Source organism: Kamptonema sp. PCC 6506 (genome assembly GCF_000180455.1).
Lineage (GTDB): Bacteria > Cyanobacteriota > Cyanobacteriia > Cyanobacteriales > Microcoleaceae > Kamptonema > Kamptonema formosum.
Map to the genome: position 1 here is coordinate 1 of NZ_CACA01000312.1, position 40,935 is coordinate 40,935.

Genomic DNA, 40,935 nt, shown 5'->3' on the forward strand with positions numbered 1-40,935 from the left:
GCCTTGATTCAGCAACGCCGAATTAGCGATCGCAGTACATACTACATTCGGCTTTTCAATCATCAAGGTAAACTACTCGCCTTTTCACCTAGTCAAATCCTCCGAGTGCCGCAAGCGAATCCTGAAGATACGCAAACTATGCTCTACAAGGTGGAAAAGCAGGGAAGGCACAGTTTATTGACAATCCATCTTCCCTTTGACATCAGCAAGACGCAACCCCCGTTTCCTGGACAAAAGTAGCTGTAAATGTTATTGATATTAAATATTAGATTGAGGGGTAACACCCCTCGCTAAAGTTGGTGTTCCAGAAGCGGGTGCAGGTGGCGATTGAATTTTTTTGATTTAAACTTGACATTCTATGGAAAGTATGATTCCGCCGATCTGGGACATAGCAGGAATTGGCATCTGTGTAACAGATGAGGAAGGGCAGTTTGTTCAGGTCAACCCCGCTTATATTCTGCTTTGCGGTTGGTCGGCGGCGGAATTGCTCGGCGAGAATCCAAAATCCAATGGTGTTAGTACTTCGGGCTGCGCGATCGCTCTGAAGCAACCCAAAAAGTTACAGGATACTTTGATTGCTGGGTCTTCAGAAGGCGCGGGTTGTGGGCAAATTATCACCAAAGATGGCAAGAGGCGCGATGTCTGGGTGACAAGGGCCCCTTTCGTCAGGGAAGATAACCGACAGTTTCAAGTCACGACGGTGACAGATATTACCAATGTCTTGAGGGAAGGCGATCGCGCTGAAAGTAAACTAAATCAACAGACTCAAGAGAAATTTTTACTAAGGGAAAAAACAGAAACAGAGCCGGAAGTCGCGATCGCAGATGGGGAAACTTGCAGCCAAGAGGCACAACTATCGAGGGAAAGAGAGTTGAGTCCACAAATTCTACCCGCAGGTTCCCAAACTCAAGATCGCCTTTCCATACTGGAGTCGGAAATTGGGATTGCGATCGCCCAGAGTACCACTTTGCCAGAAATTCTCAACCGCTGCACCCAGAGAATAATGCACGCCTTCGATGCTAATTTTGTCGGCATCTGGATATTTAACAGAGCAACGCGCTTGCTGGAACTGCAAGCCTTTGTGGGCCAACAACCTCCCACCGCAGAATTTTCTGACCGTATTCCTTTTGGGATCTCGACGATCGGGTTTGTTGCTCAACATCGACAGCCTTACATCATACCCGCTCAAGAAAACGAAACCTTAGCTGGCTATCCGCTGATTGTAGAAGAGCACTTGGTAGGGGTAGTGGTGGTTTGCACTCAAGTTGTGACTGAACGTGGGCGGGCTGTACTAGGTTGGGCTGCAAATGCGATCGCCATAGCAATTGACCGCGCGCGATCGTGGGCAGGTAGAGAATCTTTACTATTTAGACTCGCTAGCCAGATCCGTAACTCCTTAGAACTGGATACAATTCTAGAAACAGCAGTACAAGAAATTCAGAGTCTTTTGCAACTCGACTGGTGTCTATTCATGTGGTACAGACCAGAGGTGATTAACAATGAAGAATTAACAATTAAAAGTGAATCCACAAATAGAGAGAGTTCAGCCAATTATAGTTTTAATTCTGAGCTGACATTTTTAACTCAAAACCGTGTTGGCGAAGCCTACCCGCAGAGTTTAGAGGTACAAGGTGCAAAGCCTTGGGATGAAGAAAGCAAACTGAAGCAATTTCGCAAAACTGCGGAGTATTATCAGGGACAAAACAATCTTTCAAAACCTCACAGTGTTACCAGGCGCGACGAAGGGTTGCGAACAAGGAAGTCTTACGAGAAAGGAAGCAAACTAAAGCAAAGTGAAGCAATTTCTCAAAACCAGGCTGGCGTAGTCTACCCACAGGGTTTGGCATTGCGAGTGCAAGGAAGCAATCTCAAATCTCAAAACTCCTATTGGGAAGTAGTTAAAGAAGCGACGAATCCCGGCTTGCCAACACTTCTCGGTAGTTATCCTGTGGAAAAAGTTGGTGCTTTCACTGAAAAACTATTAAGCCTAGAAATCATCCGACTGGATGATGTTGCAGGTTTTGAAGAACCTGTGATGCGGCGATTTTTGATGTCTTGGGGCTACGCTTCCATATTAGCACTGCCAATTCAGACGCATTCTGGTGCGATCGGAGCATTTAGCTGCGGTATGTATAATCCACCCAAGAGCGACTATGAAATAGGAGCAGAATTTGCAGATAGTTCAGCAAAACTTCGACCTTGGAGCGATTCCGAGGTAGAATTACTACGAGCAGTTGCAGATCAATTAGCGATCGCGATCGACCAAGCTGAACTCTACGCCCAAGCACGAGATAGTGCTGAAACTGCCCAAACTCAAGCTCAACAGATTGCTGAAACTTTGCATAAATTGCAGGCAACTCAAACACAACTAATTCAAACCGAAAAAATGTCTTCTTTAGGTAGTATGGTTGCCGGAGTTGCCCATGAAATTAACAACCCAATCAACTTTATTTCTGGCAACCTAACTTATGCGATTGACTACATTAAAGACCTGCTAGATTTATTGCACCTTTATCAAAAATATTCCCCGAATCCAGACCCAGAACTTCAGGAAAAAGCCGATTCTATTGACTTAGAATTTCTCACGGCAGATTTGCCAAAACTGATCTCTTCAATGAAGCTAGGCACTGACAGGATTCGTCAGATTGTGATGTCTTTGCGAAATTTCTCTCGCCTTGACGAGTCGGATAAAAAACCAGTGGATATTCATGAAGGCATAGATAGTACCCTGCTGATTCTACAACATAGGTTCAATTTATATGGGGGAAATTTGAACGTTAAAATTATCAAAGAATATGGGAATCTCCCCTTAGTTGAATGCTGTGCTGGTCAACTAAATCAAGTATTTATGAATATTATTAGCAATGCTATTGATGCTTTAGAAAACCAACCCGCTCCTCGTATTATCACTATCCGCACAGAGGTGATGAATGGAGAAGGTGACGACAGCTCTTTGTCACCAATAGCCGCTGGTAAATTTGCAGTGATTCGGATCTCTGATAACGGCCCAGGAATGGCAGAACCAGTCATCAATCGTTCATTTGACCCATTCTTCACTACTAAACCAGTGGGTAAGGGAACGGGACTTGGACTATCAATTTCTCACCACATTATTGTTGAAAAACATGGTGGTATCCTCAAGTGTATCTCAGAACCAGGAAAGGGTGCAGAGTTCTGGATTCAGATACCCCTGGTTTAGGGAAGTGAATGCTACAAATCGACTTTCAGCAATTAAGAATGTCAAGTTTGCTAATGGGTAATGGCTAATGGCTAATTAAAAGCGGTAGCTACCTAATGGAAATGCTATATTAAGACAGAGCAAGTATGAAACTGAGAGTCATCAAGCATGAATGATAGACATTTAGAATTATTTATACAATTAATTGCTAATAATCTAGGTTTGCATATCCGCCCCCAAGATCGGACAGCCTTATCTCAGAAGATTGTTCTGCGGATGAAAAACCTTAATTTATCTATACCAGAAAAGTATTATCAACTTTTAGAAGCAGATACGGAACAAAGTCAAAAAGAATGGCGGAAACTAATCGTCCTTTTAACCACAACTGAGAGTTATTTTCTGCGCGATGTAGGGCAATTTAAACTATTAGAAAAAGTTATTTTACCCCAAATAATAGAATATAAAAATCAACTCAAAGAAGCTTCTGGTTTGAACCCTTCTCTCAGAATTTGGAGCGCTGGATGCTCAACAGGGGAAGAGGCATATTCTTTAGCCATTCTCCTTGAAAAACTTCTTCCCGATTGGGAGAATTGGAATATCCTAATTTTAGGAACAGATATTAATGAAGAAGCCCTGGAAAAAGCAAAACAGGGAATTTATAGCCCTTGGTCGTTTCGTCTTGTTAATCCCGGACTCCAGCAACAGTATTTCAATCAGCATAAAAATGAATGGATCATTGAACAAAAACTGGTTAAAAATGTAAAGTTCAGATATGGAAATTTAGTAAAAGATGAGTATCCCAATATATCTGATGATATTAACAATATGGATTTGATACTTTGTAGAAATGTGTTTGTTTATTTTGAAGCACAGTACATTGCTCTTGTCCTAAAAAAGTTTTACAATACGCTGAGAGCAGGGGGATATTTAATGACAAGCCATGCCGAACTTCACGGTCAAGTTCTCGATCAATTCCGAGCAATTATTTTTCCAGAATCAGTGATTTATCAGCGTAGTGAGGTAGGTCAAAAAGAAGTTTCTCGAATGCCACCATACATTTATAATATCGGCGAAGCTACTAATAACTCTCAGCAAGAGTTGGTAGGATTAGATCCTAACAGCTCTGCTCCTGAAAAGCTAGCAGAAACCGAGATTAAACCTACAGCTAAACTTGAGCCGAGAGTGTCTCCACTAGGAGAAGATTCACTTTTATCACCAACGCTGCAAATGCCAGTCCTATTTCCAATTAGCAATACAACGGAAACCCCAAAACCGCTAAAAGTTCGCGAACTTGTTGATAATATTTTGCGGAGTAGCGATGGGAAACCTGAAGAAAATAATACTGTTAATACCAGACAGATTTCATCTTCATTAACAGTGGAAAAAGAGCGGCAGAGAGCAGGTATCAATCTTCTTCAAGAGGCAGAAGCTTTTTGCAAGAATAAAACTTATTTTGAGGCAATTAAAAAGGCAGAACAAGTTATTGATCTGTATCCTCATAATTTTAAAGCTTATTACTTGCTAGCTGAGATTTATGCAAATTTAGGTAAATATGAGCAGGCAATTAATTACTGTCACCAAGCTATACAAGTGGATTCTTTATCAGTATTTCCTTATCACTTACTCGCTCATATCGCTGAAGAAAATGGAGACGTAGAAGCAGCTAAAAATTTGTTAAAAAAAATTATTTATCTTTGTCCATCCTTCATCTCTGCATATCTCGATCTAGGTAATATTTACGCTGGAGAAGGGAATGTTAAAAGAGCAAAAAAAATGTATGCAACCTCTTGTGAACTTCTCAAAACTTTACCCCCCGATACTTTAATAGAACAGCAGGGTAAAATTACAGCTAGTGAATTACTAAAATATGTCAAAGCAATCTTGGTAAAACTATCTATTCAATAAATTTAACTATTAAATATGAAAACTCAACCCTATCTTATTTTCCGACAAAACAGTTCTCTTTACGGTATAGAAGCCGCTGCTGTTCAGGAAATTTTCTTTCTACCAGAGTTGACACCAATTGCAGAAGCCCCCCGCGATATTGTTGGCGTGATTAACCTACGGGGCGAAATTTTGCCTGTGATGGATCTCAATCTTCGCTTCGGATACCATTCTCAAGAATACTGTTTGACAGATAGTACGATTGTTATAGAGCATCAAGGATTTAGAGTTGGGATTATTGTCAACCAAGTTCAGGAAGTAGAAAATATCTCAACTGAAGTAATAAAAACACAGCTATATTACGGGCGCGAGAATACAAATCAATCCCACCATTTTGTAACTGGAATTGCCCAAATTGAAGCCGATATTGTGATGCTGCTTAATCCTGAAATTGTAATTAGCTACTCTCAGAAAAAAAAAGAGGTCATTCAGCAAATAAAGGATGTGCAAAGAAAAAGTTTAGAAGAAGGAACCGATCAAGACCTTGTAAGCGAAGATTCGAGTTATTTCCTAGAAATGCCAGTTTTCTGCCCCAATGCTACGCCCCAAGAAAAAGCGATTTTTCGGCAAAGAGCTAATAATTTAAGGCGAAAAGAAGACGATCGTGATTTCACTGCCAGTACGTTTCCGCTGGCAGTTATTGCTTTGAATGGTGAATACTTTGGACTAAATTTAGAAGTAGTACGGGAGTTTACAGATATACGAAAAGTTACGCCCATTCCCTGCACTCCAGATTATATTGTGGGTAACATGAATTTGCGAGGAGAAATTGTAACGTTAATTGACATTCGCAGTGTTTTAAATATACCAATCGCGAGCGCAGATCCTCTATCAAAAGCCATCGTGATACAAATAGCTGATTTAGTTGCTGGTATCGTGGCTGATGAAGTTCTGGATGTGATGTACTTAAATACCTCAGAAATTACGACTGTTCCTGCTGCTTTGCATTCGGCTAATGATGAATACTTACGAGGTACAGCTTCTTATCGTGAAAAGATGATGAGCATTTTGGATCTCCATAAAATGTTGACAAAAGGGGGGCTGGTTGTTGATGAAGAAGTTTAAAAAAGGAAGAGAGTGGATTTTTGAGGGCTTCTAGATAAAGCGGTAAAAGTTGGTGATAGCATCCTTCTTCAAACCAAAAATGATTGGCTTGCTCAAACAGCCGTCTGGCTTCTGCTGGGTTGACTATTTTTACATCCTTGAAGGGAAAGCAAAATTCAGTCATAAACCAAAGGTAACAAAATTTCAAATTCAGTTCCCGTACCCGGAGTAGAGTGCAAGTTCAATTTTCCCTTGTGCTTTTCAGTTACAATCTGATGAGTGATTGCTAAACCTAAACCCGTGCCTTTACCTACAGGTTTAGTAGTAAAAAACATCTCAAAAATTCGGCGCTGAATTTCTGGAGGAATTCCTGGGCCATTGTCAGAAATTCTGATTGCTATCCAAGAGTCATTTTTTATATTTTCTTCCTTTTCCTCATCGCTCAATTCGTGGTGATTGCTGACCACTGATAAAGATTTTACCTCTTCTTTCCGAGCGATGGCATGGTTGAAAATTAATTCAGAATTCACGCAGTCTCCCTCAAGACTTTCTATTAGCTCAGTTTCAATTTTGATCGCTCGCGATTCTTTTCCTTCATCCTGTACTTCTTCCAGAGCGTCAATTGCATTGCTAATTAAGTTCATAAAAACTTGGCTGAGCTGACCTGAATAACAGCTAATTGCAGGTAAAACTCCATAGTTTTTAACTACTTTAATGCTGTGTTTAAGTCGATTTTTCAGAATCAAAAGCGTACTGTCGATACATTCGTGAATGTTAGCTTCCTTACGTTTTCCCCCGTCCATGTGAGAAAAACTGCGGAGGCTAGTAACAAGTTCATTTAATCGATCTGCTCCTATTTTCATACTTTGAAGGATTTCTGGCAAATCTTCTTGTAAGAATTGAAATTCTATCTCTTGTTTAATTTCCTCAATCTTTTGGCTGGGGTTAGCAATTTCTACATCATAAGCAGACAGCAACCGCAGGAGGTCTTCAGAGTAGTTTTTCAAAAAACCTAAATTTCCTAAAATGCAAGTAAGGGGATTTCTAATTTCGTGCGCTACTCCAGCTACCATTTGCCCTAAACTCGCCAGTTTTTCTGTTTGAATCATTTGAGCTTGGGTTTGTTGTCGTAGCAACTTAGTGGCGAATTCATGAATGTAAGATTGAGCGACGAGTAGTTCATGTACGTCCAACATTCGGTAAACTTGAGGCGGATGTTGTACTACAATTGGTTCGTAAAGGAGTTCTTGCGATCGCTGTAAGGAACGACGAGCTGCATCTACTATTAATGTATCGCTAGGAAAGATTAAAGTATCAGTCTGAGCAAACCGATATAAGGACTTTAAAGGTCGCTTCAAAAATAGTTCTCGTCCAAAAGGACGGCTGATATATTCGAGAAACCGCCGCCGAGAAATCATACCGATAAAATGATTTTGGTCGGTCAAAATAACTCCTGGTAAGAGGGGGTAAGCTTCAAACATTTGAGCTACTTTCATCCCTAAATCGGTGGGTTTAACCTGAAAGTTGTAAAGCGGAAGCTCTTGAATAGTTGAGTCTAACCGGAGGTCTTGCCTGGAAGTCTCTGGCAGGGGTGTAACTAACTTTTCGATGCTGGTGGAAGTGTTTAGCATAAATTAATGGGAGTTAAAACTAAGGATGTATGACAATATGACTTGGAGTAGGATAGATATCCTAAGCACGTAAGTAACGAAGCACTTAAATGTGCTTTATTTTCACAAACTATCCTTAATATTCCTGAAATAAGGGATAGCTGGGTCTAGGTATTATAGACAAAATAGACGTGCTATGACAATTATCTTTAACTTTATTTTAAGTCTGTTTCGAGTAGTTTGCACTATTTTTATTTAATTAATCATTCCTTAAACTTTTAACCTTTTATTAATCTTTATATCCTTCAGTTCTGATTTTATAAGGTATAGTCCATATTTGTAGAAAAAGTTTAAGATCCATCTAACAATTTTTTTGCGGTTATAAAATCTCACAGCTCCCATGACATTGACTTTGCCAGTACTCCGTTGTCACGTTACTTTTTTGCTGCGCTTAAGAAGCAACTTAAATGTGAAATCGCTTATGTTGGTAGTAGCTACCCAATTGAAAACTGCTATATAATCAAATTGCAAGCCTCTATCCCAGGAGTATCAGCTACGTGCTTTATCCAATCAAGGTAATAGACATTGAGTTGAGCCATCCCCTCGTTACTATTGAGAATTTGGACGGGTTTATGGGATTGCAAGCATTGGTACGTCTACATGGTAGACCAATCGGGTATGTCAGTGCGCCCGTGACAGCAGGACAAGTCAGCGCTAACACTATCAGCAAACTTATTCTAGAACAGTACCATCAAAAAATTATTATTCATCTTTTAGAGAAAGGACTCTTTAAGACACCCCCCCCGACAGGATGGAAATTTGAGGATTTATTAGATTTACCTCCTCTCAAGTGGAGGGTAGATTGGCCTTTAGTTACAGTCGCAGTTTGTACCCGCAATCGCACCGCCGATTTAGAATTATGTCTTAATAGTCTAGTCAATCTCAATTATCCCTACCTCGATTTATTAGTAATAGACAACGCCCCTACATCAGATGCTACCAAGCAACTCATAAAAAATAAATATTCCCAAGTACGCTATGTTATAGAACCAAGACCGGGCTTAGGGTGGGCAAGAAACCGAGCAATTATTGAAGCGAAAGGTGAAATTATTGCATACACGGATGATGATGTAATTGTCGATTCGGGTTGGGTAAAATCCCTAGCCCAAGTCTTTGCTGAAGAACCGCAAGTAATGGCTGTTACTGGTTTAGTCGTCTCTTATGAACTGGAAACTGAAGCCCAAGTTCTATTTGAAAAAAATGGTGGTTTTGGTCGGGGTTTCGAGACAAAAAGATATCAAATTAGTCGCGGCCAAAAGTTACCCTGGTCGTTTATCTCAACTCCTTGGATAGTCGGTACAGGCGCAAATATGGCATTTCGGCGATCGCTGTTTGCCCAAATTGGCTATTTCGATCCGGCATTAGGTGTAGGGACGATAACTAATGGTGGCGAGGATTTAGAAATATTTTTCCGCACGCTGAAAGAAGGATATCTGTTAATTTATGAACCCAATGCCTTAGTCAAACATCGCCACAGACGAGAATATAAAAAGTTGAAATTACAACTTAAAAATAATGGCGGTTGTTTTGCGTTTTTTCTGCGCGAAGCTATTGCCTATCCAGACGAAGGTTTATCTTTGTTGAAAGTAACATTTTGGCTACTAAGGTGGTGGCATTTACGCAGTTTGTTTCTGTTATTAATGAAGGCTACTAAATTACCTCACGATCTAGTTTTAGCTGAACTATGGGGTTCTGCAATAGGTTTGACAACTTATCAAAAAGCACGCAAAATTGCCGCTGAAATTGAAGCTACTTTTGGCCCTTTACCTCCCCTAGAACCGCTGGAAAATCAAGCATTGACACAGAAACCTCAATATCCAGGGGGAAGGGCAGTCCGAACCCTAGAACTGACGGAATCTGTGACAAATCCCCTCACTGATGTGACAGATTATAGCTCAGTGCGGCTGTTTGTGACTTGGAAGGGATCGGCGATCGCACATTTTGACATCCCCAACTATTACGAACCAATTAGCGCAACTTATTTGCGACAACTATTAAGTGAAAAATTTGGACTCAAATTACTCAATCCAACTCGCAATATCAGCGACCAATTTCGTGCGGCAGAAGCGATCGCCTATTTGAGAAGCTACTACAAACCAGCAGAAAAAACACAATACCCAACTCCTCTAAGTTTACCAGCAAACGTTTCGGTATCTGTAGTTGTAGCCACTTACTCCCGACCCGATGACTTGCACAATTGCCTTAACCAATTAACCGCCCAAAAGTCACCCCGAAAAGTAGAAATCATCATCGTTGATAACAATCCAGATTCAGGATTAACACCCCCAGTAGTTGCCAAATTTAAGAACGTTATCTTAATTACAGAACCCCGCGAAGGACTCGCCTATGCCCGCAATACGGGCATCACAGCCAGCACTGGTGACATTGTAGTGACAACAGATGACGATGTGGGACTCCCCCCTGGTTGGTTGGAAAAACTCTTGGTTCCCTTTGTTAGACCAGATGTCATGGCCGTCACCAGTAACGTTCTACCCATAGAAATGGAAACAGAACCCCAGTGGTTATTTGAACAATACGGCGAAGGCGGTTTGGGGCGTGGTTTTAAACCTTTTGAAGGAATGGGGGACTGGTTCAGAAGGTCTTGGCGCTACGCTGTTCCGGCGTGGAAACTGGGGGCGACGGCTAATGCTGCTTTCCGAGCCGATATTTTTAGCTATCCTGAAATTGGTTTGATGGATGAAGCTTTAGGCGCGGGAATGCCTTCTGGTGTGGGAGAAGATACCTATTTGTTCTATAAAATAATTAAGTCTGGCTATACAGTAGCCTACGAACCGCAAGCCTTTATTTGGCATAAACATCGCCAGGATTTACCTGCTTTGCGCCGTCAATTGCACAATTATAGTAAAGGAATTGTTAGTTATCAACTGACAACTTTGTTACGAGATGGAGATTTGCGATCGCTACTACTATTAGGAATTGATCTTCCTTTATGGCACGCCTCGCGCATTAAATCCCGATTGAAAGGTCAAACTGATTATCCCATATACCTAGTGCTTCATGAAGCATTGAGCCATCTACCAGGGCCTTGGTCGCTATGGCAGTCTCGCCTGCGCGTCAAGCGTGAAGGTCATAGTCAACCCTATATTCCTGTGTCAGAGCGAGCGATAACAAAACTTTAGTTTTTAGTTTTTGAAATCATTACGACAAAATAAATACCAACTAATAAGTGAGAATAATAAATGTTAAATAAAATAAAAGTCATAGATATTGAATTAAGCCAGGGAATTGCTACTATTAAAAACTTAGAAAATTATAGAGAATTACAAGCCATAGTGCGTCTTTTTGATGCTCCCATTGGATATGTCAAAGTTCCTATCAGAGGGGGAATAGTGACGGGTCAAACCTTGAGTCAAATTATTCTGGAACAGCATAACAATCAAATTATTAGTCAGTTATTGTACAATGGTTTATCGAAATCTACAGCGACTAAGGAAATAGGGCAGTTTGAGGATTTGTTAACCTTGTCGCCCCCAGAGTATAAAGGGCCTTTACCTTTGGTGAGTGTGGCAATTTGCTTTAATAATGGCATCTCCGATCTCACTATTACCCTCAATTCCTTAAAGCATCTCGACTATCCCCACCTCGACATTCTAGTAGTCGATAATACTCTTGATGGTAAAGCTGAAAAGCCGATTGCCACTCAATACCCCGACATACGTTATGTCAGAGAACTATGTCCCGGTATAGATTGGGCAAGAAACCGAGCTATTTTAGAGGCAAAAGGTGATATCATTGCTTACACTAATAGCGGTGTATTAGTTGATTCCGGGTGGGTAACAGCCTTAGTTAAGGTGTTTGCTGAAGATGCAAATGTGATGGCAGTAACTGGTTTAGTTACACCCGCAGAACTCGAAACTGAGTCACAAATCTTATTTGAAAAAAACGGTGGCTTAAGTCGTGGTTTTGAGAGTAGACGCTATCAAATCGCACCAAGGAGTAAAATGCCTCATGCCTTTTTGCATTCTCCTGAGAGGTTTGGAACGGGATTTAATATGGCTTTTCGTCGGTCGCTGTTTGCAGAAATTGGTTATTTTAATCCTGCATTAGATGTTGATATAGATGTCCAAGGTAACGGCGATTTAGAAATGTTTTTCCGTATTATTAAAGAAGGATACGCTTTGGTCTACGAGCCAAGTGCATTAGTGTACCATCAGGAGTGTCGTAGTGACAATGAAATGCGATCGCATAGCAAAAATAATGCTGGTATTTACTCCGCCCTTTTGTGTAGCGCCATCAATTATCCTGACGAAAGACTACCGATTTTCCGCATGGGATTAGTAAAAACAGTGGCATATCTAGTCAAATTTTTACGCTCTATATTTAAAGCAAATCCTTCATCGGTTGATTTAATCCTCGCAGAAATAGAAGATTGGCTCATTAGTTCAATTAGCTATCTGAAAGCGAGGGAAGAAACTGCTGCAATTCTGGTTGAAAAAGGCTTCTCATTGATTAAAACCCCAGAAAAACCCGAACCACAACCAAATAGGAAGCCAAAAGCCAGCCGTGCTGTGCGCGTACTTGAATTAAATCGACCAATAGAAGCGATCGCAGATGCCACAGACTACGCCAACACCCGCGTATTTGTCACTCGTGATGGCTCCGCGATCGGTTACATTGATATAGCTAATTATTACCAATCAATTAGTATTCCCAGGCTACGGGGCGCACTGGTGGAAAAATTCGGTTTGACACTGCTGGAACCTGACACTGACCCTAACGTAGACTTTCTTAAAGCCGATGCCATAGCTGCTCTCATGCAGCATTACACACCCGCCGTAACAGTGAGAACACAGGAACCAGAAGGTCTTCCAGCTAATATCTCAGTATCCGTTGTAGTTGGCACTTGCGATCGCCCCGAAGACTTACGAAAATGCCTGCTTTCCTTAACTGCTCAAACATCCCGCCAAATCAGACCCGTAGAAATTATCGTCGTTGACAACCGACCCGAAACCCGCAGCGCCTCCCCCGTACTGGTCGAATTTCCCGATATAAAATTACTCACAGAAGAGCGATCGGGTGCATCCTACGCTCGGAATGCTGGCATAGCCGCCAGTACCGGTGATATTGTCGTCACCACTGACGACGATACAATTATCCCCCCCGACTGGCTAGAAAAACTAATCGCCCCCTTTGCCCGTCCCGAAGTCATGGCCGTCACTGGTAACGTCTTACCGGCAGAATTGCAGACGCGATCGCAGCGCCTATTTGAAAGCTATGGCGGTGGCGGTTTATCGCGTGGTTATAAGCCATTTGAAGGTAATAGAGAATGGTTTGATAGTTTCCGGTTCCACTCTGTACCAACGTGGCTATTTGGCGGGACAGCTAACTCCGCCTTCCGCGCTAGTATTTTCAGCGACCCCGAAATTGGCCTGATGGACGAAGCCCTCGGCCCCGGTATGCCATCTGGCGTAGGAGAGGATACTTATCTTTTCTACAAAATTATGAAAGCCGGTCATACCATAGTCTATGAACCGTCAGCCTTTGTCTGGCACACGCATCGACGTGAAATGACCGATCTAGGTCGCCAATTACACAATTACAGTAAGGGAGGAGTATCCTATCACCTGACAACCTTGATCGAAGACGGCGACCTACGGGCACTATTCGCTATTCTGTTGGAAATGCCTAAGTGGTACGCCGCGCGAATCATTAAGCGGATATTAGGCTGGACTGACGATCCAATCCTGATGCTATTAAAAGAAATAGTGGGCTATCTAGCTGGGCCTTGGTCTTTGTGGCAATCTCGTTTGCGTGTTAAGTACGAAGGTTTTAGCTCACCTTACATACCTGTCAAGCAACGTGCTACAAAAGGGACTGGGGGTTAGGGACTAGGGAAGAGGGAAGAGAATACTCTGATAACAACTAACAACTAACAACTAACAACTAACAGTGATAGTAACTAAGATAAACGCCCAAATAGCTCAACTTAAATGGCGACCGCAGTATATTTATGACTTGCTAAGGCAACTCGTATCTCGCGATATGAAGTTACTCTATAAACGGTCAGTTTTAGGAATCGCTTGGACACTAATTGCTCCCCTTTTACAGTTAGGAGTTTTTACCTTTGTCTTCAATATTATCCTGCCGATGAATGTTCCCCAATATTCATCTTATGTTTTTATTGGCTTACTGGTTTGGAATTGGTTTTCTACCTCACTCTTTCAAGCAACAGGTTTGATTCTCCAGAACCGTCCTTTGATCAGATTGCCAAAATTTCCTTCTGCTATACTACCTGTAGTAACAGTGATGACAGGAATGATTCACTTTTTACTAGCATTACCAGTCTTAACTTTATTTCTACTAATTGATGGGGTACAATTTAAGCCAGTAGTTTTATTTCTGCCTTTCTTGATGCTACTACAGTTTGCTCTGACCGTAGGCCTTGCTTATCCTCTGGCTGCTTTTAACGTCACATTCCATGACACACAACATACACTTGGTGTGTTATTACAAATGCTTTTGTATCTCACACCCATTTTCTATCAAGTAAATGCTCTACCCCCTAAAATTGCGTTGATTTACTACCTCAACCCAATGGTATCTATTGTGGAAGCTTATCGGGCTGTACTAATTTATGGGACACAACCAAATTTGGTAGCTTTGGGGATCATTGCATTAATTAGTAGTGGACTTATACTTATTGGTCATGGAATTTTTGACTCAGCAAGCGATCGTTTTGTGGAGGAAATATAGTTGAAAAATACTGGGATTATTGTCGAAGGACTGGGTAAACGTTTTAGTAAATTCAGTGCTAAAAAGCCCAAAACAATTATGGAGGCCGCCCTCTCAGGCATGAGACGTTTGAATCCAGAAGCGCGTTTCTGGGCGCTGCGAGATGTTAGTTTCACCGTCCCTCCCGGAAAAATGTTAGGGGTTATTGGGCGCAATGGAGCCGGTAAATCTACACTTTTATTACTGGTAGGAGGCATTGGCAAGCCCGACGAGGGGAAGATTATTGTTAACCCTAGAATTGGAGGTTTATTGGATTTAGGTGCTGGTTTTCATCGAGATTTGACGGGGCGAGAAAATGTATTTGTCGGTGGAGTAGTCGCAGGTTTAACTCGTCAGGAAGTAGCGCGGCGCTTTGATGATATTGTCGAATTTGCAGAAATGGGGCAATTTATTGATAGTCCCATGCGAACTTATAGCACGGGGATGCAAATGCGTTTGGGTTTTTCAGTCGCCGTACATACCGATCCCAAAGTGTTACTAATTGATGAATTTATCTCTGTAGGAGATGTGGCTTTTCAGGCAAAATGTTTGCAAAGGATGTCTGAGATTAAATCTTCTGGTTGTGCAATTATGTTAGTTTCTCAAAATCCCAGGCAAATCGAGCAACTTTGTGATGAAGCTATCTGGTTAAAAGAAGGTAAAATCTTAATGTATGGCGATCCTAAAATGATAGCAGCTCAGTATGCAGCGGATATGGGAGTAGAAAACCAGGAACTCAGCCTGACACAATCTCCTCAAATAGCTAAAGTATTTTCCCCAGTTGAAAGTAGTGAAAACAGAGTTGGTACAGGGGAAGTAGAAATTACCAGTGTGCGATTGTTGCCGGTTTCAGAGATTCGGGGTGGCGATCCCCTGGATGTGGAAATTGAGTATATTTCTCCAGAAGCAATATTATCTCCAATTTTTACTGTTAATATTAGTCGAGAAGATGGAAAAGTCTGTTTTGATGCTAATACTGAGAAAATGCAAATGGCAATACCTCAGATTCAAGGTAGGGGGAAAATTAAGCTGCGGATCGATCGATTGGATCTTGGCGGCGGTGAGTATTTTGTGAATGTGGGAGTATATAAGGAGAAGTGGGGTTATCCCTACGATTTCCACTGGCAAGTTTATCCGCTGATTGTCCATGCGGCGGTTGATTATCGAACTATTATTTGGCCTCCTTGTCGTTGGGAAATTAGCGAATGATCGGTAAGGATTAAAAGTAAATTAACTATCTAGGTGCATGACAATATATTGGATTCGTAAATTGATCTCACCTAATTAAACGTAAAATACGAATAAGTAAATCCACCTAATTCAACATAAGATAAGGATGGCTAAAAAGCTGACTGTATAAACATTCTTCCTTCTTACTTCTACTTAACTAAAACCCTAGCTGTGTAAATCTTCTGGCTTTCTTCTTACTCTTCCTTCTTATGAAACGGATATTTTTAGTTGGCGCACCTCGCTCTGGAACTACTATTTTACAAAGCTTATTGGCTGCTCATCCCTTGATGATATCTTTCCCAGAAACGAGGTTTTTTCAATATTTATTACCAAAGTTTGAATATCCGATTTCTGTTGATGATAGAATGAAGATATTTTTGATTGAAGAAATCAATCGCCCTGAATATTTAAGTTGTTTTAATGCTGAACAATCAGAATTAGAAAAAGCTAATTGTCTTATAAAGATATTAGATAATTTAGCCTTTGAACAAGATAAATCTGTCTGGCTAGAAAAAACACCAGAGCATATATACTGCATTGAATACCTAGAAAAATTATTACCAGATGCTTTATTTATACATATTTTAAGAAATGGTATAGATGTCATTACATCGATGTACGAAGCTAGTAGAAATTCTCCTGATGCTTGGGGTGGAGAATGGAAGCTAGAGCATTGTATAACGCGCTGGCAAGAAGCAATATCAATCAATTATCTATATGCTAATAAAAAGAATCATATTTTAGTAAAATACCAAGAACTTGTGGAAGATCCCAGTATGGCTTTAGCAAATATTTGTAAATTTATTGGCATTAAATTTGATAATTCAATGCTAGTTAAATACAAGGAAACTTCCCAGAAAATGAGTTTAGGTGCGGTTTGGCATCAAGGAATAGAAAGACAAATTCAAAAGAGTAATCATCATAAATATTATAGCATTTTTCAGCAAATAAATATCCACTATATTATCAATCAAATTAAACCGCTAAAAAATCAAATATCTCATAAACAACGAGTAGAAATTACTGAGAAAATCGTTGATATCTTTGCACCTTTATCATTTGAGCGCCTCCTTTGTCGTGTGGAAATGGAAGGAGAATATCTGGGAAATATCGAATTGCCATTCTGCGATGGGGTAGTAAGCAGATTTGTTTTGGCGGATGCGATCGCGACTAAATTTTATTTGCCAATTCTCTCTCGATTTTTCGAGAGAAAAATTGGAAAAAATCCGATAAAAGTTATAGATTCCTTGACTAAAAACCAACAATTAAAAAAGGTTTGGCAAATCTTTTTACAGGATATTTGGGGACAAGCGGAATGGTCACTAGAAAACTTCTACAACCCAAAGCTTTTTGAAGCCGCAATCGCGGAACATATTGACACAAAATTATTGACAATTGAAGTGAGCGAACCACTGACAAATATAGAAGTTTCGCTGCCAGAAATTGATGTATTGTTAACAGTGGGTGGTGTACCGATTGGTATAGTTACTGTCCCGGTTAAGGAAAATTCGATCTCGGCGCAAACTTTACGCACAACTTTGATTAAAGCTAGTGGTTTTGAACTTTGCCGGGTTTGCGTGCGAGAGGTTTTATTAGGTAAACCTTTGAATGATTTGACATCTTTGCGCTCGCACCTAGCAGAATTAGCCAAAACTAGAACTAGAACACGCTTCCCCGACTGGTTAAACGCTGCTGATTCTAATGGAATTTACCCCAAAAATAGTCTCTTATTGGGTAGAAATTTAGGAACAATAGGAAGCAGTACCAACAGGAGAGCAACTTTACCAATGGGGATGGTGATAGAATTGACTCAACTATGGGAAACCACTGGTTCGCCGATATTAACTAATTCCACTGAGGAGAATTTGGGGCGAGTTATTTATGCACCAGAACTGTTGTTGCCCAATTCCCCAACTTCGATCGACTCTCCTGAATTTCAGCCTTCTCAAGATGTTAATAAAATCGAATCTAACATTGGGGGAAAATTGCTCGGCGCTTTTCCTTTGGCTAATTTTCCTGGGAAGTTTAGGTTGTTACAGCTTAATTTAAAGTGCCATTGGGAACACCTGACAAACAGAAAACTTTATAAGGGGTTATCTGAATTTACTGCCAGGAACACAGATAATAGTAACAGCAGTTTGGCTACGAGGGGAACTGCACAAATGCCAATTTTAAGGTATCGCCATGTTTGCCCACAATTAGAGGGGGCAACAATTGGCTACAATGTTACTCCCGATAATTTTGAAAAACAGTTGCAGTATTTATCCAAAAATAACTTTTATTCTGCGGTATGGGAAGATTGGGAGAAAGCAACAACAACTGGTACTCTGTTACCTGGAAAACCTATATTAATTACTTTTGATGGTGGCTATCTCGACTTTTTTAACTATGCTTGGCCTTTGCTAAAACGTTACGGTTTTAAGGCTACAGTGTTATTGGTGGCTGAGAGAATTGGTACTACAAATAGCTGGGAACGTGCAGATAGTCCAGAAGTACCGCTGTTAGGATGGCCGGAAATTTGTCAACTGAGAGATGAAGGAGTTGAGTTTGGTTCTTTGGGTACAACTTATCAGCCTTTGAGCTTGCTGTCGCCTACAGAAATAGTACAGGAAGCTGTGCGATCGCGCTCTATACTGGAACAGGGGTTAGGAAGGTCTGTGAAAACTTTTGCCTATCCCTACGGAGATTTCGATCCAGTTGTTCAGCATTTAATCGGAGCCTGCGGTTACACTTATGGCTTATCCTGTTTATCAGGAGTAAATGGTTTAAACAATAACCTGTTGGCATTGCGACGGATTGACTTAATGGGTTCTGATAGTTTGTCCGACTTTGCTACTCAGCTCAGTTATAAGTTGCCAATTGTCAGCAGGATTTACCGTCGCGCTTCTGAATTTGTTCGGCACTTAGCTGGGCATTGAAATATTTAATAATAGGGATATTATTTTATCGAGCAGAAAGTAGATGCGATTTCCCTGATATATAGTAACAGCCACAACTTTTGGCACATTCTCGATCGCCCCAACCCTTTCTCCGATCGCATTTTCCTCCTGCATCCTGCTATAGTTACTAACTCCAAGGCAAACTGAGGACAACGCGATCGCGCCCCTGTTTTTTGGCTTGATAGAGAGCGCAGTCAGCAGCAGCAATCAACTTTTCCGGGGAACATAGGTAACTTCCCCCATTTTCATCATCAGGAACAGTGCAAGCAACGCCTAAACTTAAACTCACACACTCGCAGGCTGGGGAACCTTGATGAGCGATCGCCATTGCTTTCAGGCGCGATCGGATATCCTCCCCCACCAGCAGGGCCGCGCTAGCATCAGTATTGGGTAGAACGATCGCAAATTCCTCACCTCCGTAGCGGGCCACCAAATCTGACGGAGAGCGTGTAGCTTGAGTGATAGCAAGGGCTACAGCCTTCAAGCAATCATCTCCCTGTTGATGGCCGTAGGTGTCGTTGTAGAGCTTAAAATAGTCAACATCAGCCATAATTAGTGCCAGTGGCGATCGCACTCTCGCCATCTGCAACCACTCTTGGCGAAGGTATTCATCAAATCTGCGCCGATTTGCCACTTGGGTAAGGCCATCTAAACAAGCTTGGCGCTGTAATTGTTTATAAACTTCATCCAACTCTTGGTAAGCTTGATTGAGCAACTGAGTAGCTAAGGCGTGAATTTGTGACTGAGCAATCAGTAACTCATGGACATCCAAGAGCCGATAATTATGCGGAGATAACTCAACCACAATCGGCTCATAAAGTAGTTCAGGCGATCGATCCAAAGACTGACGGGCTGCATCTACAATTAAACTATCTCCCCGTAACAGCAAAATATCCCTACAGGCAAAGCGATAGAGAGATTTTAGAGGTCGCTTTAAAAACAATTCCAACCCGTAAGGGCGACTGAGATATTCCAAAAATCGCCGCCGCGAAATCATCCCCAATAACTTACCTCCTTCTGTTAAAATAACTCCTGGGATCAAAGGATTAGCTTCCAGCCTCTCAGTCACAATTTGTCCGCGATCGGAAGATTCAACCTGAAAATCCCAAAGCGATAGATGTTCGAGGGTGGAATCTAAAAGCAGATTCGGGGGAAAAGTTTCCCACATTGGCGGGACAGACAACTGAGCAGAGGGCAAACTTGGCATAAAATTTTATCGCCTTCAAACTGATGGTGTATAAAACTAAAATTATTCCAACCACCAACATTTTATAGATTTATAACTAATGAATTAAGACTCGGAAATCACGATAATATATTTTTAACCTCACCTTAACTTCGCCCTTTACTTGCTATGATTCAAAAAGTGTTTGCCCATCGAGGCCGCAATTTCTAGATAGGTGAGAGATGCAATCCACGCTGACAAATCAGTTAAACAGTGCTTTCACCCTTTTTCTCAGCTTGTTAGTAGAGGCCATGCCTTTTCTACTACTGGGAGTATTATTCTCAGGTTTGCTCCTGTGGTTCATTGACGAGCGCAAACTTCTATCATACATCCCCCGCCACCCACTGTTAGGCGCTCTCGTCGGCAGTTTAATTGGCTTTTTGTTTCCTGTTTGCGAATGTGGGAATGTACCAGTAGCGCGGCGATTGTTGATGCAGGGAGTCCCCACCCCAGTCGCGATCGGGTTTTTATTGGCCGCTCCTACGATCAATCCTATTGTCATTTGGGCCACTTGGACAGCATTTCGCGATCAGCCGGAGATAGTAGTGCTGCGGGTAGTCTTTTCCTTGACAATAGCCACAACTATCGGTTGGGTATTTAGCGTACAGCCAGATTTTCGACCCATGCTGCAACCCGCGATCGCCCGCGCTTTACCCAAACTAGAACCTCATCCATCCGCAAAAGAGCTAGTAGAGGCCCAAACTTCCCCTTTATTGCGATCGGGGACATTCTTTTTGGGTCAACCCGGAGGGCCCGTGCGCCTAGAATCTGTATTGGAGGAAAAAGCAGCCTCGCCTTTTTTCCGCCGTCCCTCCAAAGAGCGGTTGTATCTACTGCTAGATAGCATGGTACAGGAATTGCGCGAGTTAGGAGGAGTGTTGGTAATTGGTAGCGCGATCGCCGCCGCCATTCAAGTCGCAGCACCCCGCGAACTCATCCTCAGCCTTGGTCAAGGCCCAATCTCCTCCATAGTAGCCATGCTACTATTAGCCACAGTCGTATCAATTTGTTCCACCGTTGATTCCTTTTTTGCGCTATCCTTTGCTTCAACCTTTACCAGTGGATCGCTACTAGCTTTTTTAGTTTTTGGCCCAATGATTGACCTCAAAGGCATTGGCTTAATGTTGTCAATCTTTCAGCCGCGAGCTGTGATTTACTTAATCGTACTAGCCGCTCAATTGACCTTTTTGCTCACCCTTGCTGTTAATTTGCATATTAGTTAACTGTTAACCGTTAACAGTTAACCGTTAACCGTTAACAATTACCAATGACTGCTAGACTCTCACCACCTTCACTATTGCGACGCATTGGCCCCTGGCTAGATGCCTTAGCCATCTTAGCCTGGGGAATCTTGCTGCTGAAATATTGGATTACTGGCAAATTAAACATTCTGATCCATCCTAATTACTTTGGCCTAACTTTAGCAGCAGGAATAGGCTTAATTGTCGTTGGCAGTCTTAAAAGCTACGAACTTTTCCAGATTGAGGAACGCAAAAAGATTTTACGCCAAGTGCCGGGAATTGATTCTGCCAGAATAGAAGAAGTTCAACACATTACTCTATTTCCTCCTGGTTGGGGCAGCATATTACTATTAAGCGTCGCATTGATTGGTTTCATCATCACCCCGCGAACATTTAGCAGCCAAACAGCTTTAGAACGAGGGATTACTGAATCCTTACCAGTCACGCGAATGCAGCCTCAAGAATTTCGCAACGCCGCCAAACCAGAACAAAGATCGCTCATAGAATGGGTAAGACTGTTAAATTTTAATCCCGAACCAGACTCATATACAGGTCAAAAAGTCAAAGTTCAAGGATTCGTAATTCATCCCCCTTCCTTGTCAAAGGAATACATCTGGATTGCCCGTTTTGTGATTACCTGTTGCGCCGCTGATGCCTACCCTATAGGATTGCCAGTTAAACTGCAACCAGGACAAGATCGAGCGGCATTTCCAGCAGATAGCTGGCTAGAGATTGAAGGAGAAATGAGTACAGAAGAATTAGGAGGAAAGCGTAAATTGACGATCTTGGCATCCTCTCTCAAGCCAATTCCAGAACCTAAAAATCCCTATGATTATTAGTTAACAGTTAACTGTTAACTGTTAGTGGTTGGTTGTTAACTGTTAGTTATTGGTCGCAGGCAGATTTCCACTAACTATTACCAATTACAATTATAGGTTTTCAGATCGATAAGGTATACAGAAACCCTGTATTGTCAAGCTTTCCAGGTCAAACTTCGTACCTTACCTTTTTGAGAAAAGCTATTCTTCCCTTCTTCCCTTCTTCCCTTCTTCCCTAGCCCCTAGCCCCTAGCCCCTAGCCCCTAGCCATACAAATGATTGATTTCAAGTCAAAGATCGAAAATTTAAAATGGGTTCAGCCCCTAGATCGCCTTGCCATTGGTATGATGATAGGGCTGAGTCTATTAATAGGAATATTACTGCTTACAGGCGACAGTACAGCAGCACAAGTTAGAGATTTTAGCTGGCAGGGAAAACAAATCGGTGCCGAAGATACGGGCTTTATCCTTACATTTAATCGTCCGATGAATCATCCCAGCGTCGAGGCGAATTTGCGCCTCGATCCGCCTCTTCCCGGCAAATTTAGCTGGGCTGGCCGTCGCATGGCTTACACTTTAATAGAACCTGCCCCTTATGGAACTACCTACAGCTTACAACTACAAGGAGCAACGGACAAATTTCACGCTGAAAACACACAAACAAATCCGTCACCAACGCCACCTAAAAAACGACGAGGATTTATTCAACCCTTCACAGGCTTCTTTCGTAGCCGCGATCGTGCCTTTGTTTACATCGGCGTTAAAGGAGAAGAAGAAGGGAAATTAATGCTGGTTAATCTCACAAGTAACCCGAAACCAATCGCCCTCACTCCTAAAGATTTAGTAGTGATGGATTTTAAACCCTATCCCAACGGCGATCGCATTTTATTTTCTGCTACAGACCGTTCAGCCGCCAGTTTTGGCGGTACTCTTGAACAAGAACTATATACAGTAACTACAGGGATTCATCCGCTTTCACCGGGAACAGAAATCGCCTCACCTGAACCAGTAGGAAGAATAGATAAAGTTTTAGACTCTAAAGAATACCAAAACCTCAAGTTTGACCTGTCTGCCGATGGTAAAATAATAGTAATTCAGCGAGTTAATCGCAGCAATCCGACGGGAGATTATAGCCCTTGGATTTTGGAGGAAGGTCAAAAACCAAAACGTTTAGAAAATCAACAAGGTGGAGATTTTATTATTAGGCCAGACAATAAATCAATGGTAATTTCCCAAAAGCAAGGATTAGCCATCGTCCCCCTGAAACCCGAAGCAGATCCCGTAGAATTTTTACCAAAATTTGAGCAAGTCTTAGGTATGGCCCCAGACAATTCAGCGGCCGCCTATGTGAAGTACAATACTGACTACACGCGATCGCTTTTCCTGTTGACAAACCAAGGCGATGAACAAGAAATTATCCGCATTCCTGGCAGTATTCTCAGCGTCCAATTTGACCCTAGAACTGGCCAAAATGCTCAAGTTAGGCGCTTATATTGTCTATTAGCAGAACGCCTGAAAACTGAAGAGTACAAAGAACAACCTTTCATCGCAGCGATTGACCTGGTACAGGAGAAAGGCCGTTTAGTTGGGACAATCAAACCGCTGCTGATTTTACCGAATCAGAGAGATATTCAAATGAGTTTATCTCCTGACGGCTTGGTTTTAGTATTTGACCAGTCGGTGACGGCGGGAAATTCTACAAAAGCAGATAGTCCCCGCAGTCAAGGCGGAGAAGCGATCGCAACTAGCCGCCTTTGGCTGTTACCATTAGTTGACATACCCTCAGACGGTTCTCAGTCAAAGCTACAACCCGAAGAACTACCTTTTCCCGGATATCATCCCCGCTGGCTACCCTAAATCGCCTGCGTTCTGTTGTGGTTTATAGTTTGAAAACAGACCCTAACCTTTCTCTGGAGACAATGAATTAACCCTGTCATCTCCCCCTCTCCCTCTTCCCTTTAGCTGATACCAACTTATGACGACTACTGGATTCAAACTGCCCAAATTTTTAACTTTTTCAGGAAAATCTACCCTCTCAATGCAAATGATGTGGGTAGGCTTAGTCATTACCCTATTCTTCGTATTGACAGCCATACTATCACCCACTTTCCAAGCTTGGGGATGGCTGCAAAACCCTACAGAATTTCTCGCCAACCCCATCCACGAACCCCCATCGGCTAGTCATTGGTTGGGTACTAGCGGTCAAGGTTACGATGTTTTTTCCCGGACAATTTTTGGTTCCCAAGCTGCTTGGCAAGTAGTGATTTTAGCTACAGCTATGAGTTTAATTATCGGCGTACCGCTGGGATTAGTTAGCGGTTATTTAGGCGGGAAATTAGATAAAACCTTGCTATTTTTAATGGATACGCTTTACACTTTACCTGGTTTATTGCTATCCTTAACTCTAGCCTTTGTGGTAGGTCGAGGTATATTCAATGCGGCGATCGCGCTTAGCATTTCCTACATTCCTCAGTATTATAGAGTAGTCAGGAATCATACTACTAGCGTCAAAAACGAACTATTTATTGAAGCCGCGCAAGCAATGGGTGCAGATACTTGGACGGTACTCTCTCGCTACCTATTTTTGAATGTAATTCAAAGCGTACCAGTTTTGTTTACCCTTAACGCGGCTGATGCGATTTTAACTCTCGGAGGTTTAGGCTTTTTAGGTTTAGGATTACCTGAAGAAACGGCGGAATGGGGGCATGATTTACGCTTGGCATTAGAAGCATTACCTACGGGGATTTGGTGGACGGCTTTTTTCCCTGGTTTGGCTTTGACTTTGATGGTGGTGGGACTTTCTTTGTTGGGGGAAGGATTGAATGAGTTTGTTAATCCTCGCTTGCGGAATCAATAGAAAAAGCAACTCCAGAAAGGTTTAAATTTACAACAGCTTATGTAGTTTACTACTGGAACTCATAACTTAATGACATTCCGTCAGTGCCAGGTATTGAGTTAGGGAAAAGCCGATGTTTTCGTAGAAATTAGTACAAAAATTAAGCTTGACAAATGACCTGAAATTGTTATATCTTACAGGTTAAGTCTTTGCGCGAGAAAAGAGAGCACCTCCCAACGCCTGCTACCCATGCCGCTACCCAACTCCTTCTCCTCCACGGCCACGTCATAAACCCAAACGCCCACTACCCCAAACCCGACCACCCAGAGCGCCGGGAGGTGGCCCAACCATTCTAGGTTATCAAATGTTAGGTTATCATAGCTCAACCATTCTTCTCTCTTCTCTTTCCTCCATCCTACTTTATCACTAAATTTTTCATATATAAAATAATTTGCACGTGGATGTCCGCCCACACTTTCCCAGATTTTCTTTTGAATGCTGAATCCAAAACGTCCTTGACTGTTATCAACCCAAAGCCGATCGATCTGCTTGAGGGTTTCGCTGGGAAAGTTTCTGCATAGCTTCCACCAATCTTTATAGTCTTGCTGCACCATCACTTGATAAAAAATCCAGGCAGTTTCCTCATCAGCTTTTCTCCATTTTTTTTGACTTAAATCATCCTCTAATTGACGGCAAAAATTCTCTGTTGATAATTCATCTTTCAGTTGTCTCAGTTCTGATTCTAAGGCTTTATCTGCTTCTGAATTATCTTGAACTGCCAACATCTCATAGAATCCCTGTCTGAATCGTTCTGGATTTTCTCGATCGGCAAACAATAACCGAAAAATCTCCTGCCACTTTTCCTGACTTTTATTTTGTTGGTTTCCCCATAACTGATGTAATTTTTCATGAGCTTTCTTGTACAAAGAATAAACTTTTGGTGCTTCAGGAAGTCGGATCTGGGGAATTATACGAGGTAAAATTCGAGAGACACGAAAGACTTGGTTTTCTTCTTGAACGTGAGGACTGATTTCCATGAGTCCTAGTTCTTGCGCCCGTTTTAATTGCTGTTGGTAATTAGGAAGAGCAGCACAAACTATTTCTAAAGCTGTCATCGGCACAGGAATTTCATAGATTAGGCAATGGCTAAGAACCCGTTGTAAAGGCTCATCAATAAGCTGATACAGTTCCTCCCAAATAATTTTGTCTTTCCACAGATCGGGACTTTGTTCTAGTTCTGTTAATTTAGCTGCTACATCTGGTTTACCTAAAACTTCATTATTAAGAAATTCCAGTAAACGAGGATTGCCATCGGCGAAACTTAGCGCCCGATCGCGTATATCTTCAGAGAGCTTATCAGGACTAAAATGTTCTAGGCGGTTCAGCTTTTTAGTTAATTCAGCTTTTTCAAAAGGTTTTAAAGCTTGTGGTAAAAAATAATTCAATAAATTAGAATCAAACTCATAGCGACAGGTAATTAAAATCCGATGCCCAGTTCCCGTTTCTTGTATTGCCGAGACTAATGCTGCCAAAATTGTGGCGACTTCAGGCTTAAGGATGTAGTCAGGCTTAAGGATGTATCGATCTTCACGGGGTTCGAGATTCCATTCAAAGTCATCAAGAATCAGGAGAAACGGTTTTTCACCCAGTTCTGCCAATTGATTGAATAAATTAGCGAGTTTAATGTCTAAACTGTCATCGCTAGTGTTTAAATTATTACGAATCTCCCGTAACTCTGGTCTAATTAATTTAGACGATAGCTTTTTTATTAAGTTTGAGGAATCAATTTGTCGCCACCACAGAACTTTTTCATGTTCAGATAGCCGATCCCACAGTCGAGAGGCAATGCTACTTTTTCCCAATCCCCCCATGCCGTGAATTAATACCCCTACTTTGTCATTATCTCCCTTCAGAGTTCGCAAACAGTTCTGTAACTGACGGCGGCGACCGACAAAATCTTCTCTCTTGGCTACTCTTAATCGCTGCTCATCATCCCTAAATTCGCTTGTTGTCGTCGGTTTGGGCAATTGTTTTCGTCCCTTTGTTCTTAAAGGAGTTACTAATGCCTGGGGTAAGATATTGGCCACATATAACCGTAATTTATGCCAATCGCGTGCCTGTTGTTTAATCAGTGTTTGATAGGTAGAAGATAGTGCATCTGTAATCGCTTCCCCCTGAGACAAAAGACAATAAAATTTACTTGCAGCCGCTGTTGCATCGGTATCCCGGACTCTTTCTCCCCATCCTAAAACTGCTGTTCCTCCCATCTTTAATAATTCTTCAGCCATTGAGGGAATTGTCTCATCAGAAGTATAACCTGTCCGGCAACCAGAGAGGAAAATTAAAGGCGGTAAGCGGGATGTCAGTGCTTCATAAATTTCGGGGGTAATGCTATCAACTCGGTTGCCATATTCATCTTCAGTCAAAAAGCAGGGTTTTTCCCCATAATGAGTCGCATGACCTGTTAAATGAAAAACATCAAAATAGCTTCTTTCATATTCCCGAACCACATAACTCAATTCAGTTAAACAACCACTTTCTTCTACTCTCAAGTTCACTGGAGTACGCTGGGTTGTCTCTAAAATTTGCCCTTCCTCAGCTTCATAATCTAATTCGGGTTTAACTCCCAATGGGGAAGTCGCCATAAATAACAGATTAAGAGGACGATTTTGCGGAGAGTTGGCGATCGCGATCGGTTGACCATTAGACACCCACCGCACCGGAATAATTGCAGGTCTTTTCTCTACCAAGAAACAATTACCATCATGCAACAATTCCCAAGGCAACTTTGCCAGTCCTCGATCGGTCGCGATCGCAATTACTAACCCTTCCCGATGGGACTGATTTAAGGCATTAGCTAAAACGCGATCGCTCCGATCTAACCAGTTGTAGAGCGATCTTCCAGTAGTAGCATAATCCACAGGGATACGAGTATAGTAATCTGTTTCTGCTCGCTCGCCTAAATCTTTAATTTCAGCCAGAGGCAATCTGTCTTTGGGTTCTTTGTAATCAGCAGGATTTTCCCAAAAGTAGCGCAAAGAAGCATAATCCTTGCCCTGTTCTCTTAAACTGATGTGAAGGATTTTCATTATTCCTGTGCTAATCGTCGAGAATCTGCTGAATCTGCTCTAATGTAGCATCTTTGAGCAGCAAACGACGATTATTAGAACCAATAATTAGAGCTTTCTCAATTCTTAAGTTTGCCTTTGCCCCTTTAGACTTCTGATATTTCTGATACCATTCATATATCTCTTTAGCAATTGTCACCGTACCACCGGCAATCCCCACAATCGTAGCGATAGTAGCTAGTGTTCCTTCTCGCTCCACTTCATCCACTGTTTCATAACTACCTTGAAGTCCTTCAATTCTCAGCAATTCCTCAGTAGCGCTCACAGCATCTTGACCCTGGATTTCAATTTTCACTGGTGTACCTCTTGATATAATTAACTTGTCGCTCGTCTTCTGTTTCCGCCGGCTATGGATTATCAGCAATTCTTTGCACAACTCTCAAGCTTATACGAAAACTGGGAAAGTCCACAAGCTTACCCCAAATCTCCCCAATTTCAGCAAATAATCAACCAAGTTGAAACCACAACTACAGCCAATGTGATGCAATTACTAAACTTAGCTTTAGAATTTATGCCAACTAATGAAATTTACTGCGAAATTGGCAGTTTCCAAGGCGGAAGTTTAATCGCAGCAATGCTAAACCATCCCGAACATACAGCCTATACTGTCGATAACTTCTTAGAATTCGATCCTTTTGCCGATAACTTTGATAACTTAGCTGAAAATCTATCTAAGTTTAATTTATCAGAACAAGTCCTATTTTGCAATCAGGACTTTGAGGGATTTTTCTCGAACCTCCGAGAAATGCAATCAGCCGACAAAATCGGTGTATATTTTTATGATGCCTCCCAGGATTATCGTTCGCAACTCTTAGCTTTACTTTTAGCTAAACCTTTCCTCGCTGACGAAGCAATCATTATTGTAAATAATAACAACTCGGCGGCGGCGTGTCAAGCTAACTGGGATTTTATCGCCGCTAACCCTCAATGTCAGCTATTACTCGATTTCTCCACCCCTGAATTAATTAACTCTTGGAATGGTTTACAAGTTCTTAGCTGGAATGTTCGTCAAACCGATAATTACGACTGGTCAACTTTTCAGCAAGTCCGCAAGCAAATAGTCATTCAATCAATTTATGAGTTGCAGTCAGATTCAAAAAGAGAACTCGCACAAAATCTCTACAATCAGGGTTTAACACTATATCAAGCTGGCAAATTTACCGCAGCAGAACAGAAATTCAAACAAGCTTTACGCTGGAATCGAAATCAAGTAGAAGTTTGGCATCATCTCGCTATAGTCTATTATATGACAGAGCGTTATCAAGATGCACGAGATATATTGTTCAAGTCTTTAGAAATTGATTCCTCTCAAGCTATCCAATATTATTCATTAGGCTTAGTCTTTGAAAAACTTGGGGATTTTACGCAAGCTGTCTTAGCTTACCAAGAAGCAATCGCACTCAATCCTAACTATGTCGATGCTTACAATAACTTAGGTAATATTTTCTTCAAAGTCGGTCGCCTTAGTCAAGCTGAATCAACTTATCGTCAAGCAATTGCAGTTAATCCAGAACATTATGGTAGTTATTTGAATCTGGCTAATATACTATTAGCACAACAACAAATAGATGCAGCCATATTCGCCTCCGAAAAAGCTCTACAATTAAAATCAGATGATGCGGAAATTATTGCTGCTTTAGAATTTATCCGCCATCTCAAAACTGACAAAAACCAAGCATCGCTTTACTTCGGGAATGATTGCTATCAACGCGGTGAATATCAAGCCGCAATCACTTACTATTACCAATTCTTAGCCAATCAAGCAGGGAATTTAGAATTATACTTTGCCTTGGCTGAATGTCACCAAAAACTCGAACAATATCCAGAGGCTATTCAAATTTACCGTAACGCTATTGACATCTATCCAAAGGTAGCAAATCTTTACCGGAACTTGATTTCAGCTTTGATAGAATCTGGTAACACGAAAGCAGCGATTACTTTGGCAAATCACGCGGCTACCTTATTTCCTGACGATTGGTATTTTAACCCCGGACAGTTGTTAATCCTCCCTGTTATTTACGAAAATTCAGAGGAAGTTACCACTTATAGGAATCAGTTTAGTCAAGGGATACAGCAATTAATTCAACAAACTAATCTTAACACAGAATTAGAGCGGCGAAAAGCCTTAGCATTAATCAGTCAACGCATCAATTTTTTCTTAGCCTATCAAGGTGAAAATGACTTGGAAATTCAGCAACAATACGGTGAATATGCACATCGTGTTATGGCTGCTAATTATCCCCAGTGGGTAAAACCTTTACCCGTTCCTTCTCTTAGTAAAACTGGAAAAATTCGCATCGGTTATATCTCTGGTTGTCTTTGGGGGCACACCGTTGGCAAACTAAGTTTAGGCTGGCTGCGACATCATGATAGTAGTCAATTTGAAATTTATTGCTATCAAATTAATGAAACTCAAGACCAATTTACCCAGGAATTTCGACTATACAGCGATACTTTCCATTATATCCCTGGTAATTTAGAGTTAATCTGCAAACAAATTATTGCTGACGAGTTACATATCCTCGTTTTTATCGAACTCGGTTTGCAAGCACAAATGACTCAGCTTGCAGCCTTACGACTAGCTCCAATTCAGTGTACAACATGGGCACATCCAGTAACTTCAGGACTGCCAACTGTCGATTATTTCCTCTCCAGCGACTTAATGGAACCAGAAAATGCTACAGAACATTATTCAGAGAAATTAATCCGCTTGCCCAATATTGGAATTTCCTACACAAAACCAACTATTCCTATTCTAGAGCAAACTCGCTCTGATTTTAACTTGCCAGAAGAAGCTGTTGTCTATCTTTGTTGCCAAACTCTTTGTAAATACCTCCCTCAACACGATCGCATCTTTGCTGAAATTGCACGGCAAGTTCCCCAAGCTCAATTTGTCTTCATTTCTCGACCGAATGCTGAAATTGGGAAGCTATTTCAAAACCGCCTCCAACAAGCTTTCACTAAGTATGGTTTAAATAGCAAAGACTTCTGCGTGATTTTACCTAGACTAGCTCAGAAAGCTTATTGGAATCTTTATATTTTATCAGATATTTTTCTAGATACATTTAGCTGGTCGGGTGGGCATACAACTTTAGATGCGATCGCCTGCAATTTACCCGTTGTCACCTGTCCGGGAAAATTAATGCGTAGTCGCCATTCTTATGCTATTTTAAAAATGCTAGGCATAACACAAACCATTGCAAAAAATGAAGTAGAATATGTCAAAATTGCCGTCAGGCTAGGAATTGAGGCACAATGGAGGAATAGTATCGCAGAGCAACTGATGCAAAGTCATCATTATCTCTACGATGATAAAAATTGTGTAGCAGCCCTTGAGGCTTTTTATCAGCGTGCAGTACAGGAAGCTCAATTAGCAACTTCCGATATTTCACCTGGTTAAAGCAACATTTTACTAGCAAAACGCTGATTAGCACAAAAACTCCATTCATGCGATCGCGCTGTCCGAACCGTCACCCCGTCCGTGCCTCGAAGCACGAGCAAAGGAAGTAGAATGGGAGTGACTTCCGAAATTCTACTGAGTATAAGTATTAAAATATATACTTATCATCCTCCTCAACTCGTAGTTTTCAGACATGAGCCAAATCTGAGCAACTTTTCACTCTTGGCAATTGCAGTCTATAAACAGCAATTGCGATCGCTGCTATTGCTCAGATGAGAAGGTGACGTTAGAAACTTAACGTGACTTAACATTAGAATCAACCCCAAATTCTTAAATTTGAGCTAACTTAACACTATCAAGCCCCTGTTGCACGATCGAATCCGCAACGCTTCACTTGGGGTAAATTTCGGCATCCAGTTCAGAGTTGCCGACTCGCAACCACAGCAACCAGTTAGATCGAATCGTAAATCGCGTATGAGTCAATCCAGGGAGACAGGGTAAAAATGGGTGTATCAATACTGCCACGCAAAATAGAAATTACAGCTAGCCGGCAACTGTCTGCTAGTGATTCAACTAAATTTCCCGCAGCAGTTCCCGGAAATATTAAACAACCGGCAATGGTCATCCGATTTTGAAAATAGTTCAAGAAAACAGCTTGAACAACATATTATCTCTAAAGCCAATCGCTCCGAAAGCAGACTTTCCACAGCAGCTTTTATTTTCCTACTGGCAAACAGCGTGCATTTTTTGTGAGAAAGGCTACAATCGGAAAGGTCTTGGCAAAATCCGAGAAAAAAACCTCGACGCTTTTACCCAACAATGTTGAGGTGCGAGCGATATATTTTTCTGTAATCATCAAGTAAGCAGAAAAATACCACTAAAATTGAGGGGTGAAACCCTCACCAAACTGTCTAGACACAGACAGACAATGTTCACTACTTATTAATTCTTCGATTCAGGAGCATGAGGAACGCGGCATGATCCAGACTAACAACGTACTCGAAACCAAAATTCAACCTGAGATTGAAACTATCGAGTTACTCGCGAACGCCCGAGGCGTTCTGCCTGAGAGTGAAATAGAACTCTTCATCGACGACGAAGGAGACGATCGCGAAGACTTTTTAGATGCTCAGCCTGAAGAGGACGACGCTAAGTCTGGTAGCAAAGTTGCTAAAGCCCGTCGTCGGGCTCAGGCGAAAAAAAAGCACTATACTGAAGACTCAATTCGCCTTTATCTGCAAGAAATTGGTCGGATTCGACTGCTGAGAGCAGACGAAGAAATTGAACTCGCCCGCAAAATTGCTGACTTGCTTGAATTAGAACGAATTCGAGAGCAACTTTGCGAAGAATTAGAGCGAGATCCCAAAGATAATGAATGGGCTAATGCTGTGGGTATGCCACTGCCCGCTTTTCGCCATCGGCTGCATTTAGGTCGGCGGGCAAAAGATAAAATGGTGCAGTCAAACCTCCGTTTAGTGGTTTCCATTGCCAAGAAATACATGAATAGGGGACTATCTTTCCAAGATTTAATTCAGGAAGGTAGTCTCGGCTTAATTAGGGCCGCTGAGAAATTTGACCACGAAAAGGGTTATAAGTTCTCAACCTATGCAACTTGGTGGATTCGCCAAGCAATTACTAGAGCGATCGCAGATCAATCGCGCACAATTCGCCTGCCCGTTCACCTTTACGAAACCATCTCCCGGATCAAGAAAACGACTAAACTCCTCTCCCAAGAAATGGGCCGCAAACCCACAGAGGAAGAAATCGCTACTCGCATGGAAATGACCATCGAAAAATTGCGATTTATTGCTAAATCTGCACAATTGCCAATTTCCTTAGAAACTCCGATCGGCAAAGAGGAAGATTCACGCTTGGGAGACTTCATCGAATCCGACGGCGAAACTCCTGAAGATCAAGTTTCTAAGAACCTTTTACGCGAAGACTTAGAAAGTGTTTTAGACACTTTAAGCCCTCGCGAACGGGATGTTTTACGACTCAGATATGGGTTAGATGACGGACGGATGAAGACGTTGGAGGAAATTGGTCAAATTTTCAACGTCACTCGCGAACGGATTCGGCAAATCGAAGCCAAAGCATTGCGTAAATTACGTCATCCCAACCGGAATAGTATTCTCAAAGAGTATATCCGGTAATTTTTCCTTCAAGCATCCTCCTATAGAGCGATCGGTATTAGAGCTAGAGATGTTAGCTCTAATACCGATCGCCTAATCAAAAATTTGGGAGTCCCCAAAGGAACTCCCAAACTTCTTGATGTCTAAAATATTGCTAGTTGGAGATTACATCAATCCCCAGAAGTGGAGTACGCCTTGACCAGAAACTAATTCAATAATCACAGCACTAGCGAAGCCAAGCATTGCCAAGCGACCATTCCAATTTTCAGCTCCCTCTGTGAAGCCCCAAGCCCAAATGTTGCGTTTTTCGTCTTGCATGGTGCGAACTCCGTGAATTAACTTTTGTCAACTTATGTAAATTAATGTAACAGGTTTTGGGAAAGATGGCAACTATGGCTAGGGGAAGAGAGGAAGAGGGGCTAGGGGCTAGGGGCTAGGGACTAGGGGAAGAGAGGAAGAGAGGAAGAGAGGAAGAGAGGAAGAGAGGAAGAGAGGAAGAGAGGAAGAGAGGAAGAGGGGCTAGGGACTAGGGGAAGAGAAGAAGAGGGGGAAGAGGGCAATTTAGGGGAAGAGGGCAATAATCAATTGAAAACCACTGTTAAAAACCACTGTATTTCGATGAACGATAAATATTATTCTCTGATAAGTAAATCCACCTAATTTAACGTAAAATACAGATGACTAAAAAGCCGACTGTATAAGCATTCTTCCTTCTTCCCTCTTCCTTCTTCCTTCTACTTAGCGCCCACTGTACTAATTAGTAAAAATTGCTAAACCAGTGTCGGGGTCAAAGAGATGAATTTTATCAGGTGCGATCGCCAGCCAAAGCTTTTCTCCAAGACTAACCGAACGTTCAGACCCAATTCGTACCTGTAACCGGATTTCCCTAGCCTCCGCTAAACAAACCCATAAATAGGTTTCATGGCCCAAAGCCTCAATAATTTCCACTTCTACCAGCAGATTTTTAGTCGCAGGGGGACTAATACTCAAATGTTCCGGCCGAATCCCCAAAATTAGCGATCGCCCGTCATAACTTTGTAACGGCGGAGTTCCCCTACGCGCCATTGCCCAAATCTCAGGTAAAGTGAAACGAAACTGCGGATGAGAAACCAGCAACGGAGCCGTAAACTGCACGGGTAGAAAATTCATCGGCGGCGAACCAATGAATTGAGCTACAAATAAGTTAGCCGGTTGATTGTAAAGTTCGAGAGGTTTCGCCACCTGTTGAATCTGACCTTGATTCATCACCGCAATGCGATCGCCCATCGTCATCGCCTCAATTTGGTCATGGGTGACATAAATAGTCGTAGTCCCCAATTGTCGCTGTAACTGCACAATCTGCGCCCTAGTTTCCGCCCTCAATTTTGCATCTAAATTAGATAAGGGTTCGTCCATTAAAAATACTTGAGGATTTCGAGCCATTGCTCGGCCCAAAGCCACTCGCTGCTTTTGACCACCTGAAAGTTGCTTTGGCAAACGATGTAAAAGAGACTCAATCTGCAACAGTTGAGCAACAATCCGCACCCGCTCATCCACAGCTTTTTCCTGCTCAGACCAATAGCGCAAACCTTTAGGCAACTTTCGCGTCGCTGCGGTTAACAACTCCTCAAATAAAGGATGAAGAGGTGTAGTTTTCCTTCGCAGAGGGGAGGTTTCCATCTTCCTCATCTCCCCTGCTCCCCTGCTCCCCGCTCCCCGTTCCCTGCTCCCCCGCCCCCTGCTCCCCATCTCCCCTGCTTGGAGAAAAGCAAGCCGCTGACCTTGACACCAGCGTGTGGCATCTTTAGCATCAAGAGCGATCGCACCTAAATGTGCCAACGCTGCTGAGGGCGTTATAGGGCAGAAAGTCCCCTGCTGTAATTGTGTTTCTAGTTCCTCAAAAGTAAGGCTCTCGGCTAGATGAAAACCGCTACTTTCAGTGCGAGTCAAAGCCGCTAAAGTTCCGCCTACATTCAAAGCTGCGCCCAAGTCACGAGCGATCGCTCTAATATAAGTTCCAGCACCACAAGCGATCGCCAAATCCAATTCGGGAAAATCCCCCGGCCGCCAGTCCAAAATCTCCAGCCGAAATACCTCCACAGGGCGGGGAGGTACTACCACCGTTTCACCCTTGCGGGCCAAGTCGTACAGGCGTTTTCCCTCCACATGAATAGCGCTGTAATTAGGCGGTATCTGCTGAATTTTTCCCTGGAAACTTGGTAAAGCGGCTTTTACCTGTTCTAGAGTTAAATTAGGCACTGGCTGAGAGCTTAAAATCTCCCCCTGCAAGTCATCCGTAGCCGTCGTCAAGCCAAACCGAACCGTTCCTTGGTAAGCTTTATCATGTCTTAGAAACTGCAACAGCCTAGTTGCCTTGCCCAGAGCTACTGGTAAAACCCCTCCTACTGCGGGGTCAAGAGTTCCCCCATGTCCAACCCGCTTGAGCTTTAAGAGGCGGCGCAGTCGCGCTACGCAGTCGTGGGAAGTCGGGCCAATCGGTTTATTTAGATTAAGGAAACCTTCAAATGTCATTACAAAGTGGTGAAATCGGAAGAAGAAATTGAATTACGCGCAACCCCTGGCAATACAGCTAAAAATTGAACGTCATTGCCATTTATAAGCTGAATAACTGTACTTGGGGCTGTTCCCCCACCCTGAACAATAGTTAGATCGCCAAAGGTGAGGCCTGCACTTAAGCGAATTCTATCCGCGCCGTCGGTAAAATCTGTAATTACATCAGCATCAGCTTCAGTTAAACCACCCGTGAGTCTGCCGATAACAAAGGTATCGCTGCCTTCACCGCCTGTTAAAGTATCTCTACCGCGATCGCCTGATAGGAGATCGTCACCCGCACCTCCAATCAGCGAGTCATCGTCTGTTCCCCCAAATAAGCTATCATCGTCAAGGCCTCCAATCAGGGTATCGTTCCCCGTATTACCAAAGAGCTGATTGTTGCCAACTCCCCCGCTTGCCGAGTCATTGCCTTTACCACCAAAAATAGTGTCGTCACCATCATCGCCGAATAGAGAGTCGCGATCGCTACCACCAAACAGGATGTCATTACCGCCCTCTCCCAGCACCGAGTCATCTCCCGTATCCCCGGAAAGAGTATCATCGCCGCCTAAGCCGTAGAGAGTGTCAAAACTTGCTAAACCAAATATCTGATCGCCACTGCCAGTACCCCGAAGCGAGTCGGGCTCGCTAGTACCGCGAATGATGTTGCCCCCCCCTGGAAGTGTACCTGTATTACCACCAGAACCGTTACCGCCAGGACTGGGCGTTGGCGTTGGTCTTATTGGCTGAGATGGCACTGCTCCTGGCATAGTTCTACCTTAAATATGCAATCATTAAGTATCTTATACCAATTTAATCAAGCTGCCTAGAATAGGCTTCAACAATGAAATTGTTAAAAGGATAGCGAACTGATTTGTAAAGGGTGTGATTTGTTTAACAACTAAACTAAGGGAGTTAAAATAGCAAAAAAGTCTTATAGCGATGAAAATTACCTTTGTTCTTCCTATTGTTAGTCTTACCGGAGGCAGCCGTGTAGTAGCAATTTATGCCAAACTGCTCAAAAAGCGGGGGCATGAAGTATTCATTATTTCCATGCCCAAACAACAACCAACATTTAAGCAAAAAGTCCGATCTTGGATGCGGGGAGAGGGTTGGCCTTCTTCAAGCGATCGCACACCTTCCCACTTCGATAATCTAGGCGTTGAATACCGAGTTGCCGATCGCAACGGCCCCGTTAGCGATGCCGACTTACCCGATGCTGACGTAGTTATCGCCACTTGGTGGGAAACCGCCGAATGGGTGGCGAACTTGTCTCCCGCAAAAGGAGCAAAAGCTTATTTTGTACAGCATTACGAAGTCTTTGACTATCTGCCTAAAGAAAGAGTAGAAGCAACTTGGTCGCTACCTCTGCATAAAATCCCCGTCGCCCAGTGGTTAGTAGATATAGCTGAGACTCGATACGGCGACAGTAACGTTTCCCTAGTACCTCCTAGCGTCGATACCCAGCAGTTTTACGCCCCACCTCGCAGCAAACAACCCATTCCCACAGTCGGAATTATGTATTCAAGCGTAAATTGGAAAGGATGCGACCTGGGGTTAAAAGCTTTCTCGCTAGCTGCTAAGAAAATCCCCAATTTACGCTTAGTTACCTTTGGTAACGGCCAACTATCTCCAGATTTGCCTTTACCCCCCGGTACTGAGTACGAACCTCATCCTTCTCAAAGTCAGCTTAAAGAATTTTATGCTAAATGCGATGCTTGGCTGTTTGCTAGCCGTTCCGAAGGTTACGGGCTCCCGATTTTAGAAGCAATGGCGTGTCGCACGCCTGTCATTGGCACCCCAGCGGGTGCTGCTCCCGAACTATTAGAGGGCGGCTGCGGCATACTGGTAAAACCGGAAGATCCAGAGGATATGGCTAAAGCAATAGAACAGATGTGTCAGTTGTCTGAGACGGAATGGCGAACAATGTCTGATGCTGCCTACGCTAAAGTGACAGGATATACCTGGGAAGATGCAACGGATCTATTTGAAGCTGCACTCTACACAGCAATTGAGCGATCGCATACCTGACTTCAGAATCAATAATCCAGATTACCAGTTAACAATTAGCAATTAGCAATTAGCAATTAGCAATTAGCAAATGTCTTCCTTAATTAGTCTGACATTATATGGATGGATTCTAGTTACCTTATACTTATTTGTGCGGTATCCGCCACAAAGAGCATTAGTAATTAGTTTCGTCGCCTCCACTCTATTTTTGCCGCAAGCATCAATTAAATTACCAGCAATCGGTAGCTATGGTAAAGCAACAGCAGCTTGTTTTGGCTGTCTACTAGCTACTGTAATTTTCCAGCCCGCCCGCCTTAGTTCCTTTAAACCAGGCTGGCTTGACATACCAATGTTAATTTGGTGCTTATGTCCAATTCCTTCACAACTAAGTAATAATCTCAGCCCATTTTCTCCTACTATCGGACAAATTTTACAGTGGGGATTGCCTTATTTTTTAGCTAGAATTTACCTCAATAATTTAGCAGGAATACGGGAACTCTCAATGGGTATTTTCTATGGCGGATTAGTCTACATTCCTTTATGTCTCTACGAATCCCGCATGAGCCCACAGTTACACCGCATAGTTTACGGTTTTACTCCCCGCTTGGATTTTGGACAAGCAATTCGTTTAGGAGGATATCGACCTACAGTATTCATGGAACACGGTTTAGCAGTAGGTATGTGGATGATGGCAGCAGCGCTGCTGGGAATTTGGCTTTGGAAAACTAAAGTTATCAAGAAAGTCGGGAATTTTCCGGCTACCCAGGTAGTAGGAATCTTGACAGTTACGTTTATATTATGTCGCTCCACAGGAGCATATATTTATTTGGCGATAGGAGTAGTTATCTTATTAGTTGGCAAGCAGTTTCGTAATGGTTTGTTGTTGCTTTTGCTAATTGCGGGGATCTCTAGTTACATATATGTTAGTGCTAGCGGTAGCCTTTATACTAATCCTTATGTTATTAACTTTGTCAATACTTCCACTGACCCACAAGACCGCAGTCAATCTCTAGCATTTAGAATTGAAAATGAGGAGATTTTGTCACATAAGGCGCGGGGGCAAATCATGTTTGGTTGGGGTGATTCTGGAGGAAATCATGTAACTGATGAATGGGGGAAAACTATTACAGTTACGGATAGTTTGTGGATTATTGCTTACGGCGTGAATGGTGTAGTTGGACTGATTAGTTTTACGGCAATATTCTTATTGCCACCTTTCGCCTGTGTTTGGTTGCGCTATCCGGCTAGTACCTGGGGCAACCCAAAAGTAGCGCCTGTAGCGGGGATGGCTGTAGTTTTAACTTGCTATATGCTGGACTCTTCCCTGAATGCTTTTCCTAATCCGGTATTCATTCTCGGTAGCGGGGCAATTTCAGGGTTAATACTGAATCCACCGGAATCAATTAAGGTCAAAAAAACGCCATCCCTTGTATCTAAGCCATCGCCAACGTCACGAAGATTTGCTAGATAAGGTTCTAGACAATTTGAAGTTTGTAACGCCGCTGTCCCGGTGGTATCTTGGTATCTTTATCGCCAAAATGGGGGTGTTGCGATCGCAACCCCGCCATAACCAGCTACAAATATAAATAGTAGTAGTTCTGATACGCTCACCAGTCCTACAGTCCCAACTCCCTAGTTCTCCTTATGACGACATCCAAACGCAACTCCTCCGATGCTAAGGCTTCTACAGGGAAGCGAGTTGTTTACTCCGAATTCGGCAACTTTGACAACTCAACCGCAGTAGAACGAGCACTCCCAGAAGTCCCGCCACCTCAGCAAAATATTAGAGTCCAGGCCTCCCGTAAGGGTCGCAAGGGTAAAACTGTCACTGTCATCACGGGATTTCAGGCCAAACCCGAAACTCTAGCAGCATTGCTGAAGCAGCTTAAAACCCAATGCGGTGCAGGGGGTACTGTTAAGGATAGCGAGATTGAGATTCAAGGCGAGCACACCCAAAAGCTTGTTGAAATTCTGACAAAATTGGGGTATAAAGCTAAAATCAGTGGTGGTTAGTGGTTAGTGGTTAATGGTTAATGGTTAGTGGTTAATTGTCATAGCCGTTATATCCGTTAAATCCCCGACACAACTCATTACCAAATTGCTAATTATTAATAGTTAGCTTAACTTAGTTAATCATTTTTTCTCAGTAACAATTGTCAATTGTCAATTACCAATTACCAATTACCAATTACCAATTACTAAATTGTACACGCGACCTTTAGCCCGTTTAATAGAGCAATTGCAACGCTTACCCGGAATCGGCCCCAAAACCGCCCAACGCCTTGCTCTACACATTCTCAAACGACCAGAAGAAGAAATAGAAGCACTCGCTCAATCCCTAATTGATGCTAAAGAACAAGTAGGTTTCTGTGAAGTATGTTTTCATTTATCTGCTGACCCAGTATGCGAAATTTGCCGCAATCCCAACCGTGACAGCGATACTATTTGTGTAGTCACAGATTCCCGCGATGTAATTGCCATTGAAAAAACGCGGGAGTACATTGGTAAGTATCACGTTTTGGGCGGAGTTATATCGCCGATGGATGGAATTGGCCCAGAACAATTAAATATTGAACAGTTAGTGCGGCGCGTGAGTCACGATGATATTAAGGAAGTAATTATTGCTATTAGTCCGAGTGTAGAAGGTGAAACTACCACGCTGTATGTAGGACGTTTAGTTAAGCCTTTTACGAAGGTAACGCGAATTGCCTTTGGCTTGCCGATGGGGGGAGATTTAGAATATGCTGATGAAGTGACTTTAGCGCGTGCTTTAGAAGGGCGGCGACTGTTGGATTAGCTAATATTTTTATCCGGTTTTATCCTAAGAGTTCATCTACGGAAATACTAAAGCATTGCAATACAATCTGAGTAGTAATT

29 protein-coding genes and 1 pseudogene are annotated in these 40,935 nt (G+C 42.4%); 20 read left to right on the forward strand and 10 right to left on the reverse strand.

Features of this window, described 5'->3' with window-relative positions:
- The 4 genes from OSCI_RS19335 to OSCI_RS19350 form a co-directional block, all read left to right on the forward strand.
- A partial coding sequence (locus OSCI_RS19335; RefSeq protein ID WP_039962607.1) for a hypothetical protein occupies positions 1-240 on the forward strand: 240 nt, incomplete at its 5' end.
- 127 nt (positions 241-367) lie between these two features.
- Complete coding sequence (locus tag OSCI_RS19340) at positions 368-3,199, forward strand: ATP-binding protein (RefSeq protein WP_420705291.1); 2,832 nt, start codon at positions 368-370, stop codon at positions 3,197-3,199.
- A gap of 147 nt (positions 3,200-3,346) precedes the next feature.
- Positions 3,347-5,083 (forward strand): CheR family methyltransferase, encoded by a 1,737-nt coding sequence (locus tag OSCI_RS19345; protein ID WP_007356794.1) that lies wholly within the window; start codon positions 3,347-3,349, stop codon positions 5,081-5,083.
- A gap of 15 nt (positions 5,084-5,098) precedes the next feature.
- Positions 5,099-6,187, forward strand: a complete 1,089-nt coding sequence (locus tag OSCI_RS19350; protein ID WP_007356795.1) for a chemotaxis protein CheW — start codon at positions 5,099-5,101, stop codon at positions 6,185-6,187.
- Between the two features lie 155 nt (positions 6,188-6,342).
- Here OSCI_RS19350 and OSCI_RS19355 read toward each other — a convergent pair whose 3' ends face one another.
- A complete protein-coding gene (locus OSCI_RS19355) occupies positions 6,343-7,797 on the reverse strand; it encodes an ATP-binding protein (RefSeq protein ID WP_007356796.1) in 1,455 nt (484 codons plus the stop codon).
- 536 nt (positions 7,798-8,333) lie between these two features.
- Here OSCI_RS19355 and OSCI_RS19360 point away from each other — a divergent pair.
- The 5 genes from OSCI_RS19360 (at position 8,334) to OSCI_RS19380 (ending at position 18,716) form a co-directional block, all read left to right on the forward strand.
- A complete protein-coding gene (locus tag OSCI_RS19360) occupies positions 8,334-10,976 on the forward strand; it encodes a glycosyltransferase family 2 protein (RefSeq protein WP_007356797.1) in 2,643 nt (880 codons plus the stop codon).
- 60 nt (positions 10,977-11,036) lie between these two features.
- Positions 11,037-13,682, forward strand: a complete 2,646-nt coding sequence (locus OSCI_RS19365) for a glycosyltransferase family 2 protein (protein ID WP_007356798.1) — start codon at positions 11,037-11,039, stop codon at positions 13,680-13,682.
- Positions 13,683-13,746: 64 nt separating this feature from the next.
- Entirely contained in the window at positions 13,747-14,550 is an 804-nt protein-coding gene (locus OSCI_RS19370; RefSeq protein ID WP_234708780.1) for an ABC transporter permease, read from the forward strand.
- Complete coding sequence (locus OSCI_RS19375; RefSeq protein ID WP_019486997.1) at positions 14,551-15,777, forward strand: ABC transporter ATP-binding protein; 1,227 nt, start codon at positions 14,551-14,553, stop codon at positions 15,775-15,777.
- A gap of 230 nt (positions 15,778-16,007) precedes the next feature.
- The gene (locus OSCI_RS19380; RefSeq protein WP_007356801.1) at positions 16,008-18,716 is read left to right on the forward strand and encodes a sulfotransferase; all 2,709 of its coding nucleotides are present in this window, start codon (positions 16,008-16,010) and stop codon (positions 18,714-18,716) included.
- Here the strand turns inward: OSCI_RS19380 and OSCI_RS30205 are convergent.
- Together OSCI_RS30205 and OSCI_RS19385 are read right to left on the reverse strand one after the other, a co-directional pair.
- A complete protein-coding gene (locus OSCI_RS30205) occupies positions 18,702-18,851 on the reverse strand; it encodes a hypothetical protein (RefSeq protein ID WP_155523379.1) in 150 nt (49 codons plus the stop codon). The two genes, OSCI_RS19380 and OSCI_RS30205, sit on opposite strands and share 15 nt — an antisense overlap.
- 13 nt (positions 18,852-18,864) lie before the next feature.
- On the reverse strand, positions 18,865-19,944 hold the full coding sequence (locus OSCI_RS19385) for a GGDEF domain-containing protein (protein WP_007356802.1): 1,080 nt from the start codon (positions 19,942-19,944) through the stop codon (positions 18,865-18,867).
- Between the two features lie 200 nt (positions 19,945-20,144).
- Here OSCI_RS19385 and OSCI_RS19390 point away from each other — a divergent pair, with 200 nt between their 5' ends.
- The 4 genes from OSCI_RS19390 to OSCI_RS19405 all read left to right on the forward strand — a co-directional run bounded on the left by OSCI_RS19390 (position 20,145) and on the right by OSCI_RS19405 (position 24,877).
- Positions 20,145-21,185: a permease gene (locus OSCI_RS19390; protein ID WP_007356803.1), complete on the forward strand. Its 1,041-nt coding sequence runs from the start codon at positions 20,145-20,147 to the stop codon at positions 21,183-21,185.
- 44 nt (positions 21,186-21,229) lie between these two features.
- Entirely contained in the window at positions 21,230-22,042 is an 813-nt protein-coding gene (locus tag OSCI_RS19395; RefSeq protein WP_007356804.1) for a TIGR03943 family putative permease subunit, read from the forward strand.
- 254 nt (positions 22,043-22,296) lie between these two features.
- Positions 22,297-23,877: a hypothetical protein gene (locus OSCI_RS19400; protein ID WP_007356805.1), complete on the forward strand. Its 1,581-nt coding sequence runs from the start codon at positions 22,297-22,299 to the stop codon at positions 23,875-23,877.
- 118 nt (positions 23,878-23,995) lie between these two features.
- Positions 23,996-24,877, forward strand: a complete 882-nt coding sequence (locus tag OSCI_RS19405; protein WP_007356806.1) for an ABC transporter permease — start codon at positions 23,996-23,998, stop codon at positions 24,875-24,877.
- Between the two features lie 173 nt (positions 24,878-25,050).
- Here OSCI_RS19405 and OSCI_RS19410 read toward each other — a convergent pair whose 3' ends face one another.
- Together OSCI_RS19410 and OSCI_RS19415 are read right to left on the reverse strand one after the other, a co-directional pair.
- A complete protein-coding gene (locus OSCI_RS19410; RefSeq protein WP_007356807.1) occupies positions 25,051-27,945 on the reverse strand; it encodes a GUN4 domain-containing protein in 2,895 nt (964 codons plus the stop codon).
- A 10-nt stretch (positions 27,946-27,955) separates the two neighbouring features.
- Entirely contained in the window at positions 27,956-28,279 is a 324-nt protein-coding gene (locus OSCI_RS19415; RefSeq protein ID WP_007356808.1) for a hypothetical protein, read from the reverse strand.
- A 54-nt stretch (positions 28,280-28,333) separates the two neighbouring features.
- Here OSCI_RS19415 and OSCI_RS19420 point away from each other — a divergent pair, with 54 nt between their 5' ends.
- Both OSCI_RS19420 and OSCI_RS30210 read left to right on the forward strand, forming a co-directional pair.
- On the forward strand, positions 28,334-31,384 hold the full coding sequence (locus OSCI_RS19420) for a tetratricopeptide repeat protein (protein ID WP_007356809.1): 3,051 nt from the start codon (positions 28,334-28,336) through the stop codon (positions 31,382-31,384).
- A gap of 111 nt (positions 31,385-31,495) precedes the next feature.
- Positions 31,496-31,660 carry a hypothetical protein gene (locus tag OSCI_RS30210; RefSeq protein WP_155523378.1) on the forward strand — a complete coding sequence of 55 codons (165 nt, stop codon included), beginning with the start codon at positions 31,496-31,498 and terminating at the stop codon, positions 31,658-31,660.
- Positions 31,661-31,835: 175 nt separating this feature from the next.
- Here the strand turns inward: OSCI_RS30210 and OSCI_RS30855 are convergent, their stop codons facing one another.
- Entirely contained in the window at positions 31,836-32,009 is a 174-nt protein-coding gene (locus tag OSCI_RS30855; protein ID WP_007356810.1) for a hypothetical protein, read from the reverse strand.
- Positions 32,010-32,361: 352 nt separating this feature from the next.
- Here OSCI_RS30855 and rpoD point away from each other — a divergent pair, with 352 nt between their 5' ends.
- A complete protein-coding gene (rpoD, locus tag OSCI_RS19425) occupies positions 32,362-33,537 on the forward strand; it encodes an RNA polymerase sigma factor RpoD (RefSeq protein ID WP_007356811.1) in 1,176 nt (391 codons plus the stop codon).
- A 144-nt stretch (positions 33,538-33,681) separates the two neighbouring features.
- Here rpoD and OSCI_RS19430 read toward each other — a convergent pair whose 3' ends face one another.
- The 4 genes and pseudogenes from OSCI_RS19430 to OSCI_RS19445 form a co-directional block, all read right to left on the reverse strand.
- Positions 33,682-33,834 carry a hypothetical protein gene (locus OSCI_RS19430; protein ID WP_007356812.1) on the reverse strand — a complete coding sequence of 51 codons (153 nt, stop codon included), beginning with the start codon at positions 33,832-33,834 and terminating at the stop codon, positions 33,682-33,684.
- Between the two features lie 435 nt (positions 33,835-34,269).
- A complete protein-coding gene (locus tag OSCI_RS31635) occupies positions 34,270-35,244 on the reverse strand; it encodes an ABC transporter ATP-binding protein (RefSeq protein WP_420705292.1) in 975 nt (324 codons plus the stop codon).
- Between the two features lie 21 nt (positions 35,245-35,265).
- Positions 35,266-36,027, reverse strand: a pseudogene (gene truB / locus OSCI_RS31640) (tRNA pseudouridine(55) synthase TruB); the annotation flags it as partial.
- Positions 36,027-36,818: a calcium-binding protein gene (locus tag OSCI_RS19445; RefSeq protein ID WP_007356814.1), complete on the reverse strand. Its 792-nt coding sequence runs from the start codon at positions 36,816-36,818 to the stop codon at positions 36,027-36,029. The gene OSCI_RS19445 and the pseudogene truB, both read right to left, overlap by 1 nt.
- A gap of 172 nt (positions 36,819-36,990) precedes the next feature.
- Between OSCI_RS19445 and OSCI_RS19450 the strand changes: the two genes are divergently transcribed.
- The 4 genes from OSCI_RS19450 (at position 36,991) to recR (ending at position 40,855) form a co-directional block, all read left to right on the forward strand.
- On the forward strand, positions 36,991-38,079 hold the full coding sequence (locus OSCI_RS19450) for a glycosyltransferase family 4 protein (protein ID WP_007356815.1): 1,089 nt from the start codon (positions 36,991-36,993) through the stop codon (positions 38,077-38,079).
- Between the two features lie 70 nt (positions 38,080-38,149).
- Entirely contained in the window at positions 38,150-39,529 is a 1,380-nt protein-coding gene (locus OSCI_RS19455) for a hypothetical protein (protein ID WP_007356816.1), read from the forward strand.
- 173 nt (positions 39,530-39,702) lie between these two features.
- Positions 39,703-40,071: a translation initiation factor gene (locus tag OSCI_RS19460; protein WP_007356817.1), complete on the forward strand. Its 369-nt coding sequence runs from the start codon at positions 39,703-39,705 to the stop codon at positions 40,069-40,071.
- Between the two features lie 190 nt (positions 40,072-40,261).
- The gene (gene recR, locus OSCI_RS19465) at positions 40,262-40,855 is read left to right on the forward strand and encodes a recombination mediator RecR (protein ID WP_007356818.1); all 594 of its coding nucleotides are present in this window, start codon (positions 40,262-40,264) and stop codon (positions 40,853-40,855) included.
- The last annotated feature ends 80 nt before the right edge of the window (positions 40,856-40,935 follow it).

Bases quoted from the DNA above. Each gene is read 5' to 3' on its own strand.
- OSCI_RS19340 (WP_420705291.1), top strand. From the start codon at position 368: ATGATTCCGCCGATCTGGGACATAGCAGGAATTGGCATCTGTGTAACA.
- OSCI_RS19345 (WP_007356794.1), top strand. From the start codon at position 3,347: ATGAATGATAGACATTTAGAATTATTTATACAATTAATTGCTAATAAT.
- OSCI_RS19350 (WP_007356795.1), top strand. From the start codon at position 5,099: ATGAAAACTCAACCCTATCTTATTTTCCGACAAAACAGTTCTCTTTAC.
- OSCI_RS19355 (WP_007356796.1), bottom strand. From the start codon at position 7,797: ATGCTAAACACTTCCACCAGCATCGAAAAGTTAGTTACACCCCTGCCA.
- OSCI_RS19365 (WP_007356798.1), top strand. From the start codon at position 11,037: ATGTTAAATAAAATAAAAGTCATAGATATTGAATTAAGCCAGGGAATT.
- OSCI_RS19380 (WP_007356801.1), top strand. From the start codon at position 16,008: ATGAAACGGATATTTTTAGTTGGCGCACCTCGCTCTGGAACTACTATT.
- OSCI_RS30205 (WP_155523379.1), bottom strand. From the start codon at position 18,851: ATGCAGGAGGAAAATGCGATCGGAGAAAGGGTTGGGGCGATCGAGAAT.
- OSCI_RS19385 (WP_007356802.1), bottom strand. From the start codon at position 19,944: ATGCCAAGTTTGCCCTCTGCTCAGTTGTCTGTCCCGCCAATGTGGGAA.
- OSCI_RS19390 (WP_007356803.1), top strand. From the start codon at position 20,145: ATGCAATCCACGCTGACAAATCAGTTAAACAGTGCTTTCACCCTTTTT.
- OSCI_RS19395 (WP_007356804.1), top strand. From the start codon at position 21,230: ATGACTGCTAGACTCTCACCACCTTCACTATTGCGACGCATTGGCCCC.
- OSCI_RS19400 (WP_007356805.1), top strand. From the start codon at position 22,297: ATGATTGATTTCAAGTCAAAGATCGAAAATTTAAAATGGGTTCAGCCC.
- OSCI_RS19405 (WP_007356806.1), top strand. From the start codon at position 23,996: ATGACGACTACTGGATTCAAACTGCCCAAATTTTTAACTTTTTCAGGA.
- OSCI_RS19410 (WP_007356807.1), bottom strand. From the start codon at position 27,945: ATGAAAATCCTTCACATCAGTTTAAGAGAACAGGGCAAGGATTATGCT.
- OSCI_RS19420 (WP_007356809.1), top strand. From the start codon at position 28,334: ATGGATTATCAGCAATTCTTTGCACAACTCTCAAGCTTATACGAAAAC.
- OSCI_RS30210 (WP_155523378.1), top strand. From the start codon at position 31,496: ATGGGAGTGACTTCCGAAATTCTACTGAGTATAAGTATTAAAATATAT.
- OSCI_RS30855 (WP_007356810.1), bottom strand. From the start codon at position 32,009: ATGACCATTGCCGGTTGTTTAATATTTCCGGGAACTGCTGCGGGAAAT.
- rpoD (WP_007356811.1), top strand. From the start codon at position 32,362: ATGATCCAGACTAACAACGTACTCGAAACCAAAATTCAACCTGAGATT.
- OSCI_RS19430 (WP_007356812.1), bottom strand. From the start codon at position 33,834: ATGCAAGACGAAAAACGCAACATTTGGGCTTGGGGCTTCACAGAGGGA.
- OSCI_RS31635 (WP_420705292.1), bottom strand. From the start codon at position 35,244: ATGGGGAGCAGGGGGCGGGGGAGCAGGGAACGGGGAGCGGGGAGCAGG.
- OSCI_RS19445 (WP_007356814.1), bottom strand. From the start codon at position 36,818: ATGCCAGGAGCAGTGCCATCTCAGCCAATAAGACCAACGCCAACGCCC.
- OSCI_RS19450 (WP_007356815.1), top strand. From the start codon at position 36,991: ATGAAAATTACCTTTGTTCTTCCTATTGTTAGTCTTACCGGAGGCAGC.
- OSCI_RS19455 (WP_007356816.1), top strand. From the start codon at position 38,150: ATGTCTTCCTTAATTAGTCTGACATTATATGGATGGATTCTAGTTACC.
- OSCI_RS19460 (WP_007356817.1), top strand. From the start codon at position 39,703: ATGACGACATCCAAACGCAACTCCTCCGATGCTAAGGCTTCTACAGGG.